General features: G+C 69.6%; 53 protein-coding genes, 1 tRNA gene and 1 pseudogene (1 of these 55 running past the window's edge). 27 read left to right on the top strand and 28 right to left on the bottom strand.

Annotated elements, in window-relative coordinates; genetic code table 11:
- From JHY01_RS01040 to JHY01_RS01025, 4 genes are all read left to right on the top strand, one after another.
- A protein-coding gene (locus JHY01_RS01040; protein WP_205323731.1) for a LacI family DNA-binding transcriptional regulator crosses the window boundary here: on the top strand, nt 1-626 show its 3' portion. 409 nt of this gene lie to the left of the window's left edge; the window shows 626 of its 1,035 coding nt (coding positions 410-1,035); its start codon lies beyond the left edge, outside the window; the stop codon is at nt 624-626.
- Nucleotides 627-694: 68 nt separating this feature from the next.
- A complete protein-coding gene (locus JHY01_RS01035; protein ID WP_205323730.1) occupies nt 695-1,465 on the top strand; it encodes a ThuA domain-containing protein in 771 nt (256 codons plus the stop codon).
- Nucleotides 1,462-2,583 (top strand): Gfo/Idh/MocA family protein, encoded by a 1,122-nt coding sequence (locus JHY01_RS01030; protein ID WP_205323729.1) that lies wholly within the window; start codon nt 1,462-1,464, stop codon nt 2,581-2,583. Before JHY01_RS01035 ends, JHY01_RS01030 begins: the two co-directional genes overlap by 4 nt.
- Nucleotides 2,584-2,599: 16 nt before the next feature.
- Entirely contained in the window at nt 2,600-3,742 is a 1,143-nt protein-coding gene (locus tag JHY01_RS01025; RefSeq protein ID WP_205324038.1) for a Gfo/Idh/MocA family protein, read from the top strand.
- A 43-nt stretch (nt 3,743-3,785) separates the two neighbouring features.
- Here the strand turns inward: JHY01_RS01025 and JHY01_RS01020 are convergent, their stop codons facing one another.
- Complete coding sequence (locus JHY01_RS01020; protein WP_205323728.1) at nt 3,786-4,598, bottom strand: MerR family transcriptional regulator; 813 nt, start codon at nt 4,596-4,598, stop codon at nt 3,786-3,788.
- A 77-nt stretch (nt 4,599-4,675) separates the two neighbouring features.
- The gene (locus tag JHY01_RS01015) at nt 4,676-5,164 is read right to left on the bottom strand and encodes a VOC family protein (RefSeq protein WP_205323727.1); all 489 of its coding nucleotides are present in this window, start codon (nt 5,162-5,164) and stop codon (nt 4,676-4,678) included.
- 179 nt (nt 5,165-5,343) lie between these two features.
- Here JHY01_RS01015 and JHY01_RS01010 point away from each other — a divergent pair, with 179 nt between their 5' ends.
- Both JHY01_RS01010 and JHY01_RS01005 read left to right on the top strand, forming a co-directional pair.
- Nucleotides 5,344-5,754, top strand: coding sequence for a YciI family protein (locus JHY01_RS01010; RefSeq protein WP_205323726.1), 411 nt, complete (start codon nt 5,344-5,346; stop codon nt 5,752-5,754).
- Between the two features lie 24 nt (nt 5,755-5,778).
- A complete protein-coding gene (locus JHY01_RS01005) occupies nt 5,779-6,933 on the top strand; it encodes an RNA polymerase sigma factor (protein ID WP_205323725.1) in 1,155 nt (384 codons plus the stop codon).
- An 84-nt stretch (nt 6,934-7,017) separates the two neighbouring features.
- Here the strand turns inward: JHY01_RS01005 and JHY01_RS01000 are convergent, their stop codons facing one another.
- Nucleotides 7,018-7,740 (bottom strand): SDR family NAD(P)-dependent oxidoreductase, encoded by a 723-nt coding sequence (locus JHY01_RS01000; RefSeq protein ID WP_205323724.1) that lies wholly within the window; start codon nt 7,738-7,740, stop codon nt 7,018-7,020.
- Between the two features lie 98 nt (nt 7,741-7,838).
- Between JHY01_RS01000 and JHY01_RS00995 the strand changes: the two genes are divergently transcribed.
- Nucleotides 7,839-8,702, top strand: a complete 864-nt coding sequence (locus tag JHY01_RS00995) for a GNAT family N-acetyltransferase (RefSeq protein WP_205323723.1) — start codon at nt 7,839-7,841, stop codon at nt 8,700-8,702.
- 125 nt (nt 8,703-8,827) lie between these two features.
- Nucleotides 8,828-9,382 carry a GNAT family N-acetyltransferase gene (locus JHY01_RS00990; RefSeq protein ID WP_205323722.1) on the top strand — a complete coding sequence of 185 codons (555 nt, stop codon included), beginning with the start codon at nt 8,828-8,830 and terminating at the stop codon, nt 9,380-9,382.
- Between the two features lie 102 nt (nt 9,383-9,484).
- Here JHY01_RS00990 and JHY01_RS00985 read toward each other — a convergent pair whose 3' ends face one another.
- The gene (locus JHY01_RS00985) at nt 9,485-10,756 is read right to left on the bottom strand and encodes a glycoside hydrolase family 27 protein (RefSeq protein WP_205323721.1); all 1,272 of its coding nucleotides are present in this window, start codon (nt 10,754-10,756) and stop codon (nt 9,485-9,487) included.
- Nucleotides 10,757-10,915: 159 nt separating this feature from the next.
- Here JHY01_RS00985 and JHY01_RS26220 point away from each other — a divergent pair.
- A pseudogene (locus JHY01_RS26220) lies at nt 10,916-11,626 on the top strand (helix-turn-helix domain-containing protein); the annotation flags it as partial.
- A 63-nt stretch (nt 11,627-11,689) separates the two neighbouring features.
- Here the strand turns inward: JHY01_RS26220 and JHY01_RS26215 are convergent.
- The 6 genes from JHY01_RS26215 to JHY01_RS00955 all read right to left on the bottom strand — a co-directional run bounded on the left by JHY01_RS26215 (nt 11,690) and on the right by JHY01_RS00955 (nt 16,103).
- Nucleotides 11,690-12,400, bottom strand: coding sequence for an alpha/beta fold hydrolase (locus tag JHY01_RS26215; protein ID WP_240192265.1), 711 nt, complete (start codon nt 12,398-12,400; stop codon nt 11,690-11,692).
- A 181-nt stretch (nt 12,401-12,581) separates the two neighbouring features.
- Nucleotides 12,582-13,313, bottom strand: a complete 732-nt coding sequence (locus JHY01_RS00975) for an ABC transporter permease (RefSeq protein ID WP_205323719.1) — start codon at nt 13,311-13,313, stop codon at nt 12,582-12,584.
- A gap of 1 nt (nt 13,314) precedes the next feature.
- Nucleotides 13,315-14,028 carry a fluoroquinolone transporter permease gene (locus JHY01_RS00970; protein ID WP_205323718.1) on the bottom strand — a complete coding sequence of 238 codons (714 nt, stop codon included), beginning with the start codon at nt 14,026-14,028 and terminating at the stop codon, nt 13,315-13,317.
- Nucleotides 14,025-14,894 carry an ABC transporter ATP-binding protein gene (locus JHY01_RS00965; protein ID WP_205323717.1) on the bottom strand — a complete coding sequence of 290 codons (870 nt, stop codon included), beginning with the start codon at nt 14,892-14,894 and terminating at the stop codon, nt 14,025-14,027. Before JHY01_RS00965 ends, JHY01_RS00970 begins: the two co-directional genes overlap by 4 nt.
- A 4-nt stretch (nt 14,895-14,898) precedes the next feature.
- Nucleotides 14,899-15,366 (bottom strand): GbsR/MarR family transcriptional regulator, encoded by a 468-nt coding sequence (locus JHY01_RS00960; protein WP_205323716.1) that lies wholly within the window; start codon nt 15,364-15,366, stop codon nt 14,899-14,901.
- Between the two features lie 149 nt (nt 15,367-15,515).
- A complete protein-coding gene (locus JHY01_RS00955; RefSeq protein WP_205323715.1) occupies nt 15,516-16,103 on the bottom strand; it encodes a helix-turn-helix domain-containing protein in 588 nt (195 codons plus the stop codon).
- A 101-nt stretch (nt 16,104-16,204) separates the two neighbouring features.
- On the opposite strand from JHY01_RS00955, the gene JHY01_RS00950 reads away from it, so the two are divergent.
- The 3 genes from JHY01_RS00950 to JHY01_RS00940 all read left to right on the top strand — a co-directional run bounded on the left by JHY01_RS00950 (nt 16,205) and on the right by JHY01_RS00940 (nt 19,575).
- Nucleotides 16,205-16,834 (top strand): class I SAM-dependent methyltransferase, encoded by a 630-nt coding sequence (locus JHY01_RS00950; protein WP_205323714.1) that lies wholly within the window; start codon nt 16,205-16,207, stop codon nt 16,832-16,834.
- Between the two features lie 70 nt (nt 16,835-16,904).
- Nucleotides 16,905-18,452, top strand: a complete 1,548-nt coding sequence (locus JHY01_RS00945; protein ID WP_205323713.1) for an MFS transporter — start codon at nt 16,905-16,907, stop codon at nt 18,450-18,452.
- 388 nt (nt 18,453-18,840) lie between these two features.
- Nucleotides 18,841-19,575, top strand: coding sequence for a class I SAM-dependent methyltransferase (locus tag JHY01_RS00940; protein WP_205323712.1), 735 nt, complete (start codon nt 18,841-18,843; stop codon nt 19,573-19,575).
- Nucleotides 19,576-19,585: 10 nt separating this feature from the next.
- On the opposite strand, the gene JHY01_RS00935 is transcribed toward JHY01_RS00940, so the two are convergent.
- Nucleotides 19,586-20,611, bottom strand: a complete 1,026-nt coding sequence (locus JHY01_RS00935) for a DUF5914 domain-containing protein (protein ID WP_374199462.1) — start codon at nt 20,609-20,611, stop codon at nt 19,586-19,588.
- Between the two features lie 89 nt (nt 20,612-20,700).
- On the opposite strand from JHY01_RS00935, the gene JHY01_RS00930 reads away from it, so the two are divergent.
- On the top strand, nt 20,701-22,299 hold the full coding sequence (locus JHY01_RS00930; RefSeq protein ID WP_205323710.1) for an NAD(P)/FAD-dependent oxidoreductase: 1,599 nt from the start codon (nt 20,701-20,703) through the stop codon (nt 22,297-22,299).
- A 49-nt stretch (nt 22,300-22,348) separates the two neighbouring features.
- Here JHY01_RS00930 and JHY01_RS00925 read toward each other — a convergent pair whose 3' ends face one another.
- The 6 genes from JHY01_RS00925 to idi form a co-directional block, all read right to left on the bottom strand.
- The gene (locus tag JHY01_RS00925; protein WP_205323709.1) at nt 22,349-23,536 is read right to left on the bottom strand and encodes a lycopene cyclase family protein; all 1,188 of its coding nucleotides are present in this window, start codon (nt 23,534-23,536) and stop codon (nt 22,349-22,351) included.
- 25 nt (nt 23,537-23,561) lie between these two features.
- Entirely contained in the window at nt 23,562-24,323 is a 762-nt protein-coding gene (locus JHY01_RS00920) for a hypothetical protein (protein WP_205323708.1), read from the bottom strand.
- A 153-nt stretch (nt 24,324-24,476) separates the two neighbouring features.
- The gene (crtI, locus tag JHY01_RS00915) at nt 24,477-26,036 is read right to left on the bottom strand and encodes a phytoene desaturase family protein (RefSeq protein WP_205323707.1); all 1,560 of its coding nucleotides are present in this window, start codon (nt 26,034-26,036) and stop codon (nt 24,477-24,479) included.
- The gene (locus JHY01_RS00910) at nt 26,029-26,895 is read right to left on the bottom strand and encodes a squalene/phytoene synthase family protein (protein WP_205323706.1); all 867 of its coding nucleotides are present in this window, start codon (nt 26,893-26,895) and stop codon (nt 26,029-26,031) included. The genes crtI and JHY01_RS00910 overlap by 8 nt, the downstream gene beginning before the upstream one ends.
- On the bottom strand, nt 26,892-27,953 hold the full coding sequence (locus JHY01_RS00905) for a polyprenyl synthetase family protein (protein ID WP_205323705.1): 1,062 nt from the start codon (nt 27,951-27,953) through the stop codon (nt 26,892-26,894). Before JHY01_RS00905 ends, JHY01_RS00910 begins: the two co-directional genes overlap by 4 nt.
- Nucleotides 27,954-28,490, bottom strand: coding sequence for an isopentenyl-diphosphate Delta-isomerase (gene idi / locus JHY01_RS00900; protein WP_240192217.1), 537 nt, complete (start codon nt 28,488-28,490; stop codon nt 27,954-27,956).
- 880 nt (nt 28,491-29,370) lie between these two features.
- Between idi and JHY01_RS00895 the strand changes: the two genes are divergently transcribed.
- From JHY01_RS00895 to JHY01_RS00885, 3 genes are all read left to right on the top strand, one after another.
- Nucleotides 29,371-29,733, top strand: a complete 363-nt coding sequence (locus tag JHY01_RS00895; RefSeq protein WP_205323704.1) for a hypothetical protein — start codon at nt 29,371-29,373, stop codon at nt 29,731-29,733.
- 621 nt (nt 29,734-30,354) lie between these two features.
- The gene (locus tag JHY01_RS00890; RefSeq protein WP_205323703.1) at nt 30,355-30,558 is read left to right on the top strand and encodes a cold-shock protein; all 204 of its coding nucleotides are present in this window, start codon (nt 30,355-30,357) and stop codon (nt 30,556-30,558) included.
- A gap of 125 nt (nt 30,559-30,683) precedes the next feature.
- Nucleotides 30,684-31,796: a fatty acid desaturase gene (locus JHY01_RS00885; RefSeq protein ID WP_374199470.1), complete on the top strand. Its 1,113-nt coding sequence runs from the start codon at nt 30,684-30,686 to the stop codon at nt 31,794-31,796.
- Nucleotides 31,797-32,222: 426 nt separating this feature from the next.
- Here JHY01_RS00885 and JHY01_RS00880 read toward each other — a convergent pair whose 3' ends face one another.
- Together JHY01_RS00880 and JHY01_RS00875 are read right to left on the bottom strand one after the other, a co-directional pair.
- The gene (locus JHY01_RS00880; protein ID WP_205323701.1) at nt 32,223-32,750 is read right to left on the bottom strand and encodes a hypothetical protein; all 528 of its coding nucleotides are present in this window, start codon (nt 32,748-32,750) and stop codon (nt 32,223-32,225) included.
- A gap of 848 nt (nt 32,751-33,598) precedes the next feature.
- A tRNA-Val gene (locus JHY01_RS00875) sits at nt 33,599-33,670 on the bottom strand.
- 221 nt (nt 33,671-33,891) lie between these two features.
- Between JHY01_RS00875 and JHY01_RS00870 the strand changes: the two genes are divergently transcribed.
- Nucleotides 33,892-36,219: a rhamnogalacturonan lyase gene (locus tag JHY01_RS00870; RefSeq protein WP_205323700.1), complete on the top strand. Its 2,328-nt coding sequence runs from the start codon at nt 33,892-33,894 to the stop codon at nt 36,217-36,219.
- A 245-nt stretch (nt 36,220-36,464) separates the two neighbouring features.
- Nucleotides 36,465-38,702, top strand: a complete 2,238-nt coding sequence (locus JHY01_RS00865; RefSeq protein ID WP_205323699.1) for a hypothetical protein — start codon at nt 36,465-36,467, stop codon at nt 38,700-38,702.
- Nucleotides 38,703-38,761: 59 nt separating this feature from the next.
- Here JHY01_RS00865 and JHY01_RS00860 read toward each other — a convergent pair whose 3' ends face one another.
- Together JHY01_RS00860 and JHY01_RS26210 are read right to left on the bottom strand one after the other, a co-directional pair.
- Nucleotides 38,762-39,799, bottom strand: a complete 1,038-nt coding sequence (locus tag JHY01_RS00860) for an ABC transporter substrate-binding protein (RefSeq protein WP_205323698.1) — start codon at nt 39,797-39,799, stop codon at nt 38,762-38,764.
- Between the two features lie 158 nt (nt 39,800-39,957).
- Nucleotides 39,958-41,019 (bottom strand): ABC transporter substrate-binding protein, encoded by a 1,062-nt coding sequence (locus tag JHY01_RS26210; RefSeq protein ID WP_205323697.1) that lies wholly within the window; start codon nt 41,017-41,019, stop codon nt 39,958-39,960.
- 96 nt (nt 41,020-41,115) lie between these two features.
- Here JHY01_RS26210 and JHY01_RS00850 point away from each other — a divergent pair, with 96 nt between their 5' ends.
- Genes JHY01_RS00850 through JHY01_RS00840 form a run of 3 tightly spaced genes read left to right on the top strand, consistent with a single transcriptional unit; the run spans nt 41,116 to nt 44,020 of the window.
- The gene (locus JHY01_RS00850; RefSeq protein ID WP_205323696.1) at nt 41,116-42,183 is read left to right on the top strand and encodes an iron ABC transporter permease; all 1,068 of its coding nucleotides are present in this window, start codon (nt 41,116-41,118) and stop codon (nt 42,181-42,183) included.
- Between the two features lie 23 nt (nt 42,184-42,206).
- On the top strand, nt 42,207-43,226 hold the full coding sequence (locus JHY01_RS00845) for an iron chelate uptake ABC transporter family permease subunit (RefSeq protein WP_205323695.1): 1,020 nt from the start codon (nt 42,207-42,209) through the stop codon (nt 43,224-43,226).
- Nucleotides 43,223-44,020: an ABC transporter ATP-binding protein gene (locus JHY01_RS00840; protein ID WP_205323694.1), complete on the top strand. Its 798-nt coding sequence runs from the start codon at nt 43,223-43,225 to the stop codon at nt 44,018-44,020. The genes JHY01_RS00845 and JHY01_RS00840 overlap by 4 nt, the downstream gene beginning before the upstream one ends.
- Here JHY01_RS00840 and JHY01_RS00835 read toward each other — a convergent pair.
- The 3 genes from JHY01_RS00835 to JHY01_RS00825 form a co-directional block, all read right to left on the bottom strand.
- A complete protein-coding gene (locus JHY01_RS00835; protein WP_205323693.1) occupies nt 43,986-45,143 on the bottom strand; it encodes a low temperature requirement protein A in 1,158 nt (385 codons plus the stop codon). The genes JHY01_RS00840 and JHY01_RS00835 overlap by 35 nt on opposite strands.
- Before the next feature lie 108 nt (nt 45,144-45,251).
- On the bottom strand, nt 45,252-46,640 hold the full coding sequence (locus JHY01_RS00830; RefSeq protein ID WP_205323692.1) for a cell wall metabolism sensor histidine kinase WalK: 1,389 nt from the start codon (nt 46,638-46,640) through the stop codon (nt 45,252-45,254).
- A gap of 6 nt (nt 46,641-46,646) precedes the next feature.
- A complete protein-coding gene (locus JHY01_RS00825) occupies nt 46,647-47,408 on the bottom strand; it encodes a response regulator transcription factor (RefSeq protein ID WP_205323691.1) in 762 nt (253 codons plus the stop codon).
- Between the two features lie 237 nt (nt 47,409-47,645).
- Between JHY01_RS00825 and JHY01_RS00820 the strand changes: the two genes are divergently transcribed.
- Nucleotides 47,646-48,482: an SDR family oxidoreductase gene (locus JHY01_RS00820; RefSeq protein WP_205323690.1), complete on the top strand. Its 837-nt coding sequence runs from the start codon at nt 47,646-47,648 to the stop codon at nt 48,480-48,482.
- 14 nt (nt 48,483-48,496) lie between these two features.
- Here JHY01_RS00820 and JHY01_RS00815 read toward each other — a convergent pair whose 3' ends face one another.
- The 4 genes from JHY01_RS00815 to JHY01_RS00800 form a co-directional block, all read right to left on the bottom strand.
- On the bottom strand, nt 48,497-48,931 hold the full coding sequence (locus JHY01_RS00815; protein ID WP_205323689.1) for a hypothetical protein: 435 nt from the start codon (nt 48,929-48,931) through the stop codon (nt 48,497-48,499).
- A 406-nt stretch (nt 48,932-49,337) separates the two neighbouring features.
- Nucleotides 49,338-50,588 (bottom strand): MFS transporter, encoded by a 1,251-nt coding sequence (locus JHY01_RS00810; protein WP_205323688.1) that lies wholly within the window; start codon nt 50,586-50,588, stop codon nt 49,338-49,340.
- The gene (locus JHY01_RS00805) at nt 50,585-51,595 is read right to left on the bottom strand and encodes an S-adenosylmethionine:tRNA ribosyltransferase-isomerase (RefSeq protein ID WP_205323687.1); all 1,011 of its coding nucleotides are present in this window, start codon (nt 51,593-51,595) and stop codon (nt 50,585-50,587) included. The genes JHY01_RS00810 and JHY01_RS00805 overlap by 4 nt, the downstream gene beginning before the upstream one ends.
- On the bottom strand, nt 51,592-52,347 hold the full coding sequence (locus JHY01_RS00800; RefSeq protein WP_240192216.1) for an SDR family oxidoreductase: 756 nt from the start codon (nt 52,345-52,347) through the stop codon (nt 51,592-51,594). Before JHY01_RS00800 ends, JHY01_RS00805 begins: the two co-directional genes overlap by 4 nt.
- A 123-nt stretch (nt 52,348-52,470) precedes the next feature.
- On the opposite strand from JHY01_RS00800, the gene JHY01_RS00795 reads away from it, so the two are divergent.
- From JHY01_RS00795 to JHY01_RS27160, 5 genes are all read left to right on the top strand, one after another.
- On the top strand, nt 52,471-53,679 hold the full coding sequence (locus JHY01_RS00795; protein ID WP_205323686.1) for a GAF domain-containing sensor histidine kinase: 1,209 nt from the start codon (nt 52,471-52,473) through the stop codon (nt 53,677-53,679).
- Nucleotides 53,672-54,298: a response regulator transcription factor gene (locus tag JHY01_RS00790; RefSeq protein WP_307814117.1), complete on the top strand. Its 627-nt coding sequence runs from the start codon at nt 53,672-53,674 to the stop codon at nt 54,296-54,298. The genes JHY01_RS00795 and JHY01_RS00790 overlap by 8 nt, the downstream gene beginning before the upstream one ends.
- A gap of 59 nt (nt 54,299-54,357) precedes the next feature.
- Complete coding sequence (locus JHY01_RS00785) at nt 54,358-55,362, top strand: hypothetical protein (RefSeq protein WP_205323685.1); 1,005 nt, start codon at nt 54,358-54,360, stop codon at nt 55,360-55,362.
- 428 nt (nt 55,363-55,790) lie between these two features.
- Nucleotides 55,791-56,537 (top strand): hypothetical protein, encoded by a 747-nt coding sequence (locus JHY01_RS00780; protein ID WP_205323684.1) that lies wholly within the window; start codon nt 55,791-55,793, stop codon nt 56,535-56,537.
- Between the two features lie 122 nt (nt 56,538-56,659).
- A complete protein-coding gene (locus JHY01_RS27160; RefSeq protein ID WP_275889626.1) occupies nt 56,660-56,782 on the top strand; it encodes a hypothetical protein in 123 nt (40 codons plus the stop codon).
- Nucleotides 56,783-56,847 lie beyond the last annotated feature (65 nt).

Below are 56,847 nucleotides of genomic sequence, written 5' to 3'. Positions count from 1 at the left end.
CCGAGGACCCCCGGCCCGTCGGCCTGCGACGGCGGGGCATCCCGTTCGCCGCGTACGGCCGCACCGCCGAGGCGTTCGCGAGCCCGTGGAGCTGGGTCGAGGCCGACGCCGCGCTGGGCATCGCGATGGCCGTCGACCACATCGCCGACCGCGGGCACCGCGAACTGGCGTTCGTGGGCGCCGACCAGGGAATCGTCACCATGGCCCAGCGCGAGATCGGCTACCGGCAGGCCTGCGAGCGTCGCGGCCTCACCTCCTCGCTCGCGCCGGGCCGGGTCATCGAATGCGGCCGCGACCTGGAGACCGGCGTCCGCGTCGCCGCCGCGCTCCTCGATGCGCCCGAGCCGCCCACCGCGATCGTCTGCGTCTCCGACCCCCTCGCGGCCGGCGCCGTCATCACGCTTCAGGGCCGCGGGCTCGCCCCGGGCCGGGACGTGGCCGTCACCGGCTACGACGACACCACGCTCACCTCGTTCGGCACCGTCGGCATCTCCTCGGTCCGCCAGCCCTCGGCCGCCCTCGCCGCGGAGCTGGTGCGCCTGGTCATCGAGCGGTCCGACGAGCCCGAGCACCTGCTGCTGCCGCCCACGCTGGTCGAACGGTCCAGCACCGCCCCGATGATCTGATGAATCCCGATGGCGCCCAACGATTTTTAAGCTCACAATATGCGAAACCACCAAAGGAGACACACCACATGTCCAATGAACCGATCCGAGTCGTCGTCTGGGGCGAGAACCGCCATGAGCAGGTCGAAGCCTCTGTGGCCGAGCGCTACCCCGACGGCATGCACGGCGCCATCGCGAAGGGCGTCGGCGAATGGCTGGGCGACAAGGCTCACATCACCACCCACACCCTCGACGAGCCCGAGCACGGCCTGACCTCCGACGTACTGGACGCCACGGACGTCCTCATCTGGTGGGGCCACGCCGCGCACGGCGAGGTCGCCGACGAGGTCGTCGAGCGCGTGCACCGCCACGTGCTCGCCGGCATGGGCCTCGTCGTCCTCCACTCCGGGCACTGGTCCAAGATCTTCATGAAGCTCATGGGCACCACCTGCACGCTGCGCTGGCGCAGCGAGCACGACCGCGAACTGGTGTGGACGGTCAACCCGCAGCACCCGATCGCGCGGGGCATCCCGAACCCGATCGTCATCCCCGAGCAGGAGATGTACGGCGAGTACTTCGACGTGCCGACCCCGGACGAGCTCATCTTCATCTCCGGCTTCACCGGCGGCGAGGTCTTCCGCAGCGGCATGACCTACCGCCGCGGCTTCGGCCGGATCTTCTACTTCAGCCCCGGCGACCAGGACTTCCCGGTCTACCACCACCCGGACGTGAACCACGTGATCGCCAACGGCGTCGAATGGGCCCGCCCGGACCGCGAGCGCGAGACGCCGACGCTGCTGCGCTACGACACCGACGACTTCTTCAACGGCCAGGGCTACCGAGGGGCATTCGAGCGATGAGCTTTCGAACGATCGGATCCGAGGGTCCGCTGCGGCTCGTCGTGGTCGGCGCGGGCGGCATGGGCGGGGCTTGGGCCCGGAACATCGCCGACAGCCCGGACGCCGAACTCGCGGGCATCGCCGACCTCTACCCGGAGGCCGCCGCGTCGCTCGCCGCCGCGACCGGCATCGAGGGCCTCCTCACGGGCGCCGACGCGATCGAGCTGGCGCGGCGCACGGGCGCCCACGGCATCGTGAACGCGACCATTCCCGAAGCGCACCACCCGGTCACGATCGCCGCGCTCAACGCGGGGTTCCCCGTGCTGGGGGAGAAGCCGGTCGCCGCCACCGTGGCCGAAGGCCTGTCGCTCGCGGCCGCCGCCCAGCACACCGGGCAGCTGTTCATGGTCAGCCAGAACCGCCGCTACCACCCGGCGCTCCACCAGGCCAAGCAGCGGCTCGCCGGGCTCGGCGCGGTCGGGATCGTCTCGGTCGACTTCTTCCAGTCGCCGCACTTCGGCGGCTTCCGCGACGAGATGGCCAGCCCGCTCCTGCTCGACATGGCCATCCACCAGTTCGACATGGCCCGCTACCTTCTCGACGAAGACCCGGTCTCGGTCTCCTGCGAGGAGTACAACCCGGTCTGGAGCTGGTACGCCGGCGACGCGGCCGCGAACGCGGTCTTCGCCATGGAGGGCGGCGCCAGGTTCACCTTCAACGGCTCCTGGTGCAGCCCCGGCCATGAGACCTCCTGGAACGGCTCCTGGCGGATCTCGGCCGAGCGCGGCTCGGTCCTGTGGGACGGCGAGCACGACCCGGTCGCCGCCCCCGACGAACCGTTCGAGCCCGGCGAGGACCTCGGCCGTGACATCGCGGGTTCCCTGCGGCAGTTCGTCGCCGCGCTCCGGCACGGCCTGGAACCGATGGGGCGTGTGCACGCGAACATCATGAGCCTCGCTATGGTCGAGGCCGCGACGCAGAGTGCGGCACAGGGACGGCGGGTCGCGATCGACGACGTGCTCGACCGCTCCTACGACACTGCGCTCGCGACCGAGCGCGACCCGGAGGTGCTCGCCGTACTGAAATCGTGGCCTTCCGTCCGGGAGGCCCTGAGCTCTAAGAGGAGCGACAGTGAGTGAATCCCTCAACGTCGGCATGATCGGCTACGCCTTCATGGGCGCGGCCCACTCGCACGCGTGGCGCACCGCGCCGCGCTTCTTCGACCTGCCGCTCGCCCCGCAGATGACCGCGCTCGCCGGCCGCGACCCCGAGCGGGTCGCGGCCGCCGCGACGAAGCTCGGCTGGGACTCCAGTGAGACCGACTGGCGCCGGCTCATCGAGCGGGACGACATCGACCTCATCGACATCTGCGTCCCCGGGAACCTGCACGCCGAGATCGCGATCGCCGCGCTCGAGGCGGGCAAGCACGTGCTGTGCGAGAAGCCCCTGGCGAACTCGGTCGAGGAGGCCGAGCAGATGACGGCGGCCGCCGAGGCCGCCAAAGCCAAGGGCGTGTACGCGATGTGCGGCTTCTCCTACCGCCGCACGCCCGCGCTCGCGCTCGCGAAGCGCCTGGTCGAATCGGGCGCGCTGGGGCCGATCCGGCACGTGCGCGCGCAGTACCTCCAGGACTGGCTCACCGACGAGAACGCGCCGCTGACGTGGCGCCTCGACAAGTCGAAGTCCGGTTCCGGCTCGCTGGGCGACATCGGCGCGCACATCATCGACGCCGCGCAATGGGTCTCGGGCGCGAACATCACGGGCGTCTCGGCGATCATGGAGACCTTCGTCAAGGAGCGCCCCGTCGGCGGCGACTTCGTGGGCCTGGGCGGCGTCGGCGGCACCGACGGCCCCAAGGGCCCGGTCACCGTGGACGACGCCGCGATGTTCACCGCACGCTTCGACGACGGAGCCGTGGGCGTCTTCGAGGCCACCCGGTTCGCGCTCGGCCGCAAGAACGCGATGCGCGTGGAGCTCAACGGCGCCAAGGCCTCGCTCGCGTTCGACTTCGAGGACATGAACTCGCTGTGGTTCTACGACTCGGCCGACGGACCGAACTCGGGCTTCCGCAAGATCCAGGCCACCGAGCCCGAGCACCCGTACACGGGCAACTGGTGGCCGGTCGGGCACGGACTCGGCTACGAGCACGCCTTCACCCACCAGGTGGTGGACCTCGTGGGGGCCATCGCGAACGGCGAGCAGCCCACGCCGTCGTTCGCCGACGCGCTGCGCGTGCAGCGGGTCCTGGCCGCGGTCGAGGCGAGCGCTGAAGACGAGAGCCGCTGGACCGCCGTCTAAGGCACGCAACGGGGCCCGGCTGTTCGCCACGGCCGGGCCCCCGTCACGTCCAGACCGCCGTGTCCGGGTCGACGCCGTTGGCCCGGGCGTTCGCGTCGATCGCCTCCCGCAGCCACGAGGCCAGTCCCGGCTCGATGCCGTCGAAGTTCGCGGCGAACCGCGGGTCCTCGGTGAACATGCGCCCCATGCAGACCTGCATCGCGTGCGTGCACTCGAAATAGGTCGACATCAGCGCACGATGCCGCTCAGCCAGCTGGTTCGCCGCCACCGAACCGTGCGCGACGCCGCCATGCGCGGCCGCCGCGAGGTCGGCGTTGAGCGCTTCGGTCGCGGCGGCGACCGCCTTCCACTCCTCGGGGGTCTTCTCGGCGACACGCTCGGCGTACTGCGTCCACTGCGGACCGGCGCCCCAGCGTTCGGCGGCCTCCTCGACCCAGCCGGGCTGCCAGTCCTCGCCGAAGATCGCGAGCTGCTCCTCGGCGCTCAACGGCAGTCCGCGTTCGAGGGCCTCCAGCAGCCGGTCGATCCCACCGGCCATGTGCCGCAACCGATCCATTCGCTCCGCGACCTGGGTTCGCTGCCTCCGCAGGTGCGCCCGCGCGTCCGCGGCCGGGTCGTCGAGGAGGTCGGCGATCGCGGCGAGCGGGAAGCCGAGCTCGCGGTAGACCAGGACTCGGTGAAGCCGCGCGACATCGGCGTCCGCATAGAGCCGGTAGCCCGTGCCCGAACGTCCGCTCGGACGGGCGAGGCCGATGTCGTCCCAGTGGTGCAGCGTCTTGACGCTGACGCCCAGGAGCGCGGCGGCCCGCCCCACCGTCAGGTCGCGCGCCGCAGACGGCGGCGGATGGTCGCTCATCGGGCCATTGTCGCCCAGAGCGAGTCGGCCCGGGCGGCGACCGGCACGGCCGACCACCCCGATGCCGCGACCGGTGATCACCCCCGCGGGATCTCGTACCCTTGCGTGCGCAGCAGGTCCGCTCGCTCACTGTTCGGGTCCAGCGGCTGGGCGGCGGTCATGACGACCCGTATGCCCTCGGGCGTGCTCACGGTCAGCTCGATCGAGCCCCAGAACTGCTCCACAGGGCCGGAGACGCTGCCCGGGAGCAGCCGCTCGCAGGCCTCGGCGATCTCGTCGATCTGGCTGAGCACGCATGAGAAGCTGACCTGCGCGCCCGGCTGGGCGGCGGGCTCGCCCGGCACGAGGAGCACGTCCTGGAACGCCCAGCGGCGCACATGGGTCATCTGGCCAGGGACCGTGAACAGGTCGATGAACCCCAGGCCGCGGAGCCAGAAGTCCTTCGAGGCTTCGAGGTCGGCGGTCGCGGCGATCACGAACATCGGCATGCCGTAGATCTCGCGGCAGACCTCCGGGGCCTTCGCGTCGTACGCCGGTGTCGGAACGGGAGTGATGTATTCGCTCATGCCCCGATCCTCGAGCCTCCCGCCGCGTCAGGGTCAAGCCCGGACATCGTGAGCCCGGCCACGGCAGCACTTGCGAAAAACCTCGGAGCAAGTGCCGATGGGATGTCGAGAACCGCGGACCGGCTCCGTCCTAGGGTTGTCAGCGGCGAAAGAGCCGCCCGAACCGAAGGAGAGCCGTCATGGCCAAGTACCTGTTGCTCAAGCACTACCGCGGCGGACCGAAGCAGCACGCCAACGCCGAAGCGCCGATGGAGGACTGGGCTCCCGCCGAGATCACCGCGCACATCCAGTTCATGGGCGACATGATCGAAGACCTGAAGGAACGCGGCGAATTCGTGGACGCGCAGGCACTCGCCCCGCAAGGCGACTTCGTGCGCTACGACGGCGACGGGAGACCGCCGGTCACCGACGGCCCGTTCGCCGAGACCAAGGACCTCATCGCCGGGTGGATGGTCATCGACGTCGACTCCCGGGAGCGCGCCTACGAGGCCGCCGCCCACCTCTCCTCGGCCCCCGGAAAGGACAGCCTGCCGCTCCACGAGTGGATCGAAGTGCGGCCGTTCCTCAACGAAGCGCCGACGGTCGAATAGACACGAACGCTGGATACCTGTCAGATGATCGACGATCACCTGCTGCGGGACCTCACCCCGCAAGTGCTGGGCGTCCTCGTCCGCCGCGGAGCCGACTTCGCGGCGGCCGAGGACGCCGTCCAGGACGCGCTCGCCGAAGCGGTGCGGCACTGGAACGGCGAGGCGCCCGACGAACCCAAGGCCTGGCTGGTGACCGTGGCTTGGCGCAAATTCCTGGACGCGCGCCGCTCGGCGTCCGCCAGGGTCATGCGCGAGGTCGCGGCGCACCGCGAACCGCCTCCCGGCCACGCCGAACAGTCGGACGACACGCTCCTGCTGCTCAGCCGCTGCTGCCACCCGGCCCTCTCGCCCGCGTCGGCCATCGCGCTGACGCTCCGCGCGGTCGGCGGCCTCACCACGGCCGAGATCGCCCGCGCGTTCCTCGTCCCCGAATCGACCATGGCGCAACGCATCTCGCGTGCGAAGCGGACACTGGCGGGGGAGCGGTTCGAACGGCTCGGCGACGTGCGCGCCGTGCTCCGCGTCCTGTACCTCATGTTCGACCAGGGCTTCGCGGGCGACCGGACGGGCGGTGACCTGTCCACCGAAGCGATCCGCCTCACCAGGCAGCTCGTCGCTTCGGTGCCGCAGGACCCGGAAGCGGCGGGCCTGCTCGCGCTCATGCTCCTGCACCACGCCCGCCGCCCGGCCCGCCGCGACGCCTCGGGCCAGATCGTGCCGCTCGCCGAACAGGACCGCTCCCTTTGGGACGAGGCGAAGATCGCCGAAGGCGTCGACCTGCTCCAGCTGGCGTTGGCGATGGACCGGGTCGGCGAGTACCAGGCGCAGGCCGCGATCGCGGCGCTCCACGACGACGCGGCCTCGGCCGATGAGACCGACTGGCCGCAGATCCTCGAGTGGTACGACGAACTCGAGCGCATCACCCCCGGCAGCCCGGTCGTGGCGCTCAACCGGGCCGTCGCCGTCGGGCACGTGGACGGCCCGCTCGCGGGGCTCCGCCTGGTCGAAGCGCTCGACCCCGGCCTGCCGCGCCGCGACGCCGTGGCCGCGTACCTGCACGAGCAGGCCGGGAACCGCGCCGAGGCGGCCCGACTCTACAAGGCGGCGGCGCAGGCCACGGTGATCGAAGCCGAGCACACCCATCTCCTGAAACAGGCCGCCCGCCTCAGCCGCGACTGACCTGACCCGGACGGTTCCGCTTGGGCGCCTTAGGGTCCGATCCGCTCATCCGCACCACATCGAGCTGGGCGCCCGGCCGCGCGCTCAACCGAGCTCGACCCCGGTGTGGGCCTCGAGCCGCTCGATCAGCTCATGCTGGAAGTCCGGGTCCGAGGCCGCGGGATGGGAGCGGCTGATGCGGCGGTGATGCCAGTAGCCGCCGGTGCGCGGCACGATCGCTTCGTCGGGGGCCGTGGCCAGCCACTCCTGCGTCCGGTGACCCTCCTCGAGGTCGCCGGGCGCGCCCGGGCCGCCCATGCGGGTCGGGACCCAGCCGGGATCGACCACGTGGGACACGGTGTCGGCCCAGCGGCGCGCGACCGCGAACGCCAGCGTCGTCACGTACAGCTTCGAGTCCTCGTACGCGCCGGGACGGACCCTTGTCTCCGCGAAGTCGATCGCGTCCAGATCCGTCGAGCCGTCGAGATGGTAGCCGCTGCTCAGGTAGATCAGCCTGCGCGGCTTGGACATCGCGGCGGTGAGCAGGTAGGGCGCGACCGTGTTCACCTGCAGCGCCCCGGGGTCGCGGTAGACCCCGGCGTTGTGGATCACCGCGTCGAAGCGCCCGAACGCGTCGGCCTGAGCGGCGACCGCGAGCACATCGTCCATTCGAGACAGGTCGCCGTGGACGAACCCGTGCGGCACGAGATCCGGGACCCGATCGGGGCTGCGCGTGTGGACGACGACCTCGTGCCCCTCCGCCGCGAGCGTCCGCGCGGCGGCCAGGCCGAGCCCGGTCGAGGCCCCGGTGATCAGGATGAGCGCCATGGTCGTCCTTTCGTCGAATGCCCGCGGGGCCGAAGATACCCGCGCCCGGCCCGCGAAAAACGGTTGCTCGGTCCGGCACGGCGGTGTGAGATCAGACCATGGACCTCGAACTCCGCACTCCGGGCATCGACGAACTCGGCTCGGTGCTCACGGCGCTTCGGGAATGGCAGTCTGACGACGCCCCACTGCAGCTGCACCCCGGTGACCTCGGCTGGTACCGGCAGCTCGGAGCCGCGAAGGCCGCCGCAGCGGTGCGAACCTGGAGCCGCGACGGACGGATCGTCGCGGTCGGCATGCTCGACGGCCCGGACGTGCTGCGAGTGACCGCCGCACCGCGGCACCTGCACGACCCGGCGCTGGCGCGGCGCATGGCGGCCGACATCGCCGACCCCGATCGCGGCGTACTCCCCGCAGGCAGAGCGAACGTCGAGATCCCGAACGGCGCGGCACTCGACGAGTGCCTGGCCGAGATCGGATGGGCCACCGATGAAGCCTGGACGCTGCTCCGCCGAGACCTGTCCACGCCGGTGGAGGGCCCGGGCCTGCGCACCGCGGTGGTCGGACCGGAACAGGTCGGATTGCGTGCCGCGTTGCAGCGGTCGGCGTTCGAAGGCTCCACGTTCTCCGAGGAGCGATGGCATGCGATGGCGTCCGGCCCGGCCTACGCCGACGCGCGCTGCCTCATCGGCTTCGACGACGACGAAGCCGTCGCCGTCATCACGGTCTGGTCCGCCGGACCCGGTAGGCCCGGTCTCATCGAACCGATGGGCGTCCACGGCGACCACCGCGGCCGCGGCCATGGCAGGGCGATCTGCGTTGCCGGTGCCGCCGCGCTCCAGGAGTTGGGCTCGTCGAGCGCGATCGTCGCCACCCCGAGCTCCCTTGTGGGCGCGGTCGCCACGTATCGGTCCGCCGGTTTCGCGGTGCTCACCGAACTCCTCGACCGGCACCGCGAGGCCTGACCGGAGGACCTCGAAGCCATCCGACCGCTCGGCGCCCGACCGCATTCGGCGACCGGACGGCGCTGCGCCCGATCCACATGTGAGAGCATGTCGTCTGTTGCGGCGCGGTCGATTTCGGAGGACGCATGTTCAAGACTTCCCTGGGCGAAGGCGCGGAGCTGCGCCCGCTGCTGCCGGACTCGGCCGAGGAGTTCCTGGCCCACATCGACCGCGGGCGCGAGTTCATCGGGCGCCACGTGGCCCTCGCGGACGCGGTCGCCGATATCGACGCGGCCCGGCGGATCCTCGAGACCTTTGAGAAGAAGGCCGCCGCGGACACCGGGCGCATGTGGGGCATCTGGGTCGACGGCACCCTGGTCGGCGGGGTCCTGTTCCGCACCATGGACTTCCGCATGGAGACCGCCGAGGCCGGCTGCTGGCTCGAACCCGCCGCAGTCGGCAAGGGCCTCGTCACCCGCGCGGTCACCGTGATCATCGACTGGGCGATCGAGGTCCGCGGCATCCACCGGGTCGACTGGTGGGCCTCGACCCGCAACGCCCCGAGCATCGCGGTCGCCAAACGCCTCGGCATGACCAGGGAGGGCGTCGCCCGCGAGGCCTACCTCCACCGCGGCGAACGCTACGACATGGAGATCTGGTCGGTCCTGGCCCCGGAATGGCGCGCCGCCCGAGACGCCTGACCCGGTGAGCCGGACGGCCGACCGATTCCGCGACTGGCTGGCGACCGCCGCGCCGACCGACCTGCTCTCGCGAAGCCAGGACCTCGGCTAGGGCCAATGCCGTTACTCCAGTCGCAGCAGCCGGGTGCCGTGCGCCGGAACCCGCACGCGGACCAGGCCGTCCTCGACCGGGACGTCGGCGCCCGCCCACAGATCGCGGACGCGGGTCCGGTGCTCGCATCCGAGATCGGCCAAGTGGACGTCGAGGTCGGCCGGTTCGTCGCCGAGCCAGAACACCGCGCATGCCTCGGCGTCGCCCAGATCGGCCTTCCAGACGACGAGCGAGTGGTCGCGCACGATCTCGCGGCTGCCCCGGCTTCCCAGCAGCGCGAGGACCTCAGGGTTGCGCAGCAGCTCGAGCGTGTCCGCCGGGGTGTCGGGCAGGTGCCCGCCGAACATCAGCGGCGAGCGCATCATGCACCACAGCGTGAGCATCGCGCGCTGCTCTTCGACCGTCAACCGCGACATCCGGTCCTCGCCGACGTGCGCGTGGATGCCGATGCGCCCGAGCGGCAGCATGTCGGCGTCGCCCCAGGCGCCCGGCATCTGATGCGGCGCCCAGCGCGCCGCCCGTTGGAACATCTCCCGAAGCGCGCTCCAGTCGTCCCAGAGGTCGTCGGAGATCCGCCACATCTCCGAGTGCTCACGAAGCGCGTCGAGATGCGCGAAGGACAGGGCCTTCCCCGGCGAGAGGCTCAGCACGATCGGCCGCCCGCACCGGTCGATCGCGCGCGAGTACGCGGCGATCTCGACGCTCTGCGTCGGCGGGTGCAGGACGTCGTCGAGCTTCACGAAGTCGACGCCCCATTCGGCGAACTGCGCGACCTGGGAGTCGTAGTACGCCTGGGCGCCGGGAGCCGAATGGTCGATCCCGAAGTTGTCCGGATTCCAGGTGCACACGTTGTCGCGGTCCGCGATCCGCGACGCGGTCGTGTCGCCCCCGAGCACCGGGAGGTCCAGTTCGACCGCCTTCTTCGGGATGCCCCGCATCATGTGCACGCCGAATCGCAGGCCCAGCGCGTGCACGCGGTCGGCCAGCGCCTTGAACGACCCGTCCGACGCGGAAGGGAACCGGTTCGGTGCCGGGAGCTGCCGCCCCCACGCGTCGAGCACGGGGTCGGAGACCGCGTTGTACCGGTGCTCGCCGGGGTTCGGCTCGTACCACTGGATGTCGACGACCACCGTGTCCCACCCGAACGGCTTGAGCTCGGCGGCCATGAACTCGGCGTTGGCCACGACCTGGTCCTCGGTCACCGAACTGCCGAAGCAGTCCCAGCTGTTCCATCCCATGGGCGGGCGCTTCGCGGCGTGTTTCCTCGCAGATGTCGACGTCATGGTGATCAACGTAGCCGTGATCGGGTGAACGCGAATCCGGCCCGCTTGGCCGTTCCTCCGGGATCCTTTGTTCGGCTAGCATCGCCCCTCGTGAAGTACGAAGCGGTGGTGGAGCTCGCGGAACCGGGGATCTGGGTGGCCCAGGGGACGGCCCCGGCGATGGCCCGGGCCCACAGTCATGACGACATCGAGTTGAACGTCGTCACCAGCGGGGCCATCGAATATCTGATGGGCGAGCGACGCGTCCGCGTCGAGCAGGGCCAGGCGGCCGTCTTCTGGGCGAGCCTGCCGCACCGGCTGCTCGCGCCCGCGGGGACGCCGGCCGAGGTCTGCTGGGCGCACGTTCCGCTGTCCACGGTGCTGACCTGGGGCCTGCCCGCGGCCGATCTGCGGTCGCTCCTGGAGGGCCGGCCGGCCCTCGCGACCGTGCCGACCGATGTGGACGCGGCGGGCCTTTGGCGGCGCTGGGAATCGGACTTCGCCGGCCTTGACGCGGATGTCGCCCTCTTGGAGATCCACGCCTTCATGCGCCGGACGCTGCGCGCCGCCCGGGTGAAGCCTTCGGGCACCGGACCGGTCTCGCGCCCGCTCGAGATGGCGGCGTTCGTCATGGAGCGGTTCCGGGATCCGATCACCGCGGCGGACGTCGCGGCCGTGGCCCATCTGAACACCGAGTACGCGATGACCTTGTTCCGCAGGGCATGGAACATGACCATCGGCGAATTCCTGCTGCGCCGACGTGTGGCCGAGGCCCAGCGTCTCCTCGCCACCACCGATCTCGACTGCTCAGCGGTCGGCTACGCGGCCGGTTTCGGCTCGGGCAGCACCTTCTACGCCCAGTTCGCCAAGCTCGTCGGCTCGAGTCCGGGCCAGTACCGCTCCGCACTCCGGACCGCCACCGAAGATCCCCGTATGGCATCTCGCCTCCAGGGTTTATCGCGAGTGCTTTCGCATTACCTTGTCGCCGAGTCCGGCGATGACCTCGGCTACTCGGTCTGGTGCGAGGCTCGTGGCCGCGTGGCCTTGGCGGCGCAGTCGCACGCGTTCGGTGTTCGGCATGACGCGTTCCAGTGCGTCCAACCGTTCACCCAGGTGAGCGGGGCTGCGTTCACCGCCGAGCAGCACGACGGGCACGTCGATTCGCGCGTACGCCTCCAGCTCGATTCCCACTTCGTCGATGGCCGCGCAGTCGTCGAGCTGGTGCTGCGCAAGGCGACGCATGCGAGGGAACAGCGGGACGGCGGCCGCGGACATCCAGGCGGCCGATGCCGGGGCCTGCACGATGTCGCGCAGGAAGATCGCCAGTGCCCTTCCCGGTCTCCCGGCATCCATGGCGGCCTGCGCCCGGGCCAATGCCGTTCCGCCGAGCGGCGGTCCGATCACGCAGGGCGGTTCGTACAGCACCGCGCCGGCGAACGCCCCGGGCATCGACGCCAGCGCCTCCAACGCCAGCACCGCACCGGAGGAGTGCCCGACGATCAGGATCGGTTGGTCGATGAGCTTCACCAGGGCGCGGACGTGCTCGACCTCCGCTGCCATCGTGCATCTGCCGCCGGTCGTGAGGTCTGACCGGTACTGCCTGCGGTGCAGCCGGAGTGTCCTGAACCGGGCATTGAGGCGGGCGGTGACGAGTCTCCATGACATGCCGTCGTCCATGCCGCCGTGGAGGAACAGCATCACCGGGCCCTGTCCTTCGTCGTGGGCGCGCACGCTGGTGCCGTCGCTCGCCGTCGTGGTGAGCATCGTGGGACCGTTCTTCGGAGTGGTCATGGTCGGTCGATCGTCCTAACAGGAGATTCGGAGGCAGGGGTCTGCCGCCTGCGGTTCAGGCCTTCTGGGAGGCGAGTCGTTTGAGGAGCCACCACCCGATCGCGCCGGCGTACACCGCGCCCGCGATCAGGTAGGGCCATGGGTTGCCGCCGTCCCAGACTTCCCAGAAGGCCTTGGCGGGCCAATAGGTCGGGATGAGGCCGAAGCCGAGCATGGCCGGGTGGTCGAAGAAGAACGGCACCATCGGGAGGCCGAACAGCAGCATGCCGACCGCGCGGACGATCGCCAGTCCCTCGACCTTGTTGCGGGCCAAGGCGGCCAGGCCGAAGCCGACCATGGCGGCGTTGAGCCCGCACAGGACGGTGACGGGGACGGAGGCGGCGACGAGCCGGGCCGGGATCTGCCCGGTCAGCGCCATCGCGGCCACGAGCGAGACCGCGGTGGCGGCCACCGTGGTCGCCGCGCGGTAGAGCGGGTAAGTCATCGGCGGTGCGGGCGTCACCCGCAGTGCCGCGAGCGTCCGCTGGTCCTTGTCGTCCATCAGCAGCATCCCGCAGACGGCGCCGAGGACGGCGATCGGTCCGACCACGATGAAGGCGCTGAGGATGAGTCCGTGGTAGGGGACCAGGTCGAAGCCGTGGTCCCGGTCGAGGTAGCGGGTGAACGCGGGGAGCAGCCACATCGTGGCCGCGTAGATGAACGGGCCGAAGACGATCCCGGCGAGCAGGCTGTCACGGCGGATGTTGCGCAGGTCGTTGCGGCCGAAGGCCGCGATGGCACCGGGCACGTCACTCGCCTCCTTCACTGGCGGCGATGTGCCGGTCGAACATCTTGCGGGAGATGAGGCCGAGCACGGCGAGCGCCGCGACCGGGTACGCCAGCGCGTAGGCCCACTGCCACGCGGCCAGGTCGACTTGGCCGAACGAGTGGCCCATGAGCAGGAGCACCCCTTGTGTCGGCACCAGGTACGTGACCGGGTGTTCCCACAGGCCCGAGTAGTTGACGAGCGGGACGTTGAGAACGGCGAGCACCAGTGTGGACGGGATGATCCACTCACTGATCGAGGTGAACGGCGTCGACGAGATGAAGCTGCAGGTCAGGAACAGCAGTGCGCACAGCACCACGCCGGCCGTGAAGGTGAGCGGTTCGAAGTCGGCGCCGACGCCGGAGAACGCGATGACGACCGACAGGAGCAGGCTCAGCGCGGTGAGCGCGGTGAGCTTCGCGGTGTAGTAGTCGCGGAATCGCAAGGGGGAGACCAGGAGCGCGAAGAGTGTGCGCTCGCCGCGTTCGAAGAACACGGCTCCGGCGATGAAGAAGAAGCCGACCAGGGCCAGGTCGCCGAAGATGATGTAGGTCATCGAGGCGGCCTTGAGCTGTGGGGGAACGAGGTAGACGACGACTTCCCAGATCAGGGCCGAGAACGCCGCCGCGTACAGGAACCCGTACCGCCATTGGAGGCGCAGCTCGAGCCGCAGGGCCTGGGCGAGGACGGCGGTCATGTCAGCTTCCTTCCGGTGACGTCGATGAAGACGTCCTCCAGGTCCGCCTCCTGGCTGTGCACGGATTCGATCGCGGCCTCGCGCAGGAGCGAGAGGAACGCCCCGTCCTCGCCGAGGCCGTCGAGCGGGAAGTCCTTCGCGGCCAGGTCGTCCGAGCCGTCGGGACGGTAGGTGACGGTGACCAGGCGCCGGCTGCGGGAGAGCTTGTGCTCGGTGGGAGAGGCCAGGGCGGTGATGCGCCCGTCGACGACGAAGGCGACCCGGTCGCACAGCTGGTCGGCGGTGGTCATGTCGTGGGTGGTGAGGAAGACGGTGCGGCCCTCGGCCCGCAGTTCGCCCACGATGTCCTTGACGACGCGGGCGTTCGCCGGGTCCATGCCGGAGGTCGGTTCGTCGAGGAACAGCAGCCGCGGACGGTGCAGGAGGGCGCGGATGAAGACCAGGCGCATCTGCATGCCCTTGGAGTACTTGGCGACACGGGTGTGGGCGGCGTCGGCGAGGCCCACCCGGTCGAGCAGTGCCATGGGGTCCTCGGTGGGCCCCGGGTAGAGGGAGGCGAAGAACTGGAGGTTCTCCAGGCCGGTGAGCTTGAGGTAGTGGTTGGGCAGCTCGAAGGAGACGCCGATCCGCTCGTAGTACTCGGACTTCCAGTCGGCGGGGTCCTTGCCCCAGACCGAGACCGAGCCGCCGTGGCCCGTGAGGAGTCCGGTGAGGATCTTCTGGGTGGTGGACTTGCCGGCGCCGGAGGGGCCGAGGAAGCCGAAGACCTCCCCGGCGTCGACGGTGAAGTCGATGCCGCGCACCGCCGGCTCGGGGGACTCGGGGTAGGTGAAGGTGAGGCCTTCGATGTCGATGACGTGGCTCATCGGGTCACTGCTTTCGCTGTTCGTGCCAGAGGGATTCGATGCGTTCGTACTGCTCGGCGAGGAAGGTGTACATCTCCTTCGCCTCTTCGAGGCGCTGGCGGGACTCGGGCGGCGAGTCGGCCAGGAGGTCGAGGCCGCGTTCGGTCTGCTTGATCCACTCGCGCGCCTGCTTGGCCTTCTCGGCGGCCTCGTCGAGCCAGAATCCGGGGCGCAGCCGCCAGTGGGTGCGCCGCGATCCGGGGACGGCCTGGCGCACGACGGCCTTGTTGGCCGCCAGCATCTTCATCGCCATGCTCACCGAGCCGCGGCTGATGTCCAGTTGCTCGGCGAGCTCTTCCGCCGACTGGTGCGGCGGTTCGCAGACCAGGAGCCAGCCGAGGATGCGCCCGGGGATGCGCGGGAGGCCGTAGTGCTCGAAGTAGAGGCCGATCTCGTCGGCGTATTCGTGGCGGCCGGTGCGTTCGCCGCTCATGGCGTCTCCTCTCGACGGCTGGTTCCGACGGTACCTGGAGACATCAGAAATTTCAATAATGTTTGAAATCTGAATGTTCAAGCGTGCGGCGGCACCGGTCGACTCGACGTGGTGCGCCGGTTCATGTCGCACTGCGCGTTCACGACGGATCAGCCGACTGCGGGCCTGGCGCGGACATGGGCGCGTTCGCCCTGCCTGCCGACGAGGCTGAGGAACTCCACGGGGCCGGCGGGGGTCGCGCCGAACCAGTGCGGGGTGCGGGTGTCGAATTCGGCGGCCTCGCCGGGCTTCAACCTGAGGTCGTGTTCGGCGAGCACGAGGCGCAGGGTCCCGTTGAGAACGTAGACCCAGTCATAGCCCTCGTGGGTTCGCAGCTGCGGCTCCTGCCGGTCGTCGCCGGTCGGCAGGACGAACTTGTAAGCCTGAATGCCGCCGGGGCGGCGGGTGAGCGGGAGGATCACCGACCCGTCGCTGCAGGCGACCGGCCGCAGATTGACTCGGGGGTCGCCGGTCGGCGGTGCGTCCACGAGTTCGTCGAGCGTCACGCCGTGCACTCGTGCGAGCGGCAGCAACTGCTCCAATGTGGGTCGTCGCAGGCCTGACTCGAGCCTGGAGAGCGTGCTGGTCGAGATGCCCGTCTGGGCGGCGAGGTCCGCAAGCGTGATCTCACGGCGGAGTCGCAGGCGCTTGAGGCGCGGGCCGACGGCGTCCAGGGTCTGATCGAGATCGTGCTCCATGATCCCATTTTGCCATTCGGCAACAGCATTTGCGAATCTGACGGTCGATCCGCCACCATCGTCCGACGAGCGCGACACGTCTACGTGAGAGGTGGGAGACCGTGGCACACGACTTCGACAAGGACTACTGGGAACGACACTGGGAACAGCACCGCCGCACGGCACCGGCGGAGGACATCGGCAGCGCTCCGCATCCCTACCTCGGCCGCGAAACGGCCGGCCTCACGCCCGGCACCGCCCTCGACGCCGGATGCGGAAGCGGGGCAGAAGCGATCTGGCTGGCCACCCGCGGGTGGCACGTGACCGCCGCCGACATCGCCGCCCGAGCACTCGCCCGAGACGCCGAGGACGCGGCGAACGCGTCCCTGTCCGGCAGCGTGCGATGGGTCGAGGCGGACCTGACCATCTGGGAGCCGGGGCGCCGGTTCGACCTGGTCGCCACCAGCTACGCGCACCCCGCGATGCCGCAGGCGGCGTTCTACCGTCGCATCGCGGCGTGGGTCGCACCCGGCGGGACACTGCTCATCGTCGGACACCTGCACGAGCCCGACTCCACCGGAAACGCCGGCCCTCCCGCCGAAGCCGGGACCACCCTCGCGGACATCACCAGCGAGCTCGACCCGACCACCTGGCGCATCGAGACCGCAGCGGAGCACTCCCGTGAATTCGCCCGCGGCGGACGGGCCGTCGCCCTCCACGACGTCGTCGTGCGCGCCACCCGCCTCGTCTGACCGCCACCGCCGGCAGCGCCCCGGACTTCGACCGACGGCGCCGATCCCACACGCCCCGAAAGGAAGAGCATTGATCACGCCTGTGCAGATCCCCGCCCATGACCCGACCGTCATCGACCCGCGTCGGCGCCGCACCATCCTGATCGGAGTGTGCATCGCCCTCATGGCGGTCATCGCGTCGGTCTCCGGATTGAACGTCGCTCAGCCGCAGGTCGCCGTCGCCTTCGACGCATCGCAAGGCGAGGTGCTGTGGATGATCAACATCTACACCGTCACCCTCGCCGCGCTGCTCCTGCCGCTCGGCGCGGTCGGCGACCGATGGGGCCGCAAACCGGTCCTGCTCGCGGGCCTGGCGGTATTCGGCATCGCGAGCGCGGCGGCGGGCCTGGCCCCGACTACCGAGGTCATGTTCGCGGCGCGATTCCTCAGCGGCGTCGGCGCGGCGATGATCATGCCCGTCACGCTCTCGGTCATCACCGCAACCTTCCCCGACGACGACCGCTCCAAGGCGATCGGCGTGTGGACCGCCGTCGCCGGTGGCGGCGGCATCCTCGGCATGTACTTGTCGGCCGTGCTGGTCGACGTGGCGAGTTGGCGGTGGCTCTTCGTCCTGCCGATCGCGCTCGTCGTCGTGGCCGCGGTGATCGCACTCCGGGCCATTCCGAACTCGCGCGAGCGGACAGCCCACCGGTTCGATCTGATCGGTTCGCTGGCATCCCTGCTCGCCCTCGTCGGGCTGGTCCTCGTCCTGCACGATGGACCCGAACGGGGATGGACCGCACCTGCGACACTGCTGAGCCTCCTGGCCGGTGCCGCAGGCGTGGTCGGTTTCGCAGCTTGGGAACTGCGCCAGCGGGCACCGCTGCTCGACGTCAGGCTCTTCCGCAAGCGGGGGCTCGCGAGCGGCTCGGTGTCGCTCCTGGCCGTGTTCGGGGTGCAGGCGGGCATCTTCGTGGTCCTGTTCCCCTACTTCCAGGCCGTGCTCGGATGGTCGGGCCTGCGCTCCACCCTCGCCCTCATGCCGATGGCCGGGCTGATGATGATCGCCTCCGGCATCGCCCCACGCCTGGCCGCGAGGATCGGCGCCCGCTCCACGATGGCGACCGGGACCTTCATCGGCGGCGCCGGGCTCGCCCTCATGGCCACCTTCGTCTCGGTCGACGGAGGCTACCGCTCCGTCCTGCCCGGCATGGTCGCCATGGGCCTCGGCATGGGCCTGTCGATGACGCCCTCCACTGAGGCCATCACCGCGTCTCTGCCGCGTGAACGACAAGGCGTCGCCTCGGCGCTCAACGATGTCACCAGGGAGCTCGGTACCGCGCTCGGTGTCGCGCTGCTCGGAGCGGTCCTCACCGCCGGGTACGGGAACGCGCTCGACACGCGCTTGGACGACGTCCCCGCCGCCGCGGCCGACACGGCGCGCGAGGGCATCGCAGGTGCCCTCGCCATCGCGGACGAAGGCCACCCCTACTCGGAGGCGCTGGCCAGGGCCGCCCAGGAGTCATTCGTCCACGGTTGGCGGCAAGCGATGTGGGCGGGCGTCATCGTGATGGGGGCACTGCTGGTCTACGTGCTCTTCCGGGGCCCGCAACGCAAGGCTGCGCCTTCACCGGAATAGGGGGACAGCGGTGCAACCACGCAGGCCCGCAGAGCGATCCCCTGGCGGCTCTTCTCGTTCCCGGTGCCCTTCGGCGACGTGTGCGAAGGGGTAGCACTCGTCAACCGGCCGTTGCGGCCGCCGCAGGCTTCAGAGGGAGGCTTGCGGCGGCCGGGCGGGAGCTTGGTGCGCGTTCAGATCCCGGTCATCTCGTTGGCCGGGTTCGGCAGGTCCACTGCGGTGGTGACCTCGCCGGTCCCTCTGGGCCGCGGGCCAGCGACCGGAAGCTGTAGCTGAACCCCAGATCGAGCAGTTTCAGTTCGCCGGTCTCGGTGTTGATGAGCGACGTTCGCGCACGGGTGTCGCTGGCGTGCGATCCGGTTCGGGGATGGGCGGGTAGGGTGCGGAGATGAGCCGCAAGCACGGAGGACGTCCCGACGGTGCGACGGTGACTGCGTCGTTCGACGCGGGAGCCTCGGCGTACGACGCCCTCACCGACCGCAATCCCGGTTACCACGAGCACCTCCGTGTCTCTGCGAGCCGCCTCGGGCTCCCCGCCGACGGTTCCGGACTGCGCCTGCTGGACGTCGGCTGCGGCACGGGCGCCTCGACAGCGGCGCTGCTGTCCGCCGCACCCGGGGCGACCGTCGTCGGCGTCGACGCCTCCGCCGGGATGCTCGAGCAGGCGCGGGCGAAGCGGTGGCCCGGGAACGTGGCGTTCGTGCACCTCCCCGTGGAGGAGTTGGGAGCAGCGGACCTCGGCGGCCCCTTCGACGCCGTGTTCGCCGCCTACCTGGTCCGGAATCTGACCGACCCTGACGGGCCCCTGCGCACGCTGCGTTCGCTGCTGCGCCCTGGCGGCACGATCGCCGTTCACGAGTACGTCGCGGGCCTCACCCTGTCGGCGCGGCTGCGGTGGACGCTCGTGTGCTGGGGGATCGTCATCCCCCTGGCCGCGGCGAAGGGCGGCAACGTGCCGCTGTACCGACACCTCTGGCGCAGTGTGGCCACGTTCGACAACGCGCCAGCGTTCGCCGACCGGTTGGTGCGGGCCGGTTTCACCGACGCCCGCACCGAGACGATGAGCGGATGGCAGCGCGGCATCGAGCACACGTTCACCGCGCGGCGGCCGGACGCCGAGTAGGCCGCCCCCTTCAAGGGCGCTCGGGCTCCAGGTGCCCCGAGCGCAGCGCGTAGCGCCGCTCCGCATAGGCGAGATCATCGCGCCACAGACGCGCCGCCGCACGGCGCATGATCACCCGCAGCGCGGGCGCGATACGAAGCGCCGCTTTGAAACCGGTCCTCTCCGAAGTGGCGATGGTGGCCTCGACGACCCGGGTGCGCGGCCGTCCGTCGATGGAGGGCATCGAGGGGACGGCATGGGTCTCGACTACGCTCCCCGCGCCTTCGCCGCCGATGATGCGCATGACGAGCGTGCGCGGTTCGGGACTGAAGAACTCGGCCTGGACAGGCACCCCTACGCGGCGGCCGACGCGGAAGGTCACATCGACGACGAACCGGTCCTGCTCGCCCCGCATGCCCTCCATGTCCTCCCGCGGTGTCGACACCACCGTCAGGCGTGTGAAGGAGTAGGGGTGGAACCACGCGCCGTGCCAGGGGTCGAACCGGTTGGCGATCACGTCGTCGGGTTCGCAGGTGCCGGTGAGTTCGGCGACCGCGGCGATGCTCGCGGCCGGGGCGGGGCGGGCGGCGATGACCGGCTCGGGAAGCGGCTCCTCGCCGCCGAGCTCGTCGAGCCGCACCCAGGTGAGCACGCCGTCGTCGTAGGCGGGCAGAGGCCGCCACCCGGGTCCGCCGTCGCCGGTGAGCGCCAGGCCGTGCCAGTGGCAGCGCAACGCCCCGCAGTCGATGCGCGATTTCGCGAGCGGCGCCCCGAGATGCGGGCAGGCTCCGGGGCCGACGACGATCCGGCGCGAACCGTCGCGCCAGGCCACGAGCTCCTGCCGTCCGACTGCGGCGCCGAAGGGCCGGTCGGCCCGGATCTCGCGGCTCGGGGCCAGCACGAACCAGTTGCCGGAGGGACGGGCGCACGCGCGCTTGACGGCCGACTCGATCAGCTCCGGTTTGGCATCGCCATAGGTGGGGCGCTGCGCGGCCCACTCCGCGGGGGCCACCCGAGACAACGGCAGGTTGCCGAGAATACTTGTCCGCATTGACATCTGACTACCTCCATTGCGCACGCCCAGAACCGCGCACCGGCCGGGCTCGTCCTGGTGCGCTCGTCCTCGGCGGCTGGCACTATTGCACCATGGCCCGAACGAGTTCCGCCGATATTCCACAGCCGGTGCCTGCGCGCGGCCGTCCCGGTCGCGATCGGGAGGCGACGCTCCTGCCCGGGCCGAAGGGCCGCCCTGACGCCGGCGCCTTGCCTGAACGGCCGCGCACGGCGGTGGTCGGCGGGGGCATCGCAGGGGTCGCGGCGGCCGTCGCCCTCGCCGAACGCGGTGTGTCGGTCGACCTGTACGAAGCGGAGGACGACCTCGGCGGGCGGCTGCGCGGCTGGCCGGTCACCGCAGACGGCTTCCCCACCACGATGACACGCGGCTTCCACGCCTTCTTCCGGCAGTACTACAACTTGCGGGCGCTGCTGCGCCGCGTGGATCCGGCGTTGGGCATGCTGCGACCGATCGCGGACTACCCGCTCCTCCACGCCGACGGCACCGCCGAGTCCTTCGCCGGCCTGCCGCTCACCCCGCCCTGGAGCGTCGCGGCCTTCGTCCTGCGCAGCAAGACGTTCGCGCTCGCCGACCTGTGGAAGATGAACGCCGGGACGGCCATGTCCCTGTTCGACGTGTCGGTCCCCCGGACCTACGACGAACTCGACTCGGTCGACGCGACCAGCTACCTGGACTCGATCGGATTCCCGCACGCGGCACGCCACCTCGCGTTCGAGGTGTTCTCCCGCAGCTTCTTCGCCGACCCGAAGCAGTTCTCTGCCGCCGAACTCGCGGCGATGTTCCACATCTACTTCCTCGGTTCGAGCGAGGGCCTGCTGTTCGACGTCCCGGACGGTCCGTTCTCGCAAACCTTGTGGCGGCCGCTGCGCGAACACCTCGAGGAGCTGGGCGCGCAGGTGCGGCTCCGAAACCCCGTCGAGCGCATCGACCGAGCCGGCGGCCGGTACCGGGTCCAAGCGGGCGGCGAGGCCGCCGAGTTCGACGCGATCGTGCTCGCCACCGACGTCCGGGCGCTGCGCGGCCTCGTCGCCGCCTCTCCCGACTTGGGCGACCCGGCATGGAGGGCAGCCATCGGTTCGCTGCGCAACGCGCCCCCGTTCCTGGTCAGCAGGGTTTGGCTTGACCGTCCCGCGCGCGAGGACCGCGCCCCCTTCCTCGGTACCACCGGGTTCGCGCTGCTGGACAACATCAGCGTGCTCGACCGGTTCGAGGACGAGGCCCGCGCATGGCGCGAACGCACCGGGGGGTCGGTCATCGAACTGCACGCCTACGCGCTCGACCCGGCCGCGACCGAGGCCGGTCAGACCTCCTTGGCCCAGGCGATGATCGAAGAGATGCGCGCGGTCTACCCCGAACTGCGGAACGCGCAGATCATCCACCAGGAGCATGTGACGGCGGACGACTGCCCGCTGTTCGCCCCCGGCTCCTTCGCCTCCCGGCCGGGAGTCACCACCGCCGATCCGACCCTGGTGCTGGCGGGCGACGGCATCCGGGTGGACCTGCCCGCGGCGTTGATGGAACGAGCCGCCACGACGGGGTTCTGCGCGGCCAACGCGCTGCTCGGGCACTGGGGCGTGGCGGGCCACGACCTCTGGTCGGTGGGCAATCAAGGACGGTCCCCGCTGCTGCGCATGGCCGCGCGCCGCCGCCGTCCCGTCCCGACCGCCTGACGTTCGCACCCGCGGAGTCCGGCTCCCCGCGCGTCGGGCGCCGCCGCGCTCACTCGCCTGCTCCGCGTTCGAGGGCTCGGGCCGCGGCGGGGGTCAGGCTGGCGCTGACCATCGCCGCGCGGACCCGGGTCGAGGCGGCGCCGAAAACCGCCGCCATGGCCGTCCAGGTTCCGCGGGGGTCGTCGCGCCCGCAAAGGAAGGCGTCCTGAAAGTCCTCGGGGATCGCGAAGAACGCGTCGAAGAACTCGGGCACCAGGGCAGGCGGGAGCCGGAGCAGGGTCCGCTGCCCCCACGTCCGCAAGCGGTGCACCGTGCGGGCACTGGCGGGCCACAGCTGCGCGCGAGCGGCGCGACGCACCGCGTCCGGCCCTCGCGGCAGGCTCTGCGCGATTGCCGCCGCGAGCAGCGGGGCCGCCGTCAGCGCCTCACCCACGCTGAACCCGGTGGCCGCGTGCATCATCCCCCCTGCCACGCCGAAGGGCACCACACTGTCCCGGACCGGCGCAGGGGGCGCGTCCATCGCGAAGCGCACTTGCTCGGTGCCGATCCGGTCGCCGGGGTCGATTCCGGCCTTCTCCAGCCGCCGCATGAGGCGGCGCTTCAATTCGGGCAGGGCCAGGCCCGGCCTGCGGGCGAGGGAGGTCTCCTCAAGCAGGGTCCGTCCACCGGGGAGCGGCACGGCGTAGAGGAACGTCGGCCATTCGGTCCCGGCGCGGTCCCAGCGCATGAACACCGCTTCGCCCGGAACAGCCAGCGCTGCTGCGGACGCCTCCGGGAACACCATCCCGTAGGCCGTCTGCTCGACGCGAACTCCACGCGGCCCCTTGCCCAGCCGCCCTGGTTGGCCGGAGGCGTCGAGGATCAGCCGGCATCGCAGCCGCCTGCCCGATCGCAACGCGACCCCCGGCGGCCGCCCCTGTTCGATGCCGACGACCGCGTCCGCGACGGTTCGCACGGCAGTCGCGGTGTAGGCGGCCATCACCGCTTCGTTGTCGAGGACCGCGTACCCTCGATCGAGTGTGCGGTCCGCTGCAAGCAGTCTTGTCGCCCTGATGAATGCCGCGCCAGGAGGCAGCGGACGGACCTGACCGGTCCACAAACCGTACGTCGGCGTCCATGCCCGTGTCGGGGCAGGGGCGACCAGGATAGTGTCCAGGGCGTTTCGCGCGCAGTGGTCGGCGACGGCCCACCCGGCGGGCCCCGATCCGATGACGACGACGTCGGCTTGATCGTCCATGGTGGATTTCACGGCATGTTCTCGTCTACCCGAACGCGGCACGGTACCGGTCATCGGTCCTGATCAGTCGGACGATCAGCACGGACGCGACGAGGATCGCCGCGGCGGCGGAGACGAGCGCCTCGGAGGCGTCCGCACTCACCGCGATCCAGGCCAAGGCCCAGACGGCTGCTGCGGCGCATGCCGCGACAGCGACGGCTCTTGCCACGACCCAGGCGAGGGCGATCGCGGTGAGGATCAAGGCGGTGACGGCGATCGCCGTTCCCACTCCGTCGCCCGCGACCGCCGCGATCGTGGTCAGCGCCCCTACTGTGGTCGCGACCGCAACCCAGCCGGTGTACAGCGTGAGCGGCATCCACAGGAGCCAGCGGGTCGCCTGGGTGCTTGGCGCGCTCAGCGCCGCGTTCCTCCACGCCGCGGCGAGGGCGATGAGCAAGGCGGTGATGACGATCTGGGAGGCGACGATCTGGTCGGCGGAGAACAGCAGCACCCACACGGTGTTCAGGATTCCCGCTATCGCGATCCACCAGCCGGTCCTGCGATGGAAGGTTGCGCTGCGTTGCGAAGGGAGGAGTTGCCAGACCGCCAACGCCAGCGCCGCGAGGTAGATGAGGTTCCAGATCAGGAAGGCCGTACCGGCGGGCAGGAGCGGATTCGGGTAGGAGCGCGCGACGTCGCCGACTGGTTCGGCGACGAGTGCGCCGCTGCCGCCGAACGCGCCTGCGGCGGCCTGAAGGGCCGCGGCGAGTAGGACGGCGAGGGCGCGGACGAGATCGCTTGGCTTCATGTCGGCCACCTCAGGTCAATGGATTCTCGGATCGAAGGTCCTGGTGATGCCCGGCTGCGGGCGCTGTACACGCCCGATGGAGGGTCCGGCTGATCCGAGGGATTGCGGCGGCGGGTTCGGCGACGCCGGCGCGATGTCTGGTTGCGGTGCACGTCAGCGGCCTTGCCCGAGTGGGGTGGCGAGCGGACCGGGGGTGCGGTCGCCGCGGAGCCGCTTGACGACGAGTTCGGCCGAGATGAGGCACATCGGCAGGCCGATGCCGGGCAGGACCGAGGCGCCAGCGTACATCAGCCCGGTGACCTTTCGGGACGCGTTCCGGGGTCGGAACATCGCGCTCTGCAGCAGTGTGTGCTCCAATCCGAGCGCGTTGCCCTTCCAGGCGTTGAGGTCCGCCGCGAAGTCCCCCGGGGCGAGCGTTCGCCGTACGACTATCCGTTCCGCCAGGTCGGCGATCCCGCACCACTGGGACAGTTGCGCGATGGCGCGGTCGGCCGCCGCTTCGACGGCTCGGTCGCCGCCGCCGTCGGTGCCGCCGCGACCCAGGGCCGGGTCCGCGGGGACGGGGACGAGGACGAACAGGTTCTCGTGGCCTTCCGGCGCGGTCGACGGGTCGGTCGCGCTGGGCCGGCACACGTACACCGAGGCCGGGTCGGGGATGCGGGGCCGGTCGCCGAAGATTGCCGAGAAGTTCTCGCGCCAGTCGCCGGTGAACAGGAGGGTGTGGTGGCCGAGCTGCGGGAGGGTCCCGCGGACGCCGAGCATGATCAGCAGCGCGCCGGGGCCGGGCCTGCGGCGCCGCCACCACGAGTGCGGATACGTCCTGTCGCGCCCCTCCAGCAGCGCGGTCTCGGTGTGGTGCAGGTCGGCGGTGGAGATGACCAGATCGCCGGGCAGCTCGCGGCCGTCGGCGAGCCGGACGCCCCGCGCGGCGCCGTCCGCGGTGAGGATGCGGACCACGGGGGCGTCGGTTTCGATCTTGGCTCCGGCAGCGGTGGCGAGTCGTTCGACAGCGGCGATCACCGATCGGAATCCGCCCATCGGGTACCTGACGCCGTCGGCGAGGTCGAGATGGCTCATCAGGTGGTACAGGCTGGGGGCCCGGTAGGGGGAGCTGCCCAGGAAGACCGCCGGGTACCCCAGGATCCGCCGCAGCCGCTCATCGGTGAACCGCCGCTCGATGTGGGTGGCGAGCGGGCGCGTCAGCAGCGGCAGCAGGCGTGGCAGGCGCCGCAGTAGGGCACGGTCGCGCAGGCCGGCCGTGGACTCGTAAGTGTCGTATAGGAACCGGGTCACCGAGAGTTCGTAGGCGTCGCGCGCGGAGTCGAGATAGGTTTCGAGCCGGGCTCCGGCCCCTTGTTCGATGCCCTCGAACAGCGCCGCCGCGCTCTCGCGGCCGGAGACGACGTCCAGCGGCTCGGCCAGGCCTTCGTTGTAGACCCGGTAGGCCGGTGCCAGCGGCACCAGGTCCAGCTCTCGCGCGGTGCTCGTGCCCATGAGACGGAAGTAGTGCTCGAAGACCTCGGGCATCAGGTACCAGCTCGGGCCGGTGTCGAAGTGGAAGCCGTCCTGCTCCCAGGCACCGGCGCGCCCGCCGGTGCTCGGGAGGGCCTCCACAACGGTGACCCGGTAGCCCTCCTTGGCGAGCAGTCCCGCGCTCGCCAGCCCGGCCATGCCGGCGCCGATGACGATGGCGTGTCCAGATGCCTCAGCCATTGCCGTGCGTCCTTTTCGGTGCCTGGGTGAGTGCCGCGCGGATCGCGATGGCGGCTTTTCGGAAGTTGTTCACGCGGACGCGGCCGCTGGTTTCGGCGCGCAGGCGCAATGCCAGGGCCTGGAACAGGTCGTGGGCGATCGCGACCGCGACGCGGCAGTCCCGGGGCAGCATCGTGATCGATTCGCATGCGGTGCGCAGGTCCTGGTCGATGCGGCGCAGGGCGCTGTCTCTGGCGCACGGCGCTTTGGCGAAACCGAGGTAGTCCCGGCCGAGCCGGTCGCGGTCGTGGTCGGCGTCCCGCAGGAAGTTGATCTCCTGGAACGCCGCCCCGAGCCGCTGGGCGCCCTCGCGCAGCACAGGGTCGGGCGGCACCGGTCGCGGTCTGCCGGCGTTGACGAAGACCTGCAGGCACATCAAGCCGACGACTTCGGCGGATCCGTAGACGTACTCGTCACGGGACCGGTCGTCGTGCTCCTCGACGTCCAGGTCGGCACGCATGGACGCGAAGAACGGGCGCACCAGCTCGGCGTCGATGGCGCATTCGCGAGCGGTGAGCGCGAAGGCGTGCGCGATGAGGTTGGCGCTGAACCCCTCCTCGATGGCCAGGAGGGTCTGCGACTCAAGACCGTCGAGGACGCACCGGGTCCGGTCGCGGTCCAGCCCGGACTCGGCGGCCGGGCCGTCCACGATCTCGTCGGCCACGCGCACCAGCGCGTAGATCACGCGAACGTGCTGGCGCACCCGCGGCCCCAGCAGGCGGCACGCGAATCCGAACGAGGTCGAGTACCCGTCGATGACCGCTGCCGCGGCCTGGCGGGCGGTGCGGTTGTACAGGGCGAGTCCTTCGGGTCGGTTCACGGCACCCGGCCCTGGATGGCACGGGCGAGGCCGGTGAGCGTCGTCTTTGCGGCCTCGGGGAGCGCGGCGCGCGACCACTGCTTCTTCGCTGTCGCCAACGTCAGATCGATCAACCGCTCGACCTGAGTGCGCACGCCACTGGCTTCGAGGGCGTCCTGCGCGGCGATCAAGCCGCTCTCGCCGTCCCCCGCAGACACCAGCGCTTTCTCCACTGCAGACCAGTCGTCGCCGAGCCGGGCCAGCGCGATCAGCACGGTCTCTTTGCGTTCGCGAAGATCGCTGCCGGGAGGACGTCCCGCTTGCCGAACGGTGCCGAAGGCGCCGATGAGGTCGTCCACCAGCTGGAAGGCGAGCCCGAGCGACTCGCCCGCGGCGGCGAGCGCCTGTTGTGCCGATCCGTTGCATCCCGCGAGCAGCGCGCCGGCCTGAAGCGGTGCGCTGAAGGAGTACACGGCGGTCTTGTCCCGGGCCGCGGCCATGACCGCGTCCGGGGCGGGCGGGCCGGGGAGTACCGCGTATTCGACATCGGCGAGCTCCCCGGCCGCAGAGGTCAGAATCGCCTGGTCCAAAAGGTCGAGGAGTCCGTCCCGTCTCGCGGCGGGCACTGGTGCGGTGGCGATGAGACGGGTCGCTTCGTACAGCAGGATGTCGCCTGCGAGGATCGATGCGGCGTCGCCCAGGAGCGTCGCCTCATGGGGCGCCGCTCCGGCGGACTCAGCCCGCTCGCGGAAGATGCCCGAGACGTTCGGTTTGCCGCGCCGTACGACATCCTGATCGATGACATCGTCGTGGATCACGAAAGCGGTGTGCAGCAGTTCGAAACCCGCGGCGATGTCGGCCACTGCCCGCGACGGCAGCGGCCCTCCGGAGAAAGCGAGGTACGACTCGAGTACCAAGCGCGGCCGGAACCGCTTCCCACCAGTCGCGGTCTGCACGGCCGCTGCCACGATGGGCCGGGCCCGGCCCCGGCTGCGGTCGATGAGGCGCTGCAACGCGCTTTCTACCAGTGCGTCCACGGCTCGGTCGAGGTGGGGAGCCTGGCCGTCCAGGAGCGGCATCTACTGTGGCCTCCCAGTCAAGGTCGAGAAGTCCAGTTGCTCGGCCTGCAAAGTGAACCATGGGATGAAGGCCCACGGCGCGCATTTGAGCGCTGCCTCCAAGTCGGAGGGGTCGACCCATGCGTAGTCCATGACCTCGGCCGGATCGGGGCGGACAGGGCCACCGGCGATCGCGGTGTAGATCGGGCAGACCTCGTTCTCCATGATGCCGTTCGCGTCGACCGCGGCATAGCGGAAGTCGGGAATCACCGGGGTGATCGCAGCGATGTGCATGCCGAGCTCGTGAGCGGCATGGCGGATCAGTGCCCGCTCGACCGGCTCCCCAGGGCGCGGGTGGCCGCAGAACGAGTTGGTCCAGACTCCCGGCCAGGTCGCCTTCGCCAAAGACCTGCGAGTCACCAGCACCGAACCGGCGGCATCCGCTACATGACAGGAGAACGCCAAGTGCAGGGGCGTCGATCTGCTGTGCACGGTTGATTTCGGTACAGCACCAATCGGCTGTCCAGTGTCGTTGAGCAGGACGACGTCATCACGCATCAAGGCCCCCTCCGGTTCGGACGGCGAGTCCATCGAAGTGTTTCCTCAGCTGCGCTGACGAGTCTCCTCCGACCGCGAGATCATACGCTCTGTAGTCATTTGGACTCGTTCTGGTCATCGCTCATGCAAGTTCCTTCCGGTGAACCGTAGCGATAGTCCCGATAGTTCGTTGCAGGATGGCCTGAGGATGGGTCGGTGAGGAAGATTCCTTTCAAGCCGTCCTCAGGCTTGCGCGCGGATACGGTTGGAGGCGGTGAACGCCGACCCGCGAATCGAGGAGTGAGTCCCTGATGAGGTCCTCTTGCAGGTTTCGATGAGTGGCCGCCAGGATGGGGCTGTCTGCGCTGTGAGGTGTTTGCTCGTCAGATCGGTCATGGGCCAGTGGACCTTGCTCCATTCGAGCGCGCTCACCCATCCCGAGACGGGCGACGACGGCGCGACCGAAACAGCGGTGACCAATGAGGACCGCAGTCGTTCGGCTCGCCCGACGCGCCACCGCGCCGATGCTCCGCATCAAACACGACCTAGGTCCCGTATCCGTGGCGACATGTCCGCGGCGGTCGGGTTTGCCTGGCATCGGCACGGCCGGTCCGCGGGGACCGGGCGGAGGCGCTCCGAGAGGTCGAGTAGCAGCGGCATGGCCCCGGATTCGGCGACAAAGAAGGCCCGGCGGATATCCGCCGGGCCTTCTTTCTGCTGGTGGAGTCGATCACCTGGATGTGCGGTCAATGGATTGCCGTCGCTCGGCGTGGATCGCTCGTGAGTTGAACGGCTGCCGATGCCAGTTCGGTGGTTGCTGGCGGCTCGTGAAGTGTTGTGACGACGGGGCTTGGGGGATAGGGTCGGATTACAAGCGTTCTCCCACAAGGAAGGTCCAACAATGGCTTCACATGAGGATTTCCTGAACGAGAACCCCGCCGCCGCGTCCGATTCGGCGCCGTCGCCAAGTGGGGAATCGGGTGACGACGAGCGACCGGCCGACCGGACTGTCACCGTCTTCGTCGAACATGGACAGGATCTGTTCCAGGCGCTCAAGTCCCACCCGGGGGTCGTCGCCGCAGTCGCCGCCGTTGCGGCCGCCGCTGCCATCGGCATCAAGGTCGCCTACGACCGCCGCAAGTCCACAAAGGTCCGGAATCGAGTGCTCCACCAATTGGAAGAGGCCAGGGAGACGTTGGCGGCGGTGGCCGCAGAGCTGCCGGAACGCGGTCGGGCGGTACTGCACCGGGTGGCGAACCGGTAGGCACGCCTCCAGATCGGTGTCCGGTCTCCTCGTCGCGACGCCGCACTCGCATCAGTGAGACGCCACGGGTCTCACTCTGCCTGAACCCGGTGCCGGATTGGTCCCGGGTTCGCAGTGGTGTATTCTGAATTTCAGCGGTCGATTTGGGCACTCTTCAACCGCCACTGAACTTGATCGTCACACGCGACAGATATCCGCAGACGATTTCCACGCGCTCGGCATATTTCGAGCATTCTCAATGTCGCTAACTCCTTGACGGGGCGACGTTTCAGCACTCTCAACGAATCAGGTAATCATCTCTTCAGCCTCATCACACGCCGCTCCGCAAGGTCAGATCCTCTGGAAGCGAGCTGCGGACGACCTCTACGTCGCCACACTGGACGGAGAGTTCGCCGGTTTCGTGTCGGTGGCCGACGACCGCTACACGCTGCACGGACCGTGCGCGCAGGCCCTCGGCGACCATGAATCGCTCGAGGACGCGTCCGTCGTCCTGGAGTTCTAGCTGATCGCGTCCGGCGAACACCTCGCCGGTTCCCATACCTGAGCACCATGACCTGGCGTCGGCACCGCCGACGCTCTCAGAGGCCGCCTCGCGGTCCATCACAATGAAGGAGACACGACATGGCTACTGGCGTCGTGAAATGGTTCAACGCTGACAAGGGCTTCGGGTTCATCGCCCCCGACGACGGCTCTGGAGACGTGTTCGCGCACTTCTCGGCGATCAGCGGTGGCGGGCACCGGAACCTCGAAGAGGACCAGCACGTCGAATTCGACGTCGAACGGGGCCAGAAGGGCATGCAGGCCGCGAACATTCGTTCGCTCTGATCGAACCGTGACGGTCGAAGCGGCGAATTGTCCGCCGCTTCCACCCGACCCTCTCGGTGGGCGTCGCGCCTGCTCGACCCCTTCCCAGCACGCTGCTGGGACCGCACCAGAACAGAAGGACCGCAATCGCTACGCTCGCCCCCGCACCAACACCGGCTCCCTCCCTCACCACTCCGCCGCCCCGTCCTCCCGGAGCAGCGACCCCTCCCTCGATTCGGGCCTACACCGAAGTCGCCCAAGCCGTCCGCGACGCCGGACTCCTGCGACGTGCCCCCTGGTTCTACGGCCTGGTCGCCGCCGCCATCGCCATTGGATACGCCGCCTGCGCGACCGCCATGATCCTGCTCGGCGACAGCTGGTTCCAGCTTCTGGTCGCCGGAGCGCTCGGCATTCTGCTCACCCAGACCGCGTTCCTCGCGCACGAGGCCGCCCACCGCCAGATCCTCAGCCGCGGCCCCGTCAACGACCGCCTCGCGCAGGTGCTCGGCGCCATCGCTGGGATGAGCTATTCCTGGTGGGACAGCAAGCATTCGCGCCACCACGCGAACCCGAACCGGGTCGGCCGCGATCCCGACATCGACGTGGACACGATCTCGTTCCTCGAAGAGGATGCCGCCGCATCGACCGGACTGCGGCGGTTCATCACCGGCAGCCAAGGCTGGCTGTTCTTTCCGCTGCTGACGCTGGAAGGCGTCAACCTGCACTTCCTCAGCTTGCGGCACTTGTTGTCGCGGGAACCGGTCAAGGACCGCTGGATCGAACTGGCCTCGTTGACGGCGCGCTTCGCGATCTTCCCGACCGTGGTGTTTCTGATTCTGCCGCTCGGGCTCGCCCTCGCTTTCACCGGGGTGCAGCTGGCGGTGTTCGGGCTCTACATGGGTGCTTCATTCGCCCCCAACCACAAGGGCATGCCCGTGGTTCGCAGGGACTCGAAGCTCGACTTCTTCAGCAAGCAGGTCCTGACCTCCCGCAACGTCTCCGGCGGCTGGTGGGCGACCGTCCTCATGGGCGGTCTGAACTATCAGGTCGAACACCACCTGTTCCCCAGCATGCCCCGACCCAGGCTCGCCAAGGCGCGCAAGATTGTCATGGAGCACTGCCGCACGACCGGCGTGCCCTACACCGAGACCACCCTGATCCGCTCCTACGGCATCGTCATCGCCTATCTCAACGAGGTCGGCCTCGCCGCCCGCGACCCCTTCGAATGCCCGTTCCTCAACGAGTACCGACGGCTGTGACCACGCGCGGCACCACACCGGCGGCCCGCTGGGCCGACTTTCGGGTTTGTGTTCCAGCGTGTTCTGCCCCAGTTGACTGGTGATTGAAGCTCCGCTGTCGGCTCGGTTCGGGTGTGCGGGTGAAGACGAGGAGCAGCTATTGATCCGAGACTAGGCCCGAACCGGTTCCCGGACCTGGCCACGGTCGGGGTCTGCCCCTTGCGGCCCCATGTCCGCCCGGCGAGCTGGTCGGAGCGGACTCCGACCTGGTCGCCGAACAAGACGACCGCACCGGAGCTTCCCCCCCTTGGTGGGGACGGGCACGCTGAAGACCGTAGGGCAGTCTCCCGCCAACCGGGATGCATGCTGCAGCCTGAAATGCGCGATGTCGAGGGAAGGCTGATCTGCCATCGCCGAATACTCCAATCTCAGTGACGTTGCCCGGGTTCAGGTCTCACTGGCGAAGAGGATCAGCGCCTGCTCCGCGATCTCGGTAAGCAGGGCGTCGACGGCTTCGACATCGCCGGGGTCGGGACCGACATCGCTGTTGATCGAGACTTCAAGCCGACCCTGCACGAAGTGGTACATGATCTTCTCGGCGCCCTCGTGTTCATAGGCGCTTCGATACCCCGCGTCGCCGAGTCCGTCGAGGTCGGAGACGCGGTAGTCAGGGTCCGCTTCGGCGGTCTGGCGGAACAGTTGCAGCAGCGCCATTCCTCCGTCGGGATCGCGCCCGCCATTGACATGGACAGTCACTTGATCGAGACCAAAGGTATGGAAGTCGCACATCAGCGCGAATACGTCGTCTTCACCGTTCATCGAGAAGATGTCATCCTGCTGCGGGTCGTGTTCCGAACCGAAAGCCGACTCGAGGTAGGAGAGGTCGAACGCCTCGCAGGTCGCGTCCGTGAAGCCCGCGAATTCGCCGAGTTCCCTGCCTTCGGACTCCCAAGGGCGGGCGACCAGGAGCGCCACCAGGCCGAAGGCTGCCAGTGCTGCGGCGGCTCCGAGGAGAGGTCGCCGCAAGGAGCGACGCGGCGATCGTTGTTCGGGGGCTCGGCGAGGTCGCGTGAGGTCTGACATTAAGCGGGGCTCCACATATCAGGGCTGAATCTCCGACGATCGTACAGAGTCCCGACAAGCTCGCAAACCGGCATATTCATCATGATTTGTTGCAGTGCACCTGATTCGATTATCAGTCGGATAGCTGACAATGACGGGTACTCGCGGCGCAGAGCTCGGTCTTCCCACGAGGGGTCCGGTGTGGTGTGGGCGTTCCATCGGCCTCGGTTGCGGGCGGTGGAGTCGCGGGTTGGCCTTCAATTGGTCGCAAGGACCCGACGGGGTGACGGAGCGAGGTCGGTCCTCAGCCCCGCCAGGTCGAAGCCCGATTCCCGCATCTCTCGCGCTGGGTGACTGTCCGGTTTGAACGGCTTGGCGGCGGTCATGACAACCCGGATGTTCTCGGGCGTGGTTACCGTCAGCTCAATCGAGTTCCACGGCCGCTCGGTAGAGCCATCGACGTTGTCGGGCGCGAGTTTCCGGCACCGCTCGGCGATCTGGTCGAGCTCGCGACAGCGGGGATCCTGAGGAACATCGGCATCCCGTAGATCTCACGGTAGATCTCGGGGGCCTTCGCCTCTGAGACTGGCGTGGGAACGGGACTGATGTACTCGGTCATGCTCTGATCTTCGCGGCTGACGTTGCGTCAACTGCAACCCTGATTCGACGCCCGCGATGTGAAGCCCCTCACCGACAGCGCACGAAGGTAGGACCGGATACCCGCCTGTGGCCGGTCGCAGCCAGTCACAGGCGGGCACAAGTGGTCGATACTGGGATCGAACCAGTGACCCCTCGCGTGTGAAGCGAGTGCTCTCCCGCTGAGCTAATCGACCGGGACGAGGTAGAACTGTACCGGAGTCCGTTGCGGGGGAGTCATGTGGGGGGTCCGGCGTACCTGCGGTCACAGGCGGGTGGTTGGGAAGCGCTTGACAGGGGGGAGGTGGGGTCGATAGTCTTCGATGCGTTAAATCGTTTCAATTGAGGTCTGGGCGCGTCCCCTCCAAGACTCAGACGCGTTTTCGCAGGCCTCGTGCGTTTTCGAGGAGCCCCTTCCATGAGTCCTCCCACCATGTTCCGCAAGGTCGTCGCAGTGTCGCTGGTCGGCGCGCTGGCCGGTGCCGGGATCACCGCCTCCGCGCAGTCGCACGGCGGCGGCCGCCACGACGACATCCAGCTCGAACGGCTCGATCGCGGCCTCATCGCGGCCGTGACCGGCGACGGCGTCTTCCTCAGCTGGCGGCTGCTCGCCGACGAGGTGACCGGTTATAACGATTCAGGTCTGACCGGCGCGACCTTCAAGGTCTACCGCGACGGCCGCAAGATCGCCACCGTCTCCGACTCCACCAACTTCCTCGACGAGAAGGGCGACGCCGACTCCGAGTACAAGGTCGTCGCCGTCAAGCGCGGCTGGCCCGTCGACGTCTCCGACACCGTGACCCCCTGGTCCGAGGGCTACCTGGACATCCCGATGCAGAAGCCCGCCGACGGCGTCACGCCCGCCGGGGAGGCCTACACCTACCGGGCCAACGACATCAGCCCCGGCGACCTCGACGGCGACGGGGACTACGAGTACGTCGTCAAGTGGGACCCCTCGAACTCGAAGGACGTCTCGCAGGTCGGCTACACCGGACCCGTCTACCTCGACGCCTACACCCAGGAAGGCGAGCTGCTCTGGCGCATCGAGCCCGGAGTGAACATCCGGGCCGGCGCCCACTACACGCAGTTCGACGTCTACGACTTCGACGGCGACGGCATCTCCGAGGTGATGCTGAAGACCGCCCCGGGCACCAAGTCGACCTCGTATGTGGAGGACGGCGAGGAACGCTACATCACGCTTCCCGAGGACGATGTGGCGGCGGGCGTCACGCACCAGGACGACTACCGGCTCTCGGCCGAGGGCTATTACGACCACCTCGTGCAGATGTTCATGGGCTGGCACGAGCACCCCGAGGTCGTCAACGGCGACTGGCCCGCGACCATCGAGGCCGCCCTCGGCGCCGACGACCAGTTCGACTTCGCCTACCCGCTCTCGCAAGCCGACGCCGAAACACTCGCCGACCACTTCATCGACGTCTACGCGCCCGCACGCTCCACCAGGAACCAGCTGCGGAACTTCGCCGGGTTCGTCCTCTCCGGACCGGAGTACCTGACCGTGTTCAACGGGAAGACCGGCCTCGAGATGGACACCGTCGACTTCCCGGTCTCCCGCGGCGACGACGGCCTCGAATGGGGCGACTACGCCATGTCCCGCATCGAACCGGGCAACCGCGTCGACCGGTTCCTCTCGGGCGTCGCCTATCTCGACGGCAAGCGCCCATCGGCGATCTTCGCCCGCGGCTACTACACGCGCACGACCATCACCGCGATCGACTGGGACGGCGAGCACCTGGAGCAGCGTTGGCAGGCCGATTCCGGCCATGCCCCGATGTCCAACCCGTTCAACGACGGCCCGCACGGCGTCGAAGGACCCGACCCCGAGTGGGGCACGCTGACCACGCAGGGGGACCACTCGCTCAGCACGGCCGATGTGGACGGCGACGGCAAGCAGGAGATCGTCTACGGGGCCGCGACCCTCGACGACGACGGCTCGCTGCTCTACTCCTCGTACGCGACGATGCCGCCGAACGGCAACAACCCGGGCACGCTCGCGAAGCTCGGCCACGGCGACGCCGAGCACGTGGGCGACTTCGACCCGAACCGTGAGGGCCTGGAGATCTTCTCGGTCTTCGAGGGCGGCGCGTGGGCACCGTACGGGTACGCGATGCGCGACGCCGAGACCGGCGAGGTCCTGTGGGGCGGCTACACCGGCCGCGACACCGGCCGCGGCATGGTCGGCGACATCGACCCCGCGATTCCCGGCTTCGAGGCGTGGGCCTCCTTGCCTCCCAACGAGGCCGGTGAACCCGAGGGCCTGTTCACCGCGACCGGCGAGCCGATCGAGGGGCCGACGCCCGGCACCAACATGAGCATCCGCTGGGACGCCGACCTGACGACCCAGCTCGTGCACGGCCAGTCCACCACCTCGGACGAGTTCACGACGATCCGGGACTACCAGGACGGCGTGGTCCTCGACGCCGCCGGGACCCTCACCAACAACTGGACGAAGGGCAACCCCGGCCTGGTGGCCGACGTGCTCGGGGACTGGCGCGAGGAGCTGCTGGTGCGCACCGCCGACTCCAGCGCGATCCGTGTCTTCACCTCCACCGAGGTGACCGACCACAAGCTGTTCACGCTCATGCACGACCCGCAGTACCGGGTCGGCGTGGCGAACCAGCAGACCACCTACAACCAGCCGCAGTACCCGAGCTTCTACCTCGGATCCGATATGGACTTCGCCGACGTCGAAGTGCCGGACTACTACACGCCCTGCTACCGAGGCTGACCGGGTCGGATCGGGACGGGGGGGGGGGGGCGCCCCCCCCCCCGGCCCCCCCCCCCCCGTCCCGTCCGGCGCGCCGCCGGTTCCGCCCTGCCTGCAACCCGGAATTAGACATGGGATGATACGAGGAATTCACTCGGAAGCCTTGCTTTCGACCCGCTGCTGCGGTTGAGTGAAGACCGCCCCCATCATTCGCCTCGGGCGCGCCCCCGCGCCGGGGTCCCGTACGACAGCATTGGAGCCTTCCTGTGCGTTCCCTCAGACGACGAGCCCGGCTCGCGGCGGCGGCCGCGAGCGCGGTCATCGTCGGCGCCGCCGGCCTCGCCTTCGCCTCCTCCGCCCACGCGGACGTCGACATCGTCAACATCGGCGAGGTCCAGGGCTCGATCGCCAACGGCGACACCGACTTCAGCTCGCCCCTGGCCGGCCAGACCGTGTACGTGCAGGGCGTGGTCACCCAGGAGACCCTCGACCCCAACGGCAATAAGGGCTTCTTCCTGCAGGAGCGGGCCGACGCGACGGACGGCGACCCGCTCTCCTCCGACGGCGTCTTCGTCTTCAACAACAAGTACTCCACGGTGCGGACCCTCAACGGCTCGCCCGCGCAGACCGAGCTCGGCGCGAACTGGACCGTCGCCGTGGGCGACGAGATCATCGTGCGCGGCGTGGTCGGCAACTACTTCGGGAACATCCAGTTCAGCGGCGGCTCCACGTTCGTCTACGACGTGGTCGCCTCCGGCCTGGACCCGCTCGCCGAGATCGAGACGGTGGAGGTCGACCCGCCGAACGATGCGACCGCGTCCAAGGAGTACTTCCGCCGCCACCTCGGCATGCAGCTCACGGTCCCCGCCGATTCGGTGGTCACCGCCGGTCGCGACGTGTACTCCAGCGGCGGCGAGGTCTGGGCGATGCGCGGCGACAGCGAAGCGGCCCAGCAGGACGGCTACGCCGCCCGCGCCTACCGCGACGCGCACCCGCTCGACACGGTCGAAGGGAACTTCGACGACGGCAACGGCTACCTGTTCGTCATGGGCGACATGGGCATCCGCGCCACCGAGGGCACGAACGAGACGATCATCGCCCCGGCCAAGACCTACGATGTCATCACCGAGGCCAACACCGGCGGCGTGTACCTATCGTTCGCGAAGTACGGCATCCAGGTCGCGAACGACCTCGCGCTCGAAGGCGGCCTCGAACCGGCCGAGAACGAGCCGGTCGAGCCCGCGGGCCGGAACGAGGCCGCGATCGCCTCGTACAACATCGAGAACCTCTACGACTTCCGCGACAACCCGAACTCGGGTTGCGACTTCGCCGGGAACGCCGGCTGCACCGACGCCGAGGACCCGGAAGGGAACGTCAAGCCGCCGTTCAACTACGTCCCGGCCTCCTATGAGGAGTACGAGGAGCAGCTGCGGCGCCAGGCCGGTCAGATCGTGGACGACCTGCACAGCCCCGCGATCCTGATGACCCAGGAAGGCGAGGCCCAGGACGTCTGCTCGGTCAACCCCGAGTGGACGAAGCACACCGACCTCGGGGTGGACCGCCTCGTGTGCGACCTGGTGAACACAGGGGACGCCAACACCGGCGGCGACGGCGCACCGGACTCGATCCAGGAGCTCGCGCTCGTCATCGCCGAGTACGGCGGCCCGGCCTACACCGCTGTGGGCGACCTCGACTCGGCCGACACGCGCGGCATCATGACCGGCTTCCTGTACCAGCCCAAGCTGGCCGGGCTGTCGAAGGTGAAGAGCTGGGACCCGGTCTTCGGCGCCGAGCCGGAGATCGAGTACCCGACCGAGGCCGACGCGATCAACGCCGACGTGCAGAACCCGAAGGCCCTCAACGCGGCGCTGCCGCAGGAGGTCCTCGACCAGTGCAAGAGCTCGGGCGTTTACGCCTGCAACGGCTTCGACGTGTTCAGTCGCCCCGCGCAGGTCGCGAAGTTCTACCTCAAGGACAAGCACGGCCACAAGGCCTCGGAGATCTTCCTGATCAACAACCACTTCTCCTCGAGCCCGAACAACCGCGTGCTGCACCGCACCGAGCAGGCGAATTACCTGGCCGCCGTCAGCTCGGCGATCCTGGACAACGACCGCCGGGCGAAGGTCCTCGCGGGCGGCGACCTCAACGTCTTCCCGCGTCCGGACGACCCGTTCGCCGAGGGCCAGACGATCGCGGGCGACTGGGTCGGCCCGTCCGACCAGCTCGCGGCCCTCTACGAGGACTCGGGGCTGTGCAGCATGTACGACCACATGGTGGCGGAGCACCCCGAGGCCGCCTACTCCTACACCTTCATGGGGCAGACGCAGACCCTCGACCAGATGTTCGTCTCGCCGCGCCTGCTGCGCGAGGTCGAGTCCGCGGTCGCCGCGCACATCAACGCGGACTACCCGGCCGACGCCCACGAGTTCGGCGAAGCGCCGGCTTACGGCGACTACGGGGTCTCCGACCACGACCCGTCGGTGATCACGATCGACATCAGGTAAGTCGAGCGCATGACGAAGGGGCGGGTCCGACAGGACCCGCCCCTCTTCGATCGCAAGCCCTAGGACAGCTTCTCGGCGTTCTGGATCGCGGTGGCCAGGGCCTCGATGGAGGCCGCGGCGAGTCCGTAGGCGTACATCGGCTCGGCCTCCCAGCCCACGATCTGTCCTTCCTGGACGGCCGGGAGCGCGTTCCAGGTCGGGAACTCGGTGAGCTGAGCGGGCTGGAGCGACTGGACGCGGTTGTCGAGCAGCAGGATGTCGGCCTGGTACTTGTCGACGTTCTCCCACGAGAGGATCTCGTAGTAGCCGCCGCTGGCCTCGTCGAGCGCGTCCGGGAGGATGAACTCGACGCCGAGTTCGGCGAAGAACCGCAGGTCGTTGCCCATGAGCGGGCTGGAGGCGTAGAAGACCTCCGCGGCGGCGGCGCAGGCGAGCACCTTCACCGGGTTCGCGGCGGCCGCGGCCTTCAGCGACTCCACTGCGGCGTCGTAGCGTTCTTTGTTGGCGGCGTTGGACTCCGAGTCCAGGTCGGCGCCGAGGGACTCGGCGAGCTCGGCGTGGCGGGCGATGATCTGGTCCTGCGTGTTCGCGCCGTCGTCCACGTTGAGGGCGGTGAGCTCGGTGAGGCCGACGATCTCGTCGCGGCTCTCTTCGGGCACGTACCACAGGCTCGCGGGGTCGTAGTAGTAGTACGTCATGAGCACTTCGGGCCCGTAGGCGGCGAAGGCCTCGACGTCGAACTCGCCGTAGACGTTCCCGAAGACCTCGAGGTCGGCGACGGGCAGGTTCCCGGCCTGGGTGGTGGCCGAGCCGTCCTCGTTGGTGGTGGGGCCGAACACGGCCGGAACCTCGATGCCGAAGTCGTACAGCGCGGCGGCCATGCCGGTGAACGCGACGATCTTGGCGGGGGTCCGGTCGAGCTTCACGGTGGCGGGCTGGTCGTCCGTGAACTCCCAGGGCTGCGATTGGGCAGCGTCGTCCCCGGACTCGTCGTCGTCCGAGCCGCACGCGGCGAGCACGCCGGTGAGTCCGAGGGCGCCGCCGCCCGCGAGCAGGCCGCGGCGGCCGAGCTTGACGCTGTCGGCATCGAAAGCCATGTGTGTCTCCTTCTTGAAGGGGGTTTGAGGGCCGGACTGCGAACGGCTCGCGGACGCGCCCCAGCCGATCTGAGGTTAGGCTAACCTCATCAGATTCGGGCATGCCGCACTGGGGTCCTCACGTGGTGTCAGCCACTGGCCCGCGGCCAGGCGGGGCCTCAGCCGAGCGGCTGTGCGGCGCTGAGGCCCTCGGTGATCCGTTCCAGCTCAACGGCTCCGCCGATATGCGAGTACACGGGCTCGCCGTTCCAGCCGTACACCTGCCCGGCCTCCACGGCCGGGAGCGCCGCCCAGGTCGGATGATCGGCGAGCAACGTCTCCGGCGCGATGTTCCCGGTGCGCACATCCAGGAAGATCGCGTCGGCCTCGTACTTGTCGATGTTCTCCCAGGACAGGAGCTCCCAGTAGCCGTTCTGGTCCGGGTTCTCGGGGACGACGAAGTCGGCGCCGAGCGCAACGCATTTCGCGAGCACATTGAACGTGGGCGGATTGGCGACGTACAGCCCGTCCGGCCACGCGCCGACCGCGACCGCTTTGAGGTTCCTGCCAGCCGAGATGCCTGATTCCATTGCGACGTCGTGCATTGCGGTAGCAGCAGCTTCAAAGCGCTCAACGCCGGCGGCGTTCTCCGCGGAAGTCAAGTCGGCGCCGAGTGCTTCGGCAAGGGCCGCATGGCGGTCGATGATCTCGTCGATGGTCGGCTCGGAGACCTCGATACCGATGCCCGGCGCCAGCGCCTCGACCTCCTCAAGGCGCTCCTCGGGCACGAACCACAGGTCGAAGCCCTCGTAGTAGTGGGAGACGATGAGCTCGGGGTTCAGCTGCGCGAACCGCTCCATGTCGAACTCGCCCCAGGCGTTGCCGAGGACCTGGAGTCCCTCGACGGGCATGCGCCCGGCCTGGATGTCGGGCGAGCCGTCCGCGAGCGTGGTCGGCCCGAACACGGCCGCGACCTCGACGCCGTAGTCGTACAGGGCCGCGGCGAGGCCGGTGAACGCGACGACCGTGCCGGGGACGCTCGCCAGCCGGACCTCCTGCTGGTCCCGTTCGTCGAGGAACGAGAACGATCCGGAAGCGCCGCCGGTGCCTTCGGCTTCGTCCCCACCGGCGCCGCAGGCCGCGAGCAGCGAGGCGGCACCGAGGCCGCCGCTTGCGGCGAAGAGGCCGCGGCGGGTCAGCGAACGGGAGGGGACCGGCAGCGGACGGGTGCGGAGTGGCACGGGGAACTCCTCCAGAGGGAGAGCGATCATGGCGGGGATATCGCGGTTAGGTTAGCCTAAACAAAACCGCAGACGCTATCCCTCCGGAGTTCGCACTTGTCAACCGCCCAAAGCGCCAGGGAGCAGGCCCCGGCGCTCGATGCGCCAAGGGCCGCAATTGAACCCGCGCCTCGATCGCGCACGGCCCGCCGGGTCCTCGGCCTCCTCGCCCTCGTCGCCGCCCTGGCCCTCCTCGCGGTCCTCAGCGTCGCCGTCGGCTCCCGCGCGATGGACCTCGGCCAGGTCTGGGCCGGGCTCACCGACGCCGGATCCGACTCGTATCCCGTGGTCACCGAGCTGCGCCTGCCCCGCACCGTGCTCGGCCTCGCCGCCGGCGCCGCCCTCGGCCTCGCCGGGGCCCTCATGCAGGCCATGACCCGCAACCCCCTCGCCGACCCCGGCCTCCTCGGCGTCAACACCGGCGCGGCCGCCGCGGTCGTGACCGCCTCCTTCTTCATCGGCTCCTTCGGCTTCACCGAGACCATCCTCTTCGCGTTCCTCGGCGCGGCCGTCGCCTCCGTGGCCGTCTACCTCATCGCCGGGGCCGCGACCGCGACCCCCGCGCGGCTCGCGCTGGCCGGCGCCGCGGTGACCGCCGCCGGGTACGCGTACGTCTCGGCGATCCAGCTCATGGACGCGGCCACGCTCGACCAGATGCGGTTCTGGTCCGTCGGGTCGCTCGTGAACGCGCACGTCGCCCCGATGCTGCCGGTCGTGCTCCTCATCGGCGGCGCGGCCGTGGTCGGCGTCCTCCTCGCCCGCCCGCTCAACGCCCTCGCGCTCGGGGACGCGACCGCGACCGGCCTCGGCGTCGACCCGCGCGTGCTCCGCGTGGCCGGGATCGCCGCGATCACCGTGCTCGCCGGGACCGCGACGGCCGTATGCGGCCCGATCGTCTTCGTCGGCCTCGTCGTGCCGCACGTGGTCCGGGCCTTCACCGGCCCCGACCAGAACTGGGTCCTGCCGTACTCGATGCTCTCGGGCGCGGCGTTCCTCCTCGCCGCCGACGTGCTCGGTCGCGTCATCGCCCGCCCCGCCGAGGTGCAGGTCGGCATCGTCTGCGCCGTCGCGGGCGGCCCGTTCTTCCTCTACCTGGTGAGCCGCAGGAAAGTGGCCCGGCTGTGAGCACCCTGACCTCTGGATCCACGGTGATTCGACTTCGCGGCGGCTCGATCCGCCTGCGCCACCGCACGATCGCCGCGATCACCGGCGCGCTCGCCGTCCTCGTCGCGGTCGCGCTGTGGTCGGCCGGGACCGGCTCGACCGCGCTCGGCCTCGACCGGACCTGGGCGGCCCTGCTCGACGAGGGCACCAAAGGCGACGAGTTCATCCTCTGGGACCTGCGCCTGCCGCGGCTCACGACCGGGCTCGCCGTGGGCGCGTGCATGGGCCTCTCGGGCGCGCTGTTCCAGAACCTCACCCGCAATCCCCTCGGCAGCCCCGACATCCTCGGCCTGACCCAGGGCGCGACCTCCGGGGCGCTCGTCGCGATCATCCTCACCGACGCCTCCCTCCAGCTCACGGCCGGGTTCGCGGCGCTCGGGGCGCTCGCCACCGGCCTGGTGATCTGGGCGCTCACTCGCGGCGGCGACCCGTCCGGGTACCGGCTCGTCCTGGTGGGCATCGGTGTCGCGGCGATCCTCGCGGGCGTCAACGGCTACCTGCTCACCCGGACCAACACGGTCGACGCGTTCCGCGCCGTCCACTGGCTCACCGGCGACCTCTCGGGCCGCGATTGGGGCCAGGCCAAGACCGTCGCGATCGTGCTCGCCGCCGGAATCGTCGTCGTCGCCTTCCTCTCGCGCGGCCTCGACGCCCTGCGGCTGGGCGAAGCCAGCGCGACCGGCCTCGGCGTGCACGTGACCGGCACCCGCGTCACCGCGCTCGTGGCCGCCTCGGTGCTCACCGCCGGGGCCGTCTCCGTCGCCGGGCCGCTCGCGTTCGTCGCCCTCGCGGCCCCGCACATCGCCGCCCGCCTCACCGGCTCGACCAGGAGCTTCATGCTCTCGGCGATCATCGGCGCGCTCATCGTCACGGGCGCCGACATGATCGCCGTCGCCGGTGTCGGCGACCGCCAACTGCCCACAGGGGTCGTCACCGGCGTGGTCGGCGGCCTGTACCTCGTCTGGCTGCTCATCGCTCAACGCAAGAAGGAGGTCATGTCGTGACCGCTGGTCCACTGGTCGTCGAGAACGCCACCATCGGCTACGGCCGCGTCGCCATCTGCGAAGGCCTTAGCGTCGACATCCCCGAAGGGGAGTTCACCGTCATCCTGGGCCCCAACGCCTGCGGCAAGTCCACGCTGCTCAAGGCCTTGGCGCGCATGCTGAAGCCTTCGGCCGGGCGCGTCCTGCTCGACGGCAAGGACATCCATTCCCAGCCCACGCGCGCCGTCGCGCGCCGCCTCGGCCTGCTCCCGCAGTCGCCGATCGCGCCCGACGGCATCACGGTCGCCGACCTCGTCGCGCGCGGCCGCTACCCGCACCAGGGCATCCTCAAGCAGTGGTCGGCCGAGGACGAGCGCGTGGTCGCCGAGGCCATGGCCGCCACCGACATCAGCGAGCTCGCCTCGCGCGGCGTGGACGAGCTCTCGGGCGGCCAGCGCCAGCGCGTGTGGATCGCGATGGTCCTCGCCCAGCAGACGCCCCTGCTCCTGCTCGACGAGCCGACGACGTTCCTCGACATCACGCACCAGATCGAGGTCCTCGACCTGTGCGCGAAGCTCCACCGCGAGGGCCGGACCCTCGTGGCGGTGCTCCACGACCTCAACCAGGCCGCGCGCTACGCCACGCACCTCATCGCGATGCGCGACGGCGAGGTGGTGGCCGAGGGCGCCCCGGCCGACATCGTGACCGCCGATACCGTGCGGCAGGTCTTCGACCTGCCGTGCCGGATCATCGACGACCCCGAGACCGGGACGCCGCTGGTCATTCCGAAGGCGCTGGCTTCAGCGCGGCTCTAGCGACCCTTCGTTCGATCTCCAACCCCGCGACCAGGACGATCACGATGGCGCCCAACTGGAGCGCCGTGTTGACGAGGCCGAGCGGGGCGATCACGAGCACCGCGGCCGCCAGGGCCACGCGCTCCAAGGGCCTGGGCAGCGGCATCGAGAACCGCAGTCCTGCCGTGCCGAGCAGGAACGTCGCCACACCGCCGGACAGCAGCAGCGTCGAGGCGGGGTCGAGCGGTTCCATGGCGTGCCCGACGGCGTGCTTGAGACCCGCGGCGGTGATCAGGATGCCGACGAGCACCGGAATGTACGAGTAGTAGAGGCCCGCGAGGACCTTCCGCACGCGCTTCGTCGCGTCCGCCGTGGCGGTGAGCGCGTGCTCGGTCGCGGGGAGGTCGTGCACGAACAGCGACCACCACATGCACGCCCCGATCGCGAGACCGAGGACCGCGGCGATGAGCAGGTCCGCGTCGATCGCCAGTCCCGCCGCGCCGATCCCGATGGCCACCACCGATTCGCCGAGGGCGACGATCACGACGAGGCCGTGCCGCTCGGTGATGTGCGCGGGGTGGAGGCGCAGTCCGCGCTGGCCGTGCCAGATCGGGACCGACCACACGACGGCCGAGGCCAGTGCCCAGAACACGTAGCGCCACAGGCCTTCGGGGCCGATTTCGGCCGCGAAGACGGCCGCGACCGCGACGAGGTTGGCGATGAACACGGCGCCGAAGGCACGGGCGGCCTGGAGGTACATGAGACCGTGGACCAGCACGATCACGAGCAGTCCGACGGCGATCCAGATGCCGCCGCCGCCGTGGAACGCGGCCGGGATGGCCAGGGCGACGACGAGCCATCCGGCCATGGCGATCAGGAGGAGGATCCGGCGGGCGGGGCGCTCGGGCGGGATCACGTTGGTCAGCCAGGCGTACCCGGAGTACATCCACCACAGGAACCCGAACATGAGCACGGTCTGGAGCAGGCCGACGAGCGGGTCGTGGGCGATGATCGCGGTGAACTGGGCGACGGTGAAGACGAAGATGAGGTCGAAGAACAGCTCCAGCGTGGAGACCGGGAGGTCGTCCTCGTCGGGCACGGGGTTGATGCGTTCGACGAACCAGGAGGGAAGGATGCGGGTCACGACCACCGAGCGTAGCAGTCGGACGGGATCGTTCCGCGGATCCGCCCGACATGCAGAAACCGCTTGGGGCCCTTGCCGAAGGCGGGCTCGAAACCGCAGTCGCGGCCGCTACTCGAGGCGTGCGACCGGCAGCCGCACCTCGATCGCGGTGCCTTCGCCGGGTTCGCTGTCGAGGCGGATCTGACCGCCATGAGCGACCACGATGGACGAGACGATGGAGAGTCCGAGCCCGGAGCCGCCGGTGGCGCGCGAACGCGACGGGTCGGCCCGGTAGAACCGGTCGAAGACCTTCCGGCGGTGCTCGGCGGGGATGCCGGGGCCGTGGTCGGCCACGCGCAGGACCGCCCAGCCGGCGTTCTCGGCGACCGAGACGTCGATCGCGGTGCCGCGCGGGGTGTGGACTCGGGCGTTGGTCAGGAGGTTCACGAGCACCTGCCGGAGCTGGCCCTCGTTCGCGACGACCGTGAGCGGTTGGCGCGCAGTGAGACTGATCGGGTGTGTCGCGTCGGCGACCTCGGCGTCGTCCACGGCGTCCCGTGCGAGCTGTGTGAGTTCGACGAGTTCGCGGTCGCCGCCCACCTCCTCGTCGAGGCGGGAGAGGACCATGAGGTCGTCCACGAGCTTCGCGAGCCGCGCGTTCTCGCTGCCGATGCGGCTCATGGCCCGGTCGAGTTTCTCGCCCGGCGGGGTGGCCCCGGACTGGTAGAGCTGGACGTAGCCGCCGATCGCGGTGAGCGGGGTGCGCAGTTCGTGTCCGGCGTCGGCCACGAACTGGCGCAGGCGCTCGTGCTGGCGGTCGCGCTGGGTGATCGCGTCGGTGAGGCGCGAGACCATCCGGTTGAGCGCCAAGGACAACCGGCCCATCTCGGTGCGCGGGTCGGCGGCGGTGATGCGGTGGGCGAGGTTCCCGGAGGCGACGGTCTCGGCGTCGGCCACCATGTGGTCGACCACGCGGAGGCCGCGGCGGGTGATGAGCCAGGCGGCGAGGATGCCGAGACCCGCCACCACGAAGCCGGTGATGATCACTGTGCGGGTCAGGGTCGAGTTCGTGGCCTCGACGCCTTCCATGGAGGTGGCGACGACGATCGTGTAGGTCCCCGGCACGCCGTTGAAGCTGAGGTCCTGATCGGCCACGGTCAGGGCCCGGTAGGTCATCTCGCCGTCGACGCTGTCGACGGTGAAGTACCCGCTCTCGTCCGGCGGCGAGCTGATGTCGGGCGGCGAGTAGGGGTCGTTCTTGTAGCCGGCGGTCATACCGCCGACGACGTCGCCGGTGTCGTCGAAGACTATGACCGCGAACTCGTTGTAGGGGACCTCACCGGTGACGTTGCTGGGCGCCGCGCGGACGCCCCCTTGTTCGAGTACGCCGTGCAGTTTCTGGTCGAGTTGATCGACGAGCTGGGTCGAGACGGTCTGCACGGTGACGAAGCCGATGATGCTCACCGCGACGATGAGCAGAACCGCCATTGCCGCGGCGATCTTCGTTCTGATGGCCATGTCGCGCTATGCCTGCGGCGGGCGCAGCATGTAGCCGACGCCCCGGACGGTGTGGATGAGCCTGGGGCCGAGCTTGTCGAGCTTGCGGCGCAGGTAGAACACGTACGTCTCGGCGAGACTCGACTCGGTCTCGAAGTCGTAGCCCCAGACCTGCCGCAGCAGCTCTGATTTGGACACCACGCGGCCGGTGTTCGCCGCGAGGTAGCGCAGCAGCCGGAACTCGGTGGGGGACAGGTCGATGGTCTTGCCGTCGCGGGTCACCTGGTGGGCCGCGAGGTCGAGGATGAGGTCGGCGACGGCGACCGTGTCGGTGCCGCGCTTGGAGGCCGATTCCTTTCCGAGCGTGCGGCGCAGGACCGCCGAGACGCGAAGGCTGAGCTCTTCGAGCCGGAAGGGCTTCATGAGGTAGTCGTCGCCGCCGGAGCCGAAGCCGTCGCGGAGGTCGTCGGGCGCGGTGCGGGCGGTGAGGAAGATGATCGGGGTCTCGTCGCCCGAAGCGCGCATCCGGTCGGCCACGCCGAAGCCGTCGAGGCCGGGCATGTTGACGTCGAGGATCACGAGGTCGGGGCGGACCTTCTCGAGCGAGGCCAGCGCCTCGGTGCCCGAGCGGGCGGCGGCGACCTCGTAGCCCTGGAAGGACAGGGCTTCGACCAGCAGGTCGGCCAGGCTCTCCTCGTCATCCACTACGAGGAGCCGTGCCGGGGACCCGTCGCCCCGGAGCGGCACCGCAGGCGGTGTCGCCCCGGCTGGCCCGCTGGTCGAAGTCATCCACCGCTCCTCAGTACTCGTGCCGGGCCCTCGTCGGTTGCCCGGTGTGTCGTTCGTCCGGCCAGCTTATTGCAGCCTCAGCGGTGCTGAAAGGGTACGGACGCGTTTCCAGGGGACTTCTGGACGCGCTCTCAGCTGGCGTTCAGCATCGCTTCGGAGTGTCGCGGCCGGTGCCCTTCCGCCAGAAGTTACTGACTAGTAGTATTCGGGTGACACCGAACACTTGGAGGCAGAGCAATGGAGCCAGCCATCAACACGTCGAACCTGAACGGCAGGGCCGCGTTCGTCACCGGCGCCAGCCGCGGCATCGGAGCGGCCATCGCCGTCGCACTCGGCGCGGCCGGGGCGAAAGTGGCCCTGTTCGCCAAGACCGGCGAACCCCACCCGAAGCTCCCCGGGACCCTCTACGAGACCGCGAAGCTCATCGAGGACGCGGGCGGCCAGGCGCTCCCGATCGTGGGCGATCTCCGCGACGCCGAATCGGTAGGGGAGGCGGTGGACACCGCCGCCGCCGCGTTCGGCGGGCTCGACATCTGCGTCAACAACGCCTCCGCGCTCGACCTCACCGGCATCGGCGAGCTCAGCCTGAAGAAGTTCGACCTCATCTCGGGCGTCAACCTGCGCGGCACCTTCGCGACCATCAGCGCCGCCCTTCCGTACCTGCGCGGCTCCGACCATGCCCACCTGCTCACCATCAGCCCGCCGCTGAACACCGACTCCAAGTGGTTCGCGGGCGGCCCGTACACGGCCACGAAGTACGGCATGACGATCATGACGCTCGGCGCCTCCGAGACCGAACCGGGCGTCGCCGCGAACTGCCTGTGGCCCAAGACGACCATCGCGACCGCCGCCGTCGCGTTCGCCCTCGGCGGGCAGCCGATGATCGACCGCAGCCGCAAGCCTGAGATCGTGGCGGACGCGGCGCTGGCGATCCTCGGGAAGGACCCGAAGGCCTACACCGGGAACGCGGTGATGGTCGAGGACGTCCTCGCGGCGGAGGGCGTCACGGACCTGTCCGGTTACTCGGTCGTGCCCGGCCAGGAGGACTTCCAGCCCGACATCTACGTGGACTAGACCCGATATTTGCCCTAGCCCTTGAAGTCCTCGTCGGTGAGCCGCTCCATGCGGGCGACCTCTTCCTGCCGGCGTTCGCGCAACTGCTTCGGCACACCGGCGAGGACCACGACGGCGGCCGCCGCCAGGACCCCGGCGATGACGGCCGGGACGACGCTCCAGCCGGTCGGGCGGGTCTCGAACTCGCCGACCTCGATGCAGGCGGTCATGACGGTCTCGCCGTCGGGGCCGGTGGTCTCGCAGATCTCCGACGGGCCGACCCGTTCCCCCTCGAAGTAGAGCACGCGTTCCTCGCCCGGCATCGCCGAGAGGAACAGGACCACGGCGAGTGCGAGCGTGATGAGCGCCGTGACGACGGCGACCACGGGCGAATCGGGAATCGCGAACCGCGCCCGCCGCTTCGACCCGTCGCCGAAGGGGCCCCTGCGCTGCTCAAACGGATTGCTCACGCCCCGATCGTACTGCCGAGGCTCGAACCCGTTCATCTTCCGGGTACGGGTGGCTCGCGGTCAAGGCGGGCGGCGAGGAAGGGGTGGGTTGCGGGCGGGTCCGTTGGCTCGGGTTGGTCGGGGTCGGTGCGGCCCCGGAACGTGAACGCATTCGCATCCTGTGGGCGATGCGGACCTGCCTTGATGCCTGGATAATTGAGAGTACGTACAGGGATACGGAATCCGTGTAGGTGAACGAGATGGTGGTAAGCAGACTACGACATAAGCCTCTGGCCATCTGCCTGCATTGCACGGACGTCGTGTTGCGTTGGGAGGAACCCCTTCGCTCTCGGCCACGGCCCTTGCGAGACCACCCGGTGGACTGACTTGATTCTTGGGACGGCGCACCGATGCCACCGGAGGCTGCTCAGGCTCGTTCGGTTGCCGGTTCCGGAGGGGCTTCGCTGTATGCCGCTTGGGATCGGCTGCCCGCGAGAAGCCACCAGGCCGCACCGGTCGCAGTCGCCAGAAGTCCGGCGGCGATGCCCAGCGCGGTGAGGGTGCACCAGCCGAGGGCCGCGCCGAGCGCTGCCAGCGAGAGGCGCGCGGTGGCGTTGTAGGTGGTCACATGGATCGAGGTGACTCGGCCGCGGAACTCGGCCAGGACGGTCTCCAACAGGATCGTCGTGTCCAAAGCGATGATGAAGCCGCCGGCGACCCGCATCACCACCAGACAGGCCACGGCACCGGCCAGCCCGGGCGCGGCGAAGAAGCCCGCCCATGCGAGGCCTTGCCCCACATAGCAGGCCGCCCATACCGGGAGGTGCGCTGAGCGGCGCAGTCGGCCCGCCAACCGGGTTCCGGCCAGCACCGCGAGGCCGTCGCAGACGAAGACCGCCGCCACGGTCAGGCCGTCGCCGCCGAGGTCGTCGACCACATGGCCGCTGAGCATCACGGTGTAGCCGCCGCCGATGAATCCCCAGGCGATCCCGATCCAGATCACCGAGCGGGCCAGCGGGTACCGCCGGGTGGCGCCGAAGCCTTCGCGGAGACCGGCCGCGAAGGCGCGCAGCCGGTTGGCGATGCGCTCGTTCGTCGCAGCCGCTTCGACCGGAGCCGTTTCGCGGACGCGAGCCAGCAGCGCTGCGCCGCAGGCCATGAGGGCCGCCGCCCCGACGATCCCCGCCACGGGCGACCAGGCCGACACGAGGCCCGCACCGATCGCGCCGGTGATCGTCATGATCCCGCCGAGCGACCCGAACGCCGCGTTCGCGCGCTGGCGCGACTCCGGCTCGATGAGTCCGTACAGCCACTGCTGCCGGGCCGCCGGCCAGAACGCCATCGCGAAGCTCTGCGCCGCATAGCAAACCGCCAGCAGCAGGAGACTCCCAGTCCAAGCCCCGGCCGCCATGCCGACGACCGCGAGCGCCTGCGCCGCGACGGCCCACAGCAGCAACGGGCGCAGGCGCATCCGGTCCGCGGCCAGGCCCGCCATCGGCGTCAGCAGCAGCGCCGGCAGGACCCCGGCCAGTTGCACCACGGCGAGCGCTGCCGTCCCGGCCACTGCGAGGACATGGAGCGCGACGCTGATCTGGAGCGCCCAGAACGCCGCAGAGAGGCAGGCCGCGACCCACCACAGCCGCCGCACCTCGGGGTCACCGAGGGGGCCGCGCCTCATGCGATCAGGTGGACGTCGCCGAACTCGTGCCAGAGGTACCTGGCTTCGATCGCGGCACTGTACGACTCGCGCAAGAGCTCGGTGTCTACGATGGCCTCCAGCATCGACAGGTGCGTGGACCGCGGTTCGTGGAAGCCGGTGAGCAGGCCGTCGACGACCTGGACCGGGTGTTCGGGGGAGATGATCCGCTCGGTGTGGCCCGAGGCCGCGACGACCTTGCCGCCGACCACCGTGCTCTCCAGCGCCCGGACCACCGTCGTCCCGACGGCGATCACGCGGCCGCCGGACTCCTTGACGGCGTTGACCATCCGCGCCGCGTACTCGCCGACCTCCATCCACTCCGGATAGGGATCCTCGTCGCTCTCGAGCGACGCGACTCCCGTATGGAGGGTCACGGGTGCTATCCCGACCCCGGCCGAGACCAGGCGCGTCACCATTTCCGGAGTGAACGGCCTTGCGGCGCTCGGCATCTCGGCCGATCCGGGGACGGTTGCGAACGCGGTCTGGTAGGCGCCGATCGGCCAGTCGCGGTCGACGTACGAGTACCTGATCGGCCTGCCATGGCGCGCCAGATACTCGGGCACCGACTCGACCGGCGGGCGGGTCACCCACAGCCGCTTGCCGAAACGCCGCTCCAACCGCAGCGGCACCTTCCCTGGCAGGTCCACGATCCCGCCGGGCACCTCGCCCGGGAACGGCCGGTCCCGGTCGCGGAGCTCGACCAGCCAGGAGCCGTCGGGCCGCGTCGAGGAGAAGTGGACCCGCAGACCCCGCCGGGCGGGCACGGCCGCCGGGAGGGTCGCCGAGTTGTTGACCACGAGCAGGTCGCCGGGGCGCACCAGCACCGGGAGGTCTTCGAAGCGATGGTGCCGGATCGCGCCTGTCGCCTTGTCCGACACCAGGAGCCGAACGTCGGATCGTCCCGTGCCGCGGATCTCGGCGGGCTGGACGGCCTCCAGCGCGGCGTCCAGCGCGAACTCGAACGGGGAGGTCAACGTCGCGCTCATGCGCGTGCCTCCTCGTGCGTGTGGCGGTGCAGCTTGTCGAAATCGCGGGCCGCGTACCGGCCGCTCTCGGGCGCCTGCCACTCGCACGTGCACCATCGGGCCCCCGCGAGCGAGTAGATCGCCGCCGCGGCGAGCGAAGGCGGGTCGGCCTCGGCGGCATCGGCCTCGCCCACCGCCGCCGCGAGCATCGCGGTCGACATCTCGCCCGGGTCGATCGCCCAGACCGCGACGGCCGGCTCCTCGGCGGCGAGCACGTTCGACAACTGGTCGAGCGCGGCCTTCGTCGAACCGTACGGGCCCCACGTAGCGTACGGCCCCGTCGCGGCGTCGGAGGAGATGTTCACGATCGCCCCGCCCCGCTCCCTCAGCGCGGGAAGCGCCAACTGCGCCAAGGCGATCGGGGCCCATACGTTCATCTCGAACAGGCGCGGCCACACGGTCAGGTCGGCGTCCGCGAGGCGCGGCAACGGCACCTCGCCCAGCGTCGACGCGTTGTTCACCAGCAGATCGAGGCGGTTCCCGGCCAGGGCGACCAGCTCCCGGCGATGGACCTCGTCGGTGACGTCCCCGGCCAGGTAGCGGGCGCCGAGCCGCTCGGCGACGCGCGCCAGGCGCTCCTCGCCGCGGGCGGTCAGGATCAGGTCCCAGCCGGAGGCGGCCAGGCGCTCGGCCAGCGCCTCGCCGAGGCCCGCGGAGGCCCCGGTGATGATGGCGGTGCGGTCGTCCACTTGCGGCAGCTGTGCTTCACTCATGGCCCCACGCTATTTCCGGCGCGGGCCGGGCACATCGGGCCGAGGTCGCGGTCGCGACTGCGGCGCAGGTCCTAAGACCTGCGACCGAGGCCCGGAGGGCGCCGGGTGGACTAGATTGGCGGCGTGACCGCCTCCGATTCGACCGGGTCCGCGCAGACCGGGCCTTCCCAAGATGAGACCGCGCTGCTGCACGAGGTGTCGGCGGCAGTCGGCGCGATCACCCGGCACCTGTCCGTGCACCAGGTGCTCGAGGTGATCGTCTCCTCGGCCCGGCGCCTCGTCGGCGCCGACTACGCCGCCATCGGCATCCCCGACGACGAAGGCGGCTTCGCCGAGTTCATCACCGACGGCATCGGCGAGCAGCAGCGCCTCGAGATCGGGCCGCTCCCGCGCCAGCACGGGATGCTCGCCGCGATCCTCGCCGAGAGCGAACCGATCCGCCTCGACGACCTGCGCCGCGACCCGCGATTCCAGTGGTGGCCGAAGGCCCACCCGACCATGGCCGCGCTCCTCGGCGTCCCGATCCGCGACTGCGGTCCGGATTTCGGCGGCGGCGCCGAATGCCTCCGCACGATCGGCATCGTGGTGCTCACCAACGACCTCGGCAAGCCCGGGTTCAGCGAGTCCGACACGGAACTGATCGAACTGCTCGCCTCGCACGCGGCCATCGCGATCACCAACGCCCGCTTGTACGAGCGAAGCCGTGAGCTCACCGTCGTCGAGGAGCGCAACCGGCTCGCCCGCGAACTCCACGACGCGGTCATGCAGCGCTTGTTCTCCCTGCGGCTCTCCGCCCGCGCCGCACGCAAACTCGCCCCCACCGACCCCGAGGCCGCCGCGGATCGCCTCGACGAGGTCGAGACCCTCGCGGCCGAGGCCATCGCCGAGCTGCGCGCAGTGATCGTCGAACTCCGGCCCGCAGACCTCGACGTCCACGGCTTGGTCGAGACCCTCCGGCGGCACGTCACGCTGCTTGACCGCTTGCACGACACCGAGGTCACGTTCGAGCTCCGATCCCCAGTGGACCTGTCTAGGGACGGCGAGGTCGAAGTGCTCCGGCTCGTGCAGGAGGCCCTCAGCAACGCCTTCCGGCACGCCCGCGCCCGCCGTGTCGCCGTCACCGTCGAATCCGAGCGCATCACCATCGCCGACGACGGCGAGGGCTTTGACGCAGACGAGGCCGCCACCCGCGGGCTCGGCCTCCTCTCGATGCGCGAGCGGGCGAAGGCGCTCGGCGGCGATCTCGACCTCAAGACCGCCCCGGGCGAGGGCACGACCGTGACCCTCGAACTCGACGGCTTGACCGATCCCGCAGAGGCTGAACGTGACTGAGATCCGACTCCTTCTCGTCGACGACCACCCCGTGGTCCGCCGCGGCCTCCGCGGCTACCTCGAACTCGAAGCCGACTTCACCGTCGTCGGCGAAGCGGGCGACGGCGAGGAAGCCCTGCGCGCCATCGCGGAGCACCGACCGGACGTGGTCCTCCTCGACCTCAAGATGCCCGGCCTCGACGGTCAAGGCGTACTCGACCGCCTCACCGCGACCGGCGACGCACCCCGCATCCTCGTGCTCACCTCGGCCACCGACGCCGAACGCGTCCCGAGCGCCATCACCGCCGGAGCGGCCGGGTTCGTGTACAAGGACATCGACCCCGACGCGCTTGCCAACGCGATCCGTACCGTCTACGCCGGACAGATGCTTCTCGCCCCGATCGCACTGCGCGGCTTGATGAGCGGCAACGTCAGCGCCTCATCCGCCCCGTCCCTGACGCCGCGCGAGAGCCAGGTCCTCGGTCTCATCGCGAAGGGCCAGACCAACCGCCAGATCGCCCGCGCTCTCGGTGTCTCGGAGAAGACCGTCAAGACCCACGTGACGAACCTCCTCCGCCGCATCGGCGCCGCCGACCGCACCCAGGCCGCGTTGTGGGCGGTTCGCCATGGTATCGGGTGATTGACAGATTGTGACCGTCTATTGGGGCATCACCTTGGGTGATTATTTAAGATCCCGTCGTGCCCCGAATACACAAAAGAATCCTGCGTTCGCTCGTGCTGCTGGCCGCTCTCGCCCCGAGTGCCACGGCCTGCGGATACCTTTCCATCGGTGAGAAGACCGAGTCCTACGAGTTCTTCCACGACAACGATCCCGAGCCGTGGTGCGCCGAAGGCGAGAGCGGCTATGTCCTGAGCGAGGACTCGATCCTCGAGGGCCCGCATTTCTCGGTGGGAATCCAATGCCGATACATCGGCGAGACGCTCCCGCACGAGGTCGCCGAGCGCGTGCCGTCGATCGCCGACCTGACCCGTGTCGAAGAGGGCAGCGAGTTCCTCGCCAATAACCTCACGAGTCACCCTGACTCGGACATTTTCGACTTCATCGGCTGGCCGGTCCGCTCCTGGGTGCAGATCGGCGACCGGGAATTCGACCTCGATGCCCCTCCGCTGCGAGGCGACTGGATCGTCGTGACGGCCCCGACCGACGTCCCCGCGGTGCTCTGGGTGGAGGACGACGGCCGCGCCCAAGGGCTCGACCTGCGAACGGGCGAGCGGGTCGATCCGGTATTCGCGTACTACAACGGCCTCGCCGACTGGAGCGACATTCTCGGCGGCTTCAAGTATGAGTCGTATTTCGCCGATGAACCGGACGACGGGCTCTCCTGCCAGTACGACCAGGTCAACGCTTCGCGCAGCCCCTGGCTCGAAGGCGTCGGATGGGCCCCCGAAGGCAGCGTCTTCCTGAGTGTTTACACCTTGTGGTGCAACCAGATCGGGGAGTACTCATGGAACCTCGACCCAGCCTCCATCACGCTCGCCAGTGGCGAGGCGACCGAATCCGAGACCTGGATCGAAGTGTCCTACGACGGCGGTGTCGAAATCGAGGCGGTCTTCGTCATACCCGACATCGACTCCGAGGTCACCATCGCGTTCGAGCCGATTACCGAGGCCATCGGACCGGAGGGCCGCGAAATGGAATTCCAAGACGAGTTCCCCGCCACCGAATGGGTCGCTTCGTTCTGACCTCGTGCGCCGAGCCCTCAGCGCCATAAGGGCTCGGCGAACCCGCCATCCCCGAATCCGATGAACAGGCCGTCACCTCTCGCAACGCTCGGCGGCACCCCCTCAAATGCCGCCGAGCACCATCTCCTCAAGGGATTCCCATGCCCCGCATCCTGACGTTCGCCGCACTTCCTCTGCTGGCAGTCGCCTCGCTCACCCCCGCCGGCAGCGCCGACCCCGATTCGTTCCTTCGAACAGGGCCCTACGAGCTGTTCACCGGAACGGATCAAGGCGCGTGGTGCGAACCGGGAGATGATGCAAGCGTCATCGATGAGCCGGCGGATCTTCGCGGCGCTCATTTCGTACTGTCGCTGGCATGTCTCTTCCAGGACGCCGCCTTGCCGCGAGAGCGACTGGCCGCGAATCCCGAGTTGACTCGAATACCGCAGGTGGAGGCTGGGGTCGAGTTCTTGATCGCCCAGGTCGCGCTTCAGGCGGACTATCTCCCGGAGTACAAGAGCGACCCTGCCTGGGTCACGGCCTGGATTGAAGTGGACGGCGAGCGCATCGATCTGGGGGCGCCGCCGAGCGCCGGTCGATATCTGGTGCTGAGCGCACCGATCGGCGCGGAAGCGAGGCTCTGGGTCGAGGACGACGGGCTTGCCCAGGGCCTTGACCTTCGCACCGGCGCGCCCCTGGACCGGCTGGAGCCCTACTACTCGGAGCCCGGCTTCTGGACCGAATCCGAAGGCGAGTTCAACACCCTTGACGCCTACTTCGTGTCCGGTGGCCGATCGTGGACCCTCACCTGTCACTCCAATCGCGTTGAGTTCACGCGGTCGATGTGGCTGGAGGACTACGGCTGGGCGCCCGAGGGATCGGTGTTCCTGCAAGTCGAGTTCTGGTGGTGCACCGGCGAAGGCGTCTACGACTGCGGCGTCTGGACGCTCGATACTGAGCGTTCGCTGTTCGTCAGGACCGGTTCGGAGGTCTGGTTGCCGACCGGATGGACCATGCGCGACCACCACAGCGCCGCTCATGGACAACGCCACACCGCCGTCGTGGAAGTCCCTGCGACTGAGAGTGAGTTCCGAGTGGACTTCGCGCCGATAGGGGAACTCGAGGAGGCGGGCACCGGTGAAGTCTTCCGCCTCGGAAAGTTCCCGGACGTCTTCAGCTGGAACGTCGGATTCTAGAAGCGACTTCGCGGGTCTACGTCGAGGCGCTGAGGGCGGAATCCGTTCAAGTGCTGATGTTCGCGGGTGCCGCTGACACACACCGTGGGGGCATCAACGGTTTTCGCGGAGGAGCTCCCGCCATGAACGCCAAGCAGACCTGGACCCGCCCCGAGATCATCGCCGTGCCTCGCGGGTCGCGCGCGCGTCTGAACTGGAGACGGCGTCGGCGGCGCCATGCGGTGCCGCCGACGCCGATTCGGTAGCGCTAGTTGATCTCGAGCGGGTCGCCGCCTTGGCGGACGCCGGTGTCGAGGGCGTCGATCTCGGC

The organism is Glycomyces sp. YM15 (assembly GCF_016918015.1).
Taxonomy (GTDB): Bacteria; Actinomycetota; Actinomycetes; order Mycobacteriales; family Micromonosporaceae; genus Glycomyces.
The sequence above is the reverse complement of the archived record's forward strand: the minus strand, read 5'-3'. Positions and strand labels throughout refer to the sequence as shown.

Coding starts and splice junctions, on each gene's coding strand:
- JHY01_RS01000 (WP_205323724.1), bottom strand. CDS start 7,740: ATGGCGCTCATCCTGATCACCGGGGCCTCGACCGGGCTCGGCCTGGCC.
- JHY01_RS00905 (WP_205323705.1), bottom strand. CDS start 27,953: ATGCCGCTCCTGGACGGCCAGGCTCCCCACCTCGACCGAGCCGTGGAC.
- JHY01_RS26215 (WP_240192265.1), bottom strand. CDS start 12,400: ATGTCATGGAGACTCGTCACCGCCCGCCTCAATGCCCGGTTCAGGACA.
- JHY01_RS01030 (WP_205323729.1), top strand. CDS start 1,462: ATGAGCTTTCGAACGATCGGATCCGAGGGTCCGCTGCGGCTCGTCGTG.
- JHY01_RS00930 (WP_205323710.1), top strand. CDS start 20,701: ATGGCCCGAACGAGTTCCGCCGATATTCCACAGCCGGTGCCTGCGCGC.
- JHY01_RS00935 (WP_374199462.1), bottom strand. CDS start 20,611: ATGTCAATGCGGACAAGTATTCTCGGCAACCTGCCGTTGTCTCGGGTG.
- JHY01_RS00895 (WP_205323704.1), top strand. CDS start 29,371: ATGGCTTCACATGAGGATTTCCTGAACGAGAACCCCGCCGCCGCGTCC.
- JHY01_RS00940 (WP_205323712.1), top strand. CDS start 18,841: ATGAGCCGCAAGCACGGAGGACGTCCCGACGGTGCGACGGTGACTGCG.
- JHY01_RS00870 (WP_205323700.1), top strand. CDS start 33,892: ATGAGTCCTCCCACCATGTTCCGCAAGGTCGTCGCAGTGTCGCTGGTC.
- JHY01_RS01015 (WP_205323727.1), bottom strand. CDS start 5,164: ATGAGCGAATACATCACTCCCGTTCCGACACCGGCGTACGACGCGAAG.
- JHY01_RS00860 (WP_205323698.1), bottom strand. CDS start 39,799: ATGGCTTTCGATGCCGACAGCGTCAAGCTCGGCCGCCGCGGCCTGCTC.
- crtI (WP_205323707.1), bottom strand. CDS start 26,036: ATGGCTGAGGCATCTGGACACGCCATCGTCATCGGCGCCGGCATGGCC.
- JHY01_RS00970 (WP_205323718.1), bottom strand. CDS start 14,028: ATGACCGCCGTCCTCGCCCAGGCCCTGCGGCTCGAGCTGCGCCTCCAA.
- JHY01_RS00985 (WP_205323721.1), bottom strand. CDS start 10,756: ATGACGTCGACATCTGCGAGGAAACACGCCGCGAAGCGCCCGCCCATG.
- JHY01_RS00805 (WP_205323687.1), bottom strand. CDS start 51,595: ATGAGCGCGACGTTGACCTCCCCGTTCGAGTTCGCGCTGGACGCCGCG.
- JHY01_RS00955 (WP_205323715.1), bottom strand. CDS start 16,103: ATGGAGCACGATCTCGATCAGACCCTGGACGCCGTCGGCCCGCGCCTC.
- JHY01_RS00995 (WP_205323723.1), top strand. CDS start 7,839: ATGGACCTCGAACTCCGCACTCCGGGCATCGACGAACTCGGCTCGGTG.
- JHY01_RS00890 (WP_205323703.1), top strand. CDS start 30,355: ATGGCTACTGGCGTCGTGAAATGGTTCAACGCTGACAAGGGCTTCGGG.
- JHY01_RS00990 (WP_205323722.1), top strand. CDS start 8,828: ATGTTCAAGACTTCCCTGGGCGAAGGCGCGGAGCTGCGCCCGCTGCTG.
- idi (WP_240192217.1), bottom strand. CDS start 28,490: ATGCGTGATGACGTCGTCCTGCTCAACGACACTGGACAGCCGATTGGT.
- JHY01_RS01005 (WP_205323725.1), top strand. CDS start 5,779: ATGATCGACGATCACCTGCTGCGGGACCTCACCCCGCAAGTGCTGGGC.
- JHY01_RS00925 (WP_205323709.1), bottom strand. CDS start 23,536: ATGGACGATCAAGCCGACGTCGTCGTCATCGGATCGGGGCCCGCCGGG.
- JHY01_RS00960 (WP_205323716.1), bottom strand. CDS start 15,366: ATGAGCGGCGAACGCACCGGCCGCCACGAATACGCCGACGAGATCGGC.
- JHY01_RS01020 (WP_205323728.1), bottom strand. CDS start 4,598: ATGAGCGACCATCCGCCGCCGTCTGCGGCGCGCGACCTGACGGTGGGG.
- JHY01_RS00810 (WP_205323688.1), bottom strand. CDS start 50,588: ATGAGGCGCGGCCCCCTCGGTGACCCCGAGGTGCGGCGGCTGTGGTGG.
- JHY01_RS00820 (WP_205323690.1), top strand. CDS start 47,646: ATGGAGCCAGCCATCAACACGTCGAACCTGAACGGCAGGGCCGCGTTC.
- JHY01_RS00965 (WP_205323717.1), bottom strand. CDS start 14,894: ATGAGCCACGTCATCGACATCGAAGGCCTCACCTTCACCTACCCCGAG.
- JHY01_RS00830 (WP_205323692.1), bottom strand. CDS start 46,640: ATGGCCATCAGAACGAAGATCGCCGCGGCAATGGCGGTTCTGCTCATC.
- JHY01_RS01025 (WP_205324038.1), top strand. CDS start 2,600: ATGATCGGCTACGCCTTCATGGGCGCGGCCCACTCGCACGCGTGGCGC.
- JHY01_RS00825 (WP_205323691.1), bottom strand. CDS start 47,408: ATGACTTCGACCAGCGGGCCAGCCGGGGCGACACCGCCTGCGGTGCCG.
- JHY01_RS00920 (WP_205323708.1), bottom strand. CDS start 24,323: ATGAAGCCAAGCGATCTCGTCCGCGCCCTCGCCGTCCTACTCGCCGCG.
- JHY01_RS00800 (WP_240192216.1), bottom strand. CDS start 52,347: ATGAGTGAAGCACAGCTGCCGCAAGTGGACGACCGCACCGCCATCATC.
- JHY01_RS27160 (WP_275889626.1), top strand. CDS start 56,660: ATGAACGCCAAGCAGACCTGGACCCGCCCCGAGATCATCGCCGTGCCT.
- JHY01_RS01010 (WP_205323726.1), top strand. CDS start 5,344: ATGGCCAAGTACCTGTTGCTCAAGCACTACCGCGGCGGACCGAAGCAG.
- JHY01_RS01035 (WP_205323730.1), top strand. CDS start 695: ATGTCCAATGAACCGATCCGAGTCGTCGTCTGGGGCGAGAACCGCCAT.